56 protein-coding genes (2 of these 56 only partly in view) are annotated in these 55,822 nt (G+C 61.8%); 27 read left to right on the top strand and 29 right to left on the bottom strand.

The window, feature by feature from the left end:
* The 9 genes in view from FHS92_RS08665 to FHS92_RS08705 are tightly spaced (at most 34 nt apart) and all read right to left on the bottom strand, a layout consistent with a single transcriptional unit that may run on beyond the window.
* Positions 1-853 carry the 5' portion of a phosphotransferase gene (locus FHS92_RS08665; protein WP_184079559.1) on the bottom strand. It extends 215 nt beyond the left edge of the window, so the window shows 853 of its 1,068 coding nt (coding positions 1-853); it begins with the start codon at positions 851-853; its stop codon lies off the left edge, out of view.
* Between the two features lie 4 nt (positions 854-857).
* Complete coding sequence (locus tag FHS92_RS08670; protein ID WP_246351877.1) at positions 858-2,078, bottom strand: acyl-CoA dehydrogenase family protein; 1,221 nt, start codon at positions 2,076-2,078, stop codon at positions 858-860.
* Positions 2,078-2,611 carry a VOC family protein gene (locus FHS92_RS08675; RefSeq protein ID WP_184079561.1) on the bottom strand — a complete coding sequence of 178 codons (534 nt, stop codon included), beginning with the start codon at positions 2,609-2,611 and terminating at the stop codon, positions 2,078-2,080. Before FHS92_RS08675 ends, FHS92_RS08670 begins: the two co-directional genes overlap by 1 nt.
* Positions 2,608-4,038, bottom strand: coding sequence for a 2-oxo acid dehydrogenase subunit E2 (locus FHS92_RS08680; protein WP_184079563.1), 1,431 nt, complete (start codon positions 4,036-4,038; stop codon positions 2,608-2,610). Before FHS92_RS08680 ends, FHS92_RS08675 begins: the two co-directional genes overlap by 4 nt.
* Before the next feature lie 10 nt (positions 4,039-4,048).
* Positions 4,049-5,062, bottom strand: a complete 1,014-nt coding sequence (locus FHS92_RS08685) for an alpha-ketoacid dehydrogenase subunit beta (RefSeq protein WP_184079565.1) — start codon at positions 5,060-5,062, stop codon at positions 4,049-4,051.
* 17 nt (positions 5,063-5,079) lie between these two features.
* Positions 5,080-6,069 (bottom strand): thiamine pyrophosphate-dependent dehydrogenase E1 component subunit alpha, encoded by a 990-nt coding sequence (locus tag FHS92_RS08690; protein WP_184079567.1) that lies wholly within the window; start codon positions 6,067-6,069, stop codon positions 5,080-5,082.
* A 34-nt stretch (positions 6,070-6,103) separates the two neighbouring features.
* Positions 6,104-7,312: an acyl-CoA dehydrogenase family protein gene (locus FHS92_RS08695; RefSeq protein WP_184079569.1), complete on the bottom strand. Its 1,209-nt coding sequence runs from the start codon at positions 7,310-7,312 to the stop codon at positions 6,104-6,106.
* Between the two features lie 5 nt (positions 7,313-7,317).
* The gene (locus tag FHS92_RS08700; RefSeq protein ID WP_184079571.1) at positions 7,318-8,478 is read right to left on the bottom strand and encodes a thiolase family protein; all 1,161 of its coding nucleotides are present in this window, start codon (positions 8,476-8,478) and stop codon (positions 7,318-7,320) included.
* Entirely contained in the window at positions 8,475-8,870 is a 396-nt protein-coding gene (locus FHS92_RS08705) for a Zn-ribbon domain-containing OB-fold protein (protein WP_184079579.1), read from the bottom strand. Before FHS92_RS08705 ends, FHS92_RS08700 begins: the two co-directional genes overlap by 4 nt.
* A 140-nt stretch (positions 8,871-9,010) precedes the next feature.
* Between FHS92_RS08705 and FHS92_RS08710 the strand changes: the two genes are divergently transcribed.
* Positions 9,011-10,636: a GMC family oxidoreductase gene (locus tag FHS92_RS08710; RefSeq protein WP_184079581.1), complete on the top strand. Its 1,626-nt coding sequence runs from the start codon at positions 9,011-9,013 to the stop codon at positions 10,634-10,636.
* Positions 10,637-10,670: 34 nt separating this feature from the next.
* On the opposite strand, the gene FHS92_RS08715 is transcribed toward FHS92_RS08710, so the two are convergent.
* The gene (locus tag FHS92_RS08715; RefSeq protein WP_184079583.1) at positions 10,671-11,444 is read right to left on the bottom strand and encodes a helix-turn-helix transcriptional regulator; all 774 of its coding nucleotides are present in this window, start codon (positions 11,442-11,444) and stop codon (positions 10,671-10,673) included.
* A 108-nt stretch (positions 11,445-11,552) separates the two neighbouring features.
* Between FHS92_RS08715 and FHS92_RS08720 the strand changes: the two genes are divergently transcribed.
* Positions 11,553-12,707 carry an acyl-CoA dehydrogenase family protein gene (locus FHS92_RS08720; protein ID WP_221230970.1) on the top strand — a complete coding sequence of 385 codons (1,155 nt, stop codon included), beginning with the start codon at positions 11,553-11,555 and terminating at the stop codon, positions 12,705-12,707.
* 73 nt (positions 12,708-12,780) lie between these two features.
* Here the strand turns inward: FHS92_RS08720 and FHS92_RS08725 are convergent, their stop codons facing one another.
* Together FHS92_RS08725 and FHS92_RS08730 are read right to left on the bottom strand one after the other, a co-directional pair.
* Positions 12,781-13,554: a ThuA domain-containing protein gene (locus FHS92_RS08725; RefSeq protein WP_184079585.1), complete on the bottom strand. Its 774-nt coding sequence runs from the start codon at positions 13,552-13,554 to the stop codon at positions 12,781-12,783.
* Positions 13,555-13,557: 3 nt separating this feature from the next.
* The gene (locus tag FHS92_RS08730) at positions 13,558-14,988 is read right to left on the bottom strand and encodes an aromatic ring-hydroxylating oxygenase subunit alpha (RefSeq protein ID WP_184079587.1); all 1,431 of its coding nucleotides are present in this window, start codon (positions 14,986-14,988) and stop codon (positions 13,558-13,560) included.
* 177 nt (positions 14,989-15,165) lie between these two features.
* Between FHS92_RS08730 and FHS92_RS08735 the strand changes: the two genes are divergently transcribed.
* The 4 genes from FHS92_RS08735 to FHS92_RS08750 are packed head-to-tail and all read left to right on the top strand — an operon-like array spanning position 15,166 to position 18,086.
* The gene (locus tag FHS92_RS08735) at positions 15,166-15,918 is read left to right on the top strand and encodes an SDR family NAD(P)-dependent oxidoreductase (RefSeq protein ID WP_184080290.1); all 753 of its coding nucleotides are present in this window, start codon (positions 15,166-15,168) and stop codon (positions 15,916-15,918) included.
* Positions 15,919-15,923: 5 nt separating this feature from the next.
* Complete coding sequence (locus FHS92_RS08740; protein WP_184079589.1) at positions 15,924-16,742, top strand: SDR family NAD(P)-dependent oxidoreductase; 819 nt, start codon at positions 15,924-15,926, stop codon at positions 16,740-16,742.
* Between the two features lie 46 nt (positions 16,743-16,788).
* The gene (locus tag FHS92_RS08745) at positions 16,789-17,568 is read left to right on the top strand and encodes an SDR family NAD(P)-dependent oxidoreductase (protein ID WP_184079591.1); all 780 of its coding nucleotides are present in this window, start codon (positions 16,789-16,791) and stop codon (positions 17,566-17,568) included.
* A gap of 14 nt (positions 17,569-17,582) precedes the next feature.
* Positions 17,583-18,086, top strand: coding sequence for a VOC family protein (locus tag FHS92_RS08750; RefSeq protein WP_184079593.1), 504 nt, complete (start codon positions 17,583-17,585; stop codon positions 18,084-18,086).
* 21 nt (positions 18,087-18,107) lie between these two features.
* Here the strand turns inward: FHS92_RS08750 and FHS92_RS08755 are convergent, their stop codons facing one another.
* Positions 18,108-18,866, bottom strand: coding sequence for an SDR family oxidoreductase (locus FHS92_RS08755; protein ID WP_246351878.1), 759 nt, complete (start codon positions 18,864-18,866; stop codon positions 18,108-18,110).
* A 131-nt stretch (positions 18,867-18,997) separates the two neighbouring features.
* On the opposite strand from FHS92_RS08755, the gene FHS92_RS08760 reads away from it, so the two are divergent.
* A complete protein-coding gene (locus FHS92_RS08760) occupies positions 18,998-19,357 on the top strand; it encodes a putative quinol monooxygenase (protein WP_184079597.1) in 360 nt (119 codons plus the stop codon).
* Here the strand turns inward: FHS92_RS08760 and FHS92_RS08765 are convergent.
* Positions 19,354-19,791, bottom strand: a complete 438-nt coding sequence (locus tag FHS92_RS08765; RefSeq protein ID WP_184079599.1) for a nuclear transport factor 2 family protein — start codon at positions 19,789-19,791, stop codon at positions 19,354-19,356. The genes FHS92_RS08760 and FHS92_RS08765 overlap by 4 nt on opposite strands.
* A gap of 44 nt (positions 19,792-19,835) precedes the next feature.
* A complete protein-coding gene (locus tag FHS92_RS08770; RefSeq protein WP_184079601.1) occupies positions 19,836-21,164 on the bottom strand; it encodes an aromatic ring-hydroxylating oxygenase subunit alpha in 1,329 nt (442 codons plus the stop codon).
* A gap of 176 nt (positions 21,165-21,340) precedes the next feature.
* On the opposite strand from FHS92_RS08770, the gene FHS92_RS08775 reads away from it, so the two are divergent.
* Together FHS92_RS08775 and FHS92_RS08780 are read left to right on the top strand one after the other, a co-directional pair.
* Positions 21,341-22,018, top strand: coding sequence for a TetR/AcrR family transcriptional regulator (locus FHS92_RS08775; RefSeq protein WP_184079603.1), 678 nt, complete (start codon positions 21,341-21,343; stop codon positions 22,016-22,018).
* 91 nt (positions 22,019-22,109) lie between these two features.
* Positions 22,110-22,796 (top strand): SDR family oxidoreductase, encoded by a 687-nt coding sequence (locus tag FHS92_RS08780; RefSeq protein ID WP_184079605.1) that lies wholly within the window; start codon positions 22,110-22,112, stop codon positions 22,794-22,796.
* A 27-nt stretch (positions 22,797-22,823) separates the two neighbouring features.
* Here the strand turns inward: FHS92_RS08780 and FHS92_RS08785 are convergent, their stop codons facing one another.
* Positions 22,824-23,639, bottom strand: coding sequence for a sugar phosphate isomerase/epimerase family protein (locus FHS92_RS08785; protein ID WP_184079607.1), 816 nt, complete (start codon positions 23,637-23,639; stop codon positions 22,824-22,826).
* A gap of 37 nt (positions 23,640-23,676) precedes the next feature.
* A complete protein-coding gene (locus FHS92_RS08790; protein ID WP_246351917.1) occupies positions 23,677-24,813 on the bottom strand; it encodes an aromatic ring-hydroxylating oxygenase subunit alpha in 1,137 nt (378 codons plus the stop codon).
* Positions 24,814-25,030: 217 nt separating this feature from the next.
* On the opposite strand from FHS92_RS08790, the gene FHS92_RS08795 reads away from it, so the two are divergent.
* Positions 25,031-26,653: an AMP-binding protein gene (locus tag FHS92_RS08795; protein WP_246351879.1), complete on the top strand. Its 1,623-nt coding sequence runs from the start codon at positions 25,031-25,033 to the stop codon at positions 26,651-26,653.
* 63 nt (positions 26,654-26,716) lie between these two features.
* On the opposite strand, the gene FHS92_RS08800 is transcribed toward FHS92_RS08795, so the two are convergent.
* A complete protein-coding gene (locus FHS92_RS08800; RefSeq protein WP_184079611.1) occupies positions 26,717-27,535 on the bottom strand; it encodes an SDR family NAD(P)-dependent oxidoreductase in 819 nt (272 codons plus the stop codon).
* A gap of 202 nt (positions 27,536-27,737) precedes the next feature.
* Between FHS92_RS08800 and FHS92_RS08805 the strand changes: the two genes are divergently transcribed.
* Complete coding sequence (locus FHS92_RS08805) at positions 27,738-28,496, top strand: SDR family NAD(P)-dependent oxidoreductase (RefSeq protein ID WP_184079613.1); 759 nt, start codon at positions 27,738-27,740, stop codon at positions 28,494-28,496.
* Between the two features lie 100 nt (positions 28,497-28,596).
* Here the strand turns inward: FHS92_RS08805 and FHS92_RS08810 are convergent, their stop codons facing one another.
* Positions 28,597-29,610, bottom strand: a complete 1,014-nt coding sequence (locus FHS92_RS08810; RefSeq protein WP_184079615.1) for an NADP-dependent oxidoreductase — start codon at positions 29,608-29,610, stop codon at positions 28,597-28,599.
* A 150-nt stretch (positions 29,611-29,760) separates the two neighbouring features.
* Here FHS92_RS08810 and FHS92_RS08815 point away from each other — a divergent pair, with 150 nt between their 5' ends.
* On the top strand, positions 29,761-32,193 hold the full coding sequence (locus FHS92_RS08815) for a TonB-dependent receptor (protein WP_184079617.1): 2,433 nt from the start codon (positions 29,761-29,763) through the stop codon (positions 32,191-32,193).
* Between the two features lie 77 nt (positions 32,194-32,270).
* On the top strand, positions 32,271-33,035 hold the full coding sequence (locus FHS92_RS08820; RefSeq protein WP_184079619.1) for an SDR family NAD(P)-dependent oxidoreductase: 765 nt from the start codon (positions 32,271-32,273) through the stop codon (positions 33,033-33,035).
* A 39-nt stretch (positions 33,036-33,074) separates the two neighbouring features.
* Here the strand turns inward: FHS92_RS08820 and FHS92_RS08825 are convergent, their stop codons facing one another.
* Together FHS92_RS08825 and FHS92_RS08830 are read right to left on the bottom strand one after the other, a co-directional pair.
* The gene (locus FHS92_RS08825) at positions 33,075-33,503 is read right to left on the bottom strand and encodes a nuclear transport factor 2 family protein (RefSeq protein WP_184079621.1); all 429 of its coding nucleotides are present in this window, start codon (positions 33,501-33,503) and stop codon (positions 33,075-33,077) included.
* 90 nt (positions 33,504-33,593) lie between these two features.
* Entirely contained in the window at positions 33,594-33,956 is a 363-nt protein-coding gene (locus FHS92_RS08830) for a Rieske (2Fe-2S) protein (protein WP_184079623.1), read from the bottom strand.
* A 183-nt stretch (positions 33,957-34,139) separates the two neighbouring features.
* On the opposite strand from FHS92_RS08830, the gene FHS92_RS08835 reads away from it, so the two are divergent.
* Positions 34,140-34,550 (top strand): nuclear transport factor 2 family protein, encoded by a 411-nt coding sequence (locus FHS92_RS08835; RefSeq protein WP_246351880.1) that lies wholly within the window; start codon positions 34,140-34,142, stop codon positions 34,548-34,550.
* 77 nt (positions 34,551-34,627) lie between these two features.
* On the opposite strand, the gene FHS92_RS08840 is transcribed toward FHS92_RS08835, so the two are convergent.
* Positions 34,628-35,683, bottom strand: coding sequence for an NADP-dependent oxidoreductase (locus tag FHS92_RS08840; RefSeq protein WP_184079627.1), 1,056 nt, complete (start codon positions 35,681-35,683; stop codon positions 34,628-34,630).
* A gap of 809 nt (positions 35,684-36,492) precedes the next feature.
* Between FHS92_RS08840 and putA the strand changes: the two genes are divergently transcribed.
* Both putA and FHS92_RS08850 read left to right on the top strand, forming a co-directional pair.
* Entirely contained in the window at positions 36,493-40,101 is a 3,609-nt protein-coding gene (putA, locus tag FHS92_RS08845; protein WP_184080306.1) for a trifunctional transcriptional regulator/proline dehydrogenase/L-glutamate gamma-semialdehyde dehydrogenase, read from the top strand.
* 117 nt (positions 40,102-40,218) lie between these two features.
* A complete protein-coding gene (locus FHS92_RS08850; protein WP_184080308.1) occupies positions 40,219-40,683 on the top strand; it encodes an Lrp/AsnC family transcriptional regulator in 465 nt (154 codons plus the stop codon).
* On the opposite strand, the gene FHS92_RS08855 is transcribed toward FHS92_RS08850, so the two are convergent.
* Entirely contained in the window at positions 40,584-41,045 is a 462-nt protein-coding gene (locus FHS92_RS08855) for a CoA transferase (RefSeq protein WP_221230971.1), read from the bottom strand. The two genes, FHS92_RS08850 and FHS92_RS08855, sit on opposite strands and share 100 nt — an antisense overlap.
* 29 nt (positions 41,046-41,074) lie before the next feature.
* Positions 41,075-41,761 (bottom strand): FMN-binding negative transcriptional regulator, encoded by a 687-nt coding sequence (locus FHS92_RS08860; RefSeq protein WP_184079629.1) that lies wholly within the window; start codon positions 41,759-41,761, stop codon positions 41,075-41,077.
* A gap of 65 nt (positions 41,762-41,826) precedes the next feature.
* Between FHS92_RS08860 and pdxR the strand changes: the two genes are divergently transcribed.
* The 3 genes from pdxR to FHS92_RS08875 all read left to right on the top strand — a co-directional run bounded on the left by pdxR (position 41,827) and on the right by FHS92_RS08875 (position 45,746).
* Entirely contained in the window at positions 41,827-43,290 is a 1,464-nt protein-coding gene (gene pdxR, locus FHS92_RS08865) for a MocR-like pyridoxine biosynthesis transcription factor PdxR (protein WP_184079631.1), read from the top strand.
* Between the two features lie 126 nt (positions 43,291-43,416).
* Positions 43,417-44,547, top strand: a complete 1,131-nt coding sequence (locus FHS92_RS08870) for a PepSY-associated TM helix domain-containing protein (RefSeq protein WP_184079633.1) — start codon at positions 43,417-43,419, stop codon at positions 44,545-44,547.
* Complete coding sequence (locus FHS92_RS08875) at positions 44,547-45,746, top strand: carbohydrate porin (protein ID WP_184079635.1); 1,200 nt, start codon at positions 44,547-44,549, stop codon at positions 45,744-45,746. The genes FHS92_RS08870 and FHS92_RS08875 overlap by 1 nt, the downstream gene beginning before the upstream one ends.
* Before the next feature lie 30 nt (positions 45,747-45,776).
* On the opposite strand, the gene FHS92_RS08880 is transcribed toward FHS92_RS08875, so the two are convergent.
* The gene (locus FHS92_RS08880) at positions 45,777-46,823 is read right to left on the bottom strand and encodes an ornithine cyclodeaminase (RefSeq protein ID WP_184079637.1); all 1,047 of its coding nucleotides are present in this window, start codon (positions 46,821-46,823) and stop codon (positions 45,777-45,779) included.
* A 154-nt stretch (positions 46,824-46,977) separates the two neighbouring features.
* Between FHS92_RS08880 and FHS92_RS18655 the strand changes: the two genes are divergently transcribed.
* From FHS92_RS18655 to FHS92_RS08895, 3 genes are all read left to right on the top strand, one after another.
* Positions 46,978-47,415 (top strand): Lrp/AsnC ligand binding domain-containing protein, encoded by a 438-nt coding sequence (locus tag FHS92_RS18655; RefSeq protein ID WP_184079639.1) that lies wholly within the window; start codon positions 46,978-46,980, stop codon positions 47,413-47,415.
* A gap of 493 nt (positions 47,416-47,908) precedes the next feature.
* Entirely contained in the window at positions 47,909-49,243 is a 1,335-nt protein-coding gene (locus tag FHS92_RS08890) for an Hsp70 family protein (RefSeq protein WP_184079641.1), read from the top strand.
* A complete protein-coding gene (locus FHS92_RS08895; protein ID WP_184079642.1) occupies positions 49,240-49,707 on the top strand; it encodes a GreA/GreB family elongation factor in 468 nt (155 codons plus the stop codon). Before FHS92_RS08890 ends, FHS92_RS08895 begins: the two co-directional genes overlap by 4 nt.
* On the opposite strand, the gene FHS92_RS08900 is transcribed toward FHS92_RS08895, so the two are convergent.
* Positions 49,685-49,891: a hypothetical protein gene (locus tag FHS92_RS08900; protein ID WP_184079644.1), complete on the bottom strand. Its 207-nt coding sequence runs from the start codon at positions 49,889-49,891 to the stop codon at positions 49,685-49,687. The two genes, FHS92_RS08895 and FHS92_RS08900, sit on opposite strands and share 23 nt — an antisense overlap.
* Positions 49,892-50,050: 159 nt before the next feature.
* The gene (locus FHS92_RS08905; protein WP_184079647.1) at positions 50,051-50,455 is read right to left on the bottom strand and encodes a host attachment family protein; all 405 of its coding nucleotides are present in this window, start codon (positions 50,453-50,455) and stop codon (positions 50,051-50,053) included.
* A 152-nt stretch (positions 50,456-50,607) separates the two neighbouring features.
* Between FHS92_RS08905 and FHS92_RS18320 the strand changes: the two genes are divergently transcribed.
* The 5 genes from FHS92_RS18320 to FHS92_RS08930 all read left to right on the top strand — a co-directional run bounded on the left by FHS92_RS18320 (position 50,608) and on the right by FHS92_RS08930 (position 53,678).
* Entirely contained in the window at positions 50,608-50,802 is a 195-nt protein-coding gene (locus tag FHS92_RS18320; protein ID WP_246351881.1) for a KUP/HAK/KT family potassium transporter, read from the top strand.
* Between the two features lie 32 nt (positions 50,803-50,834).
* The gene (locus FHS92_RS08915; RefSeq protein WP_184079648.1) at positions 50,835-51,506 is read left to right on the top strand and encodes a glutathione S-transferase; all 672 of its coding nucleotides are present in this window, start codon (positions 50,835-50,837) and stop codon (positions 51,504-51,506) included.
* Positions 51,507-51,543: 37 nt separating this feature from the next.
* Complete coding sequence (locus FHS92_RS08920) at positions 51,544-51,798, top strand: hypothetical protein (protein ID WP_184079650.1); 255 nt, start codon at positions 51,544-51,546, stop codon at positions 51,796-51,798.
* A 213-nt stretch (positions 51,799-52,011) separates the two neighbouring features.
* Positions 52,012-53,007 carry a sterol desaturase family protein gene (locus FHS92_RS08925; RefSeq protein WP_184079652.1) on the top strand — a complete coding sequence of 332 codons (996 nt, stop codon included), beginning with the start codon at positions 52,012-52,014 and terminating at the stop codon, positions 53,005-53,007.
* Positions 53,008-53,081: 74 nt separating this feature from the next.
* Positions 53,082-53,678: a hypothetical protein gene (locus FHS92_RS08930; RefSeq protein WP_184079654.1), complete on the top strand. Its 597-nt coding sequence runs from the start codon at positions 53,082-53,084 to the stop codon at positions 53,676-53,678.
* 25 nt (positions 53,679-53,703) lie between these two features.
* Here FHS92_RS08930 and FHS92_RS08935 read toward each other — a convergent pair whose 3' ends face one another.
* The gene (locus FHS92_RS08935) at positions 53,704-54,540 is read right to left on the bottom strand and encodes an MBL fold metallo-hydrolase (protein WP_246351920.1); all 837 of its coding nucleotides are present in this window, start codon (positions 54,538-54,540) and stop codon (positions 53,704-53,706) included.
* 196 nt (positions 54,541-54,736) lie between these two features.
* A protein-coding gene (locus FHS92_RS08940) for a TonB-dependent receptor (protein ID WP_184079659.1) crosses the window boundary here: on the bottom strand, positions 54,737-55,822 show its 3' end. The gene runs 1,344 nt beyond the window's last position; only the last 1,086 of its 2,430 coding nucleotides appear in the window; its start codon lies beyond the right edge, outside the window; the stop codon is at positions 54,737-54,739.

The raw sequence follows: 55,822 nt of genomic DNA on the forward strand, positions 1-55,822 counted from the left end.
AATCTCGCTCCGAAGGAATTCCGAGGCTCGTCAGGTCCGCCGCACCCAGAGAGGGAACAATGTCCGGGGTCAGCCGGTACATCAGCGTGTGGTAGGCAAAATCCGCCAAAGGATGGCCGAGCGTGGACAACTCCCAGTCAAGCACAGCCAGCACGCGCGGCTCGGTGGGATGAAAGATCATATTGTCACAGCGACAATCGCCATGAACCAGCGTGGTCTCGTCTCCATCCGGGATCAGCGTGGGCAGCGTATCGACCAGAAAGTCCATATCGGGGTTGCGACCGGCAAGATCATCGGCCTGATATTGCTTGGTCCACCGGCCGATCTGCCGCGCGAAATAATTGCCGGGTCGGCCATAGTCCTCAAGGCCCACGGCGCGATAATCGACCTGATGCAGCGCCGCCATCGTGGCGTTCATTGCATCGAAATAGGCGGGCCGGTCCGCGCGGGATACCTCCGGGAACGTGGCGTCCCAGAAGATCCGCCCCTCCACCATGTCCATCACATAGAACCAGGTACCGATGACAGCATCGTCGGTGCAGAGGCCGTGGATCTTCGCCACCGGGAACCCCGCACGAGCGAGCGCAGTCTGCACCCGAGCTTCGCGGTCCACCGCATGCGCGCCGGGCAGCAGGTCACCGGGCGGCTTGCGGCGCAGGACATAGGTCCGCTCCGGCGTAATCAGCTTGTAGGTCGGGTTCGATTGTCCGCCGCGAAACTGTTCGACCCTCAGTGGCCCTTTGTAATCCTCGACATGCGTGGCCATCCATCGCGCGAGGGCACCCTCGTCAAAGCCATAGCCGGGGCGTACCGCCACGGTACCGGCATTGGCGGCGGCGAGATCGCTGCTCATCGAACTAGCCGGTGGCCTCAGGATGGGCCTGCTTCCATTCACGTTTGATGGTTTTGGCAAGGCTCCATTTATGGACCTCGGTCGGGCCGTCATAGATGCGGAACGCGCGCACTTCGCGGAACACCTGCTCGACTATTGTTCGATCAGTGACGCCGGTGCCACCCATGACCTGAACGCAGTTGTCAGCGATTTTCATCATCGCCTCGCTTACCGAAACCTTCGCCATGGAGCTTTCGACCGTGCCGAGCGAGCCGGTATCCAGCACGCTCGCGCACCAGTCGATCATCAGTTCGCATTGCTGGATCAGGATCCGGTTTTCGGCCAGCATGAAGCCAACCCCTTCATGATCGATCAGTACCTTGCCGAAGGCCATGCGGCGGCAGGCATAATCCGTGGCGATTTCGTGCGCGCGGATACACGCCCCCAGCCAGCGCATGCAATGCGACAGCCGCGCGGGTGACAGGCGCACCTGCGCATATTTGAAGCCCTCACCGGGTTGCCCGAGCATCTGGTCGGCGGGAATGCGCAGATTGTCGATGGTCAGCGTCGCATGACCGCCGGGCATCGAGCTGTCGATCGTGTTGGGAATCGCGTCGATGCGTATGGCCTCGTCGGGCAGATCGATGAGGAACATGCACGCGCCGCCCTTGGTCTCCTCTTCTGCCGACGCCGCCATGATAATTCCCACCTTTGCTCCCAGCGCACCGGTGATGAAGGTCTTGCGGCCATTGACGATCCAGTGGTTCCCGTCCTTGCGGCAGGTCGTCTTCATCATCGACGGATCGGAACCCGCCCCCTGCCAGTCGGCCGGTTCGGTCATGAAGAAAGCCGACCGGGCGGTTCCCGCGTGCAAGGGCTTGAGAAAGCGCTCCTTGAGTTCGGGCGATCCGACATGGCCGATCAGGTACATATTGCCTTCGTCCGGCGCGAAGGTGTTGCAGGCGAGCGGCCCAAGCGGGGACAGGCCGGAACGAATGAGGACCACAGCGGTCTCCCGCTGGGTCAGATGGGTACCGTCTGGCCGGATATGGGGCGTCAGCACGCCCGCCGCCCGGGCCTTTTCCCGCATGTCCATCACCAGATCATCGGTCGGCCCGCCATGATGGTCGCGGCGCGTGTCCTTCTCATAGGGCGCGACGACGGTGCGGACGAACGCCTCGACCTTGTCCGCCATAGCGCGGGCATAGGGCGAAATCGCTTCCGGATGGGTCTGGAACACGGACATTATTGCAGCACTCTCACCGGATCGGTTCCATCCCAGTTCCGGGCCGCTTCCCTCATCATGGCGAACAATCCCTCACTGCCCGACACGGGCTGGAGAAATTCGATGACATGACCCGGCCCCTGCCCCGGATCGACATAGATGACTTCGCCGTCATCGCCAACCTTGCCCTCGACGATGACTTCCGCACCGGCCTGCGCGCAGGCGGCGCGGGCGGCCTGTATGTCATCGACGAAAATACAGACGTGATGCAGACGGTCGCGCACCGCATAGTCACCGGAATAGAGCGACGGCGCGTCGCTGTCGGTCTTGATCAGTTCGATCTGGATATCGCCCCAATAACCGATCGCCATGGAAAACACCGCATCCGTGGGCTGGCCACGATATTTCATGTCGCCCAACCGGACATCGTTGAGGATGAAGAACGGTCCCACCCCCATGGTTTCGATCCAGTAGGAAAGGGCGGCATCGAAATCCGTCGGGAAATAGGCCAGCTGGATGATGTCACCCAGCGCCTTGAGGGGACCGGGCTTCATGCGAAAAGTCCTTCCGGCTGTTCAATCAGGAACTTGAGGGTCTGGAGGAACTGCGCGCCCGCCGCGCCGTCAATGGCGCGGTGATCGACCGACAGGGTGAAGGAGATGCGTGTTTCGAACGTCGCACCGCCGCTGGGACTTTCCACCGGCTGGCGTTGGGCCGCGCCCACGGCGAGGATGGCTCCCTGCGGCGGGTTGATGATCGCGTCGAAATTTTCGATGCCGAACATGCCGAGGTTCGACACGGAGAAAGTGCCCCCCTCCATATCGTCCATCGACAGCCCCTTGCCCTGCGCCTTTTCGATCAGGCGACGGCTCTCCGCCGCCAACTGGTCGATCCGCATCCGGTCCGCCTGTCGGATCACGGGCGTCACCAGCCCTTTCGGGCTGGCCACCGCGATGGCGATGTCCGCATGGGGAAAGCGGTGGATCTCGTTGCCATGGACTTGCACGTTGACATCGGGATGGCGGACCAGTGCGACGGCGCTCGCCTTCACGATCCAGTCGTTGAGCGATGCCTTGCATCCCAGCACCAGATTGGCCGACTTGCGCATGTCCAACAGAGCGTCGGCGCTGGCCGATATGCGGAGATAGAAATGCGGGATGTCCTGCTTGGCCTGCGTCAGCCGCTGGGCAACAACCTTGCGGATCCGGTCGAACGGCACGATCTCCGGACGGTTTGCTCCGGCCATGAAGGCAGGCGCCCCGATCCCACCGATGGCATCCGAAGGTGGGACAAGCGCCAGCACGTCGGCCTTGGAAATGCGCCCCCGCGCTCCCGTGCCCTTCACGCCCGCCAACGACAGCCCATGGAGCGCCGCGATGCGCCGGGCGAGGGGAGAGGCGAACACCGCGCCGTCGTCAGCGACCAGCGCGGCAAGCCCTTTCGTCGCGAGGGGAGCGGGGCCGCGTACCGCGCGCACCACATCCTGATGCGTGATGCGACCGCCGCGGCCGGACCCTTCTATCCCTGACAGATCCACCCCTTCTTCCTCGGCCAGGCGCAGTGCTTCCGGGCTGATGGGACGGTTGGTTTCGATTTTGGTCCGGGCGGGGCGGGCCTCGGCAGACGGCACAGCCGGTTCTGCTGGCGCGGCAGCACGGCCCGCGCCGATCGCCAAGCCACCCTCGGCCGGCCGAAATTCGGCGAGAAAGGCATCAATCTCCGCGTCGGAATGCGCACCTTCGTCGAAGATGGCGAGCAACGCACCGACCGGCTCGGCCTCCGCACCCGAAGGGGCAAGGATGCGACGCACGGTGGCGTCATATTCCGCCTCGACTTCGTTGGTGATCTTGGCGGTTTCGATGAGGCACAGGGTATCGCCGCGCTTGAATGTGTCCCCTTCATGGACCATCCATTCGGCAATCGTGCCTTCGGTCATCTCAATGCCCCATTTCGGCATCGTAAAGGCGCGGATGCGGCTCATCTGGCCCTCCTCAGCGGTACGAGAGTGTTTGGCGGACCGCGGCCACGATCTTCGCGGGGCTCGGCAGATAGGCGCTCTCCAGCTCCCGGGCGAACGGCACGGGTGTGTGGGGCGCGGTCACCATCTCGGTGGGTGCCTTCAGGCTGGCGAATGCCTTGCTGGCGACCAGGGCGGCGATATCGGTCGCGAGCGAACAGCGCGGCGGCGCTTCATCCACAACCACCAGACGGCCGGTCACTTCGACCGAATCCAGGATCGCTTCCTCATCAAGGGGAGACGTGGTGCGCAGATCGATTACATCGCAGCCTATGCCGTCCCGGGCCAGTTCATCGGCGGCGGCTTCCGCGTACCCCACCATCATCCCTGCGGCGACGATGGTGGCGTCCAGCCCCGCGCGCGCCAATCGGGCGTGCCCGAATGGGATGCAGAATTCCGGGTCGTCCGAAACCTCGCCGCTCATGCCATAGAGGAACTTGTGTTCCAGAAAGATGACCGGATCATCGTCGCGGATTGCCTGCCGCAACAGACCGCAAGCGTCCTCGGGCGTCGAGGGCATGACGACTTTCAGACCGGGCATGTTGGTGACGAACTGATGGATGACCTGGCTGTGCTGGGCGGCAGCGTTGTAGCCCGCCCCGCACGGCATGCGGATGACCGCCGGGCAGATGGATTTTCCGCCGAACATGTACCGGAACTTCGCGATCTGGTTCCAGAGCTGGTCCATGCACACGCCGATGAAGTCGGCGAACATGATTTCCGCGACCGGTCGCTTGCCCGCCAGAGCAAGGCCGCCCGCCGCGCCGACAATCGCGCTCTCGCTGATCGGCGTGTCGATCACGCGATCCGGTCCGAACGCATCATAAAGGCCCGTGGATGTCGACCAGATCCCGCCAATGGCCTCCGGTCCGCCCGCCGTGCCCATGCCGCCCACCACGTCTTCGCCGAGGACAACGACGCGTGGATCGCGCTGCATCTCCTGGAAGATCGTGTTGCGAATGGCGTCGCGATACATCAATTTTGCCATGTGTCCGCTCCCGCCGGTCAGTAATTTATGTAGACGTTTTCGAGCACGTTCGCCGCACCCGGGCGCGGCGCCGCGCGCGATGCCTTGACCGCAGCCTCGATTGTGTCGAGCGTCGCCGTGTCGATATCGTCCAGATCGGCATCGGACAGCAGCCCCGCCTCGGTCACGCTGCCACGGAATTTGCGGATGCAGTCGCGGGTCGTGCGGATTCGCTCGATCTCGCCCTCTCCGCGATAGCGTTGCGGATCGCCCTCGAAATGGCCGAAAAACCGCTCGGTGTCGAACTCGACAGCGGCCGGGCCGTTGCCGGGAACGCGCACATATTCGAGCACTTCGCGCATGCAGTCATGGACAGCGAAGAAGTCCGTGCCGTCCGCCCGCCAGACCTTCATACCGAATGCTTCGGCCCGGCTCGCAATGTCATCGCGCGTCCCCACCGCATAAGCATTTCCGGTATGTTCGGAATAATGGTTGTTCTCGAACACGAAGATCGCCGGAGCCTTGGTCACGACTGCCAGGTTCATCGCTTCAAACGTAGTGCCCTGATTGCAGGCACCGTCACCGGAAAAGGTAATCGCGACGCCCAGCTTCCCCTCAGCATCCGGACCATCAATCTTGGCCGAAAGCGCTGCACCGACCGCGATGGGCGCGCCTGCCCCGACGATGCCGTTGGCGCCCAGCATCCCCTTTTCCACGTCGGCGATGTGCATCGACCCCCCCTTGCCGTTGCACAGGCCGTCCTGGCTGCCCCAGATCTCCTTCATCATCCCCTCGACATCGCATCCCTTGGCGAGGCAGTGGCCATGCCCGCGATGCGTGGAGACGATCTTGTCCCGCGGGGTCAGGTGCTCGCACACACCCACCGCGACGGCCTCCTGTCCGCAATAGAGATGGGTGAAGCCCGCGATCTCGCCGGTCTGGATTTCCTCGTGAAGCCGCTCCTCGAATTCGCGGATCAGCTTCATCTGTCGATAGGCGCGGGTCAGCGCCTCACGGTTCAGCTGCATGGACATTTCCTCTCCTGCATGGTCATGGACGGGATCATAGGCCCAGCACAGACTTTGCGATTATGGTATTTTGCACTTCGTTGGTGCCGCCGAAAATCGTCCATGCCCGGCTGTTGAGGTACCGTGCCGAAGCGACCATGGAGGCAGGGGACAGGATGGTTTCAGGGGCATTCTCATCATAGAGGGGACGCGCCTTCTCGAGCTGCAGGCCAGCCAGCCCATACAGGTCCACCGCGAGCAGGTCGATCTCCTGCCTCAGGTTGGACGCCAGCAGCTTGGTCAGCGACGTCTGCGGCCCCGGCGGGGCGCCCTTGGCGATCTCGGCGACGATCTTGAGCTCGATCATGTCGAGCGCGTGGGCGCCCAGTCTGGCGCGCGCCAGACGCCGCTTCCAGTCCACCGAGTCGAGGAGTCGGCCACCCCGGCCATCACCCTGATCGCGCGACGCCGCCACGATCTGGTCGAGATCATAGATCAACTTGGGTGCATGGCAGGAACCGCCGCGCTCGTTCTCCAGCAGGAATTTGGCGATCGTCCAGCCCTGCCCCTCGCCGCCCACCAGATTCTCGGCCGGAACGATCACGTCCTCCAGAAAGAGCTGGTTGACTTCATGGTCGCCCGCATTGGTCAGGATCGGCCGGACCGACACACCCGGACTGTCAAGGTCGATCAGCAGAAAGGAAATGCCCGCCTGCTTTTTCACATCCGGGTTGGTCCGCACAAGCGTGAACATGCCGTTGGCGTGATGCGCATGGGTGGTCCAGATCTTCGACCCGGTCACCACATAATGGTCGCCCTGGCGGATCGCACGGGTCTTGAGGCTGGCGAGATCCGATCCGGACCCCGGTTCGGAAAAGCCCTGACACCAATAGTCCTCACCCGAAAGGATCCGGGGCAGATAATGGCGTTTCTGCGCTTCCGTCCCAAAGGTCCAGAGGACCGGCGCCAGCAATTTCAGGCCCAGAACCGTCAGGTTGGGCGCACCCGCAGAGGCGCATTCCTTTTCGAAGAGATAGCGCTGGAACGGGGTCCAGCCCGTGCCGCCATATTCGACCGGCCACTGGTAGCCCAGCCATCCCTTCTGGTGCAAAACGGCGTTCCAAGCCTGCCCGACCTCCGGCTCGACAAAGACCGACGGAGTAAGGGCGGCCCGTGCCTTGATCTCCTCGGGAAGATGGTCGCGCAGAAACTGGCGCACTTCCTGACGAAAGGCTGCGTCCTCCGGGGAAAGCTGGATATCCATTTGCCTTATCGTTCCAGGATGGTCACGGCTGAAACGCCCGGCGCGCCATAGACGTGACTATAGGCCGTCTTGGGATTGCCCGGCACTTGCCGCCCGCCGCCATCGCCCCGCAACTGCACGACATTTTCGTAGACCTGCCGCAAACCGGACGCCCCGATCGGCTCGCCACAGGCGAGACAGCCGCCGTCGGTGTTGACCGGCAGACGCCCGCCGATTTCGGTCTGCCCCTCGGCAAGCCATCGTTCCTGCTCGCCGTCCGCACAGAAGCCGTTTTCCGCCATATGCATGATCTCGGCTCCGGCTTCGGTGTCCTGGAGCTGGGCGATATGAATATCCGCGGGGCCAATGCCCGCCGCCCTGAACGCATCGGCCGATGCGATCCGGGTTGCGGTGCCACGCGGGGCGCGGTCGTCCGCAACCACGTCGATCGACGGCGAAAACACCTCGAAGCTGTGCGGCGGACGGGTGCGCATCGTTGCCGCCTTCAGCCGGATCAGCGGCTTGCCCAGCGCGTGTGCCTTCTTCTCGCTGGCGAGGATCAGCGCGACCCCTCCTTCCGCCGGAGAGCAGAACATAAATTTGGAATAAGGGTCCGAAACCATGGGGGCGTTCAGGATCTCGTCGATCCCCACCGGCACGCGCCGCCACGCATGGGGCGCGTGGGCGCCGTTGCGGAAGGCTTTCTCCGCCACTCGGCCCAACGCCTCGCGGGAAATGCCGAACATGTGCATATAGCGCATGATCTTGGCCGCGAAGAACTGGGTCGTGACCATATAGCCCGCTTCGCCATACCAGTCCGGCAGGTTATATTCGGCCGGAAGCGCATTGAACGCCCCGCGCGGATGCTTGTCGAAGCCGACCGCCAGGCCCAGGTCGAATTCGCCCGACTTGATCGCCATCTGCGCGCTGAAGAGCGCCGATCCCCCCGCCGCGCAGCCGTTGCGCACATTGATGAACTGGACACCCGTCAGCCCCAGCCGCTCGACCATCGTGTCCGGGTTACCCGCCGCATCCGAGCTGCCATAGGCGAACTGGATGTCTTTCCAGTCGACGCCCGCGTCGCCCAGCGCTTCGCGGACGGCGAACACCCCCTGGTCCAGACCAGACAGGCTGTCGGTCCGCCCGAACGGATGAATGCCCACCCCGACGATGCACACGTCGCTCATACCTCGTCTCCCAAAGGTTCGAACGCCGGGATCATGACGGGATCGTCCGCCGCGGGATCAAGAGGCACCGGCGCGAGGCGCACAGGCATGTCGATTCGCACGGCGTCCGGATCGACATGGACCAGCCGCGCTTCGACGATCACTTGCCCGGCCAGCTCGACATAGGCCACGATCCACGGCGCGAAACTGTCCGGTCCACCATAAGGCGGGGATTTCGGCCGGAACCGCTGGACGGTCCACGACCACACGGTCCCCTCGGATGTCAGCGCGACAGGTTCATAACCGTCCCCCGCTGGGCATGGGAACACCATCCGGCCGGTCAGCCGCTCGCGACCGCCGATCAGGCGAGGCGGCCACTCGTGCGTAAACAGGCCTTCGGCAATCGCGCGCATCACACTCCCATCCCGGACACGGGTTTTCGAGATTCTCTTTCCACCGGTTTAGGCCTGCCTGCGCCGGGAATGTGACTCACCAAAACGCTAGGGTATCCAAACTGTCAGTTCGTGCGACCCATGACCCGAGGAGAGACAGGATGCCGAAGGTCTGGGATTACATCATCGTGGGTGCCGGTTCGGCCGGATGCGTGCTGGCCGAACGGTTGAGCGCCGACGGCCGGTCGCAGGTCCTGTTGCTGGAAGCGGGTGGGCGTAACGAAAGTTTTTGGGTCACCTTGCCGAAGGGCGTGGCCAAACTCGTTCAGAAGCCCGCCCATATGTGGGTCTATCCGGTTGGTCAGCCCCGGGAGGAGGGAGCGGCAACAGGCGGCGAGGTCTGGATTCGCGGCAAGGGACTGGGTGGCTCTTCCTCGATCAATGGCATGATCTGGAGCCGGGGCGAGCCAGCCGACTATGACGCGTGGGAGCAGGATTTCGGCGCTACCGGCTGGAACGGGGCCAGCATGACTGCCGCCTTTCTGGAAATGGAGGATCATGCGGCGGGGAAGTCTGCCCTGCGGGGCGTCGGCGGGCCGGTGCGGGTGGACCCCGCCTGCTACACCTATCCGCTGGCCGACCGGATGATCGAGAGCGGGGAGGCGCTGGGCCTAACGCATGTGGATGACCTCAACGGCGCGACTGGCCCCCGGGTTGGCCTTTACAGCCATAACATCCGCAACGGCAAACGGGAGTCCTCCGCCCGGACCTACCTCGCACGGGCGCGCGGGCGGCCCAATCTCACGGTCCTGACCGACGCCGTGGCGGAACGGATCCTGTTTTCCGGAACACGCGCCTCGGGCGTCGCGGCCTTGGTCAACGGCGTAGCGCAGACCTTCCCCTACGCAGGAGAAATTATCGTGAGCGCGGGGGCGATGGAGAGCCCATTGCTGCTGCAGCGTTCGGGTATCGGCGACGCCGCACGGTTGCAGAGCGCGGGGATCGCGCCGCTGGTTGACGCGCCCGATGTGGGCGAGCGGATGATCGAGCATCTGTCGATCTCCCTTCCCTATCGCCTTGCAAAAGGGCGTGGCACCCACCGCAGCTTCTTCGGCGTCGGGGCAGCACTGGCCATGGCGCGCTATCTGTTGCGGCGTGACGGCGTGCTGGCGACAGGCCCATTCGAAGTAGGGGCCTTCTGCAACGTGGCCCACCCGGACGGACGAACCGATGCGCAATTCTATCTGGGTGGCTATACGTTCAAGGTCGGCGACGACAACAACCCGGTTCCCCTCGACAAGATCGACCCCAAGCCGGGCGTCACCATATATGGGCAGCTCTTGCGGCTGACGAGCGAGAGCGCGGTCCACGCATCGGGGCCGACCACACAGGATGCTGCGGAGATTTTCCACAATTTCCTGACGACCGAACATGACCGCCGGTCGGCCATTGCGCTCGTTCGCACCATGCGCGCCTTCATGGCGGCCGCGCCGCTCGGCGACATGCTCGGGCCCGAACTGCTACCGGGACCGGGGGTGGAAAGCGACGAGGATATCCTCGCCTTCTTCCGTAAAATGTCGAGCTGCGGGCTCCACGCGATCCGGTCCTGTCGGATGGGCGGTGATGCGCGCGCCGTGGTCGACCCGCGCCTGCGCGTCAACGGCGTTCAGGGGCTGCGCGTCGCCGACTGCTCCGTGATTCCCGGGCATGTGACGGGCAATACCAATGCCCCGGCGATGGCAATCGGGTTGCGCGGGGCCGCCATGATTTTGGAGGACAGGCCCTAAGGCATTTGACCAAGCCGGGGCCGCTGTCCGTACTTCAGTTATGAAGCGAGATATAGCCCAGCTGCGCCGCCTTGAAGACCGTTTGACTGCGATTGACGGCGTTCAGCTTGGTGGCGGCATTGTGGATATGGAACCGCACCGTCGCCCGGCTCCGCGCCATGATCATGCTGATCTCGATATCGGTTTTGCCGATGGCCGCCCACCGCAGGCACTCGACCTCGCGCTTCGACAGGCGGGATTCCGGAGGCAAAGCCTGCGTGGCGCCCATCACCTGCACATAGGTCACGATAAACGTGCGGGCGTAGAGCCCGAAGGCATCGGAAAGTTCCTCGAACTCTTGTGTCAGATCCGTCTTGTCGCGATCCAGCGGGTTGAACGTCACGGCGCCGATCTGGCCGAAAGGCAGATGCACGGGGATCGCAATGGCGGCGCGGGTCATCGCCCGTTGCTCAAAATTGCTGAAATCAACCGAATGCAGATAGGGATTATCCTCGCGGGTTCTGAACCCCTCCGCATTGGCCCAGAAAGGCTGGCTTTCGAACCGGCACGCCGCCGTCAGCGGAGAATCGAGCGCAATCCGGGAATTGCGCCACCACACCCGGTCGTCGTTCGTCCAGCCGAAGACCGTGGTGGCGAGCATATTGCCGTCCGCATCCACAGGGGTGCGCTTGTCGGCGAGGTCGTGGGCCGGTGCGACCCGCATGCCATAGTGCATGGCTATACGATGCAAAGCCTCCGCCGCTGGCTTGATCTGCCCCGGCGATGTGACCCGCACCGCATCGATGTTTTCCTGGGATAGCAGTTGCATGTGCACCTTTCTGAACCGCCTGGAATATTGCTCTAAAGGAGCAATGATAACAGTCCCCTAAATCCCTGCGCCACCCTAGCACTTTGCCCAGCGGAGTGTCCACCCGACATGGTGATAGAGATTGGTCGGAAATGGGAGCAGTATGTGACGTTTGACCTGACCGAGGACGAGGAAATGCTCAAGGCCTTGGCCGAACGCTTCGTCCTCGACCATTATGACCATGACAGTCGCCGAACCTTTCAGGCGGCGGCTCCCGGCTTTTCTCGTGACAACTGGCTGACCTTGGGCGAACTCGGGCTTTTGGGCGCGCCATTGCCGGTGGAGTGCGGTGGTCTGGGCCTCGACGCCACCGGCATCGCCACGCTGTTCGAAGCGCTCGGCCATGGTATCGTGGTCGAACCCGTCGCGGAGTCCATGGTTCTTGCCGCCCGCCTATTTGCTGTGGCTGCCCCGCCGGAGCTGCGCGAACAATGGTCCGACGCGCTAATATCGGGAACCCGGCGCTTTGCCGTGGCGCACGCCGAATATGGCCATCGCGACGGACACGTCTGGGTTCACACCACCGCGCAGTCGGACGGGGACGGTTTCGTCCTGAATGGCACGAAGCCGTTCTGCGTTACCGGAAGCGGCGCAGACGCTTATATCGTGTCCGCCCGAACCGGCGGCGATCCCGGCGAAGCGGAAGGCGTCGAACTGTTCATGGTGCCGACGGACACGCCAGGCCTTGCGGTGACCCCATGGCCGATGGTCGATGGCACCTATGCCGCTTGTCTCAAACTGGATGAGGTTCGGATCCCCGCGCTGTTCCGTCTCAACGGCGGCCTTGCGCAACTGGCGGAGGCCGATCTTTTGGCCATGCTGGCACGATCGGCCGAGGCGCTGGGTGTCATGCAAAGGCTGTTTGCCGACACGCGCGACTATCTGTGCACGCGGGAGCAGTTTGGCGCTCCGATCGGTTCGTTTCAGGCGATCCAGCATCGCATGGTCGCCCAATATGCGGTGATCGAACAAAGCCGGGCGCTGATCAATCTGGCGCTGGTATCGTCCGGACCGGAGGACTTCGCGCGCGCGGTGCTCGGCGCCCGTGCCTTCCTCGCCGAGCGCTCGGTCGAGCTGGGTCATGAAATGATCCAGTTCCATGGTGGCATGGGCGTGACCGAGGAGCTGGCCATCGGGGCCGGGCACAAAAGGCTGCTGATGTTATCGCGCTGGCCCGAAGCGCCGGATGCGACGCTGGATCGGTTTGCCGAGTCCCTGACCTGAATGCGGGAGGGGGCAGACTTCGTCGCCCCTCCGCTCTCTTAGGGATGCTCCAGCGGGCGGATGATCGCGGGGTCTAGCCTTGCCCGGGCACCCGCTGCTTCGTCCAGTCGATGCCCCGCTTCAGCAGGTCGTAAAAGACCGGCAGATCCCAGGCGCAGCGGTCGACCGTGGGCCACCAGTCGAGCATCGGCTGCAGATCATAATGGCCGCGGCAGTGACCCAGCGTGTTGTACAGCACCGCTCCGTGGCCGTGGCTCTTGATATACATAACGGGGTGGGTTCCGGGCGCGTTCGCCGCCTCGACAAAGCCGGTTCCTTCTTCCGTGCATTCGGTCTCTAGCAGCACATGAAGATCGCCATGACGTTCCAGATGATAGAGCTCGTCCGTCGTTTCGAAGGGCGTAATCCCGCTGACCAGCGGATGATCGGGGTCGGCGACGGTCACCGTATAGGGCGCGATCGGCGGATGCGACAGGAACTGGCTGCCCAAAAGGTCCATGAACAGCGGCGCCCAGCGTGGCGCATCCCACAACCCGGTGCTGAGAAGCCGCAGCACCGAATTCGTTCCGTGGAGCGCGTACCAGCGCCCCCCGGCTGCGACCCAGTCCCTTAACACCTCCTGCGCAGCCAGCGACGGGGTTACGTCACAGGTATAGGTGATCAGGATATCGGCGTCGCGGAGCGCATCCAGCGCTTCATAGTTTTCGAACACGCGGGTGCGGACGGCCGGGTCATCGGCCAGCAGCTTGAGCAGTTCGAGTCGAGCGAAGTCCATATCGTGCCAGACCCCCCCGCAGATCAGGACGCAGTTGATGCGGGGCGGCCGGACGGCTTCACTCTCATTCATGCCTCAGCCCCGCGATCCGCCGAGCGTGCCATCGAGATATTTCATCATCGTATCCTGAAACTGGCGGATCCGGATTTCCTGATAATTCCCCAGTTGGACCTGGCCATTTTTGGACGCGTGCAACCCTTGCTGGACATAGGGCAGATTATCCATGTCCTGTTCGAACACATCGCCGAGTATCCCGAGTTCGGCGGCTTCCGTCCACTTCTGATCCAGGGTCAGGAATTTGAGCGGAGCACCGCGCGGAATCGGCTGACCCTTGGGGATCCGGGCGAGGATGCGCACCTCCATGATGCAGGTGTCCGGCGTCTTGCCGGGTTTCCAGTTGTAGACAATGTTGGGCATGAACCCGCCCCAGGGCGCAAAATTCGGGAAGACGTTATAGACCAACGCATCGAGCAATTCGGCATCGGTGGCGTCCTCGTGATCGTAGCCGGTGCTTTCGCTGTACGCCTTGCGCATCGCAGCGCCCAGGGCAGCCCGCGCGGTGACGCCATCGGGCACCGTGATCGCCATCGGATTCGCTTGGGCCGGGTCTTCGTAATTGTCGCCGGACCGGCCGTTATATTTGATGAATTCGTCGATGATCCACTGCTCGCCCTGCCCGTCCGTGATATGCGGGCTCATCACGCCGAAGGGCACGAGGTTGACGTTTACATGGTCGCCCCACGTCCAGTAGGCCGCGTTGGAATCGCCGGTGAACGGCAGAAGCTGCGGATGGGTGACGATGGTGTGCCAAGCCTCCATGAAGGCTTCCATGGTCACCTTCCAGTTGGCCGGAACCTCCTTGGCCACACGCATCACCGTCGCGCATTCCTCGTGCCGCCAGCGCCGGAAATGCTCGGGCAGCGGCGCGAGAAACTCTTCCAGGCTCGGCCCGCCCTTTTCCTCGCGAAGGAAGATATAGCCGCCCCAGCGGCCGACTTCCGCTTCGGGAAGATGGAGCGTCTGCTCCTTGAGATGCGGGAAGTCCCATTGGCAGGGCATCGCATTGAACGACCCGTCCTTCTTCCACGAAAATCCGTGGAACGGGCAGGTAAATGTGTCGGCCGATCCGTCCTCGATCCGCAATTTTCGTCCGCGATGGAGGCAAACATTGTGCATCGCGCGAACCGAGCCGTCATCCTGCCGCGTGACGAGATAGGACCGGCCCGCATTCTCGTAGACGACGAAATCACCCGCCTCGGGCAGATCCTCCTCGCGCGCCGCAAACTGCCAGACATAGGGCCACATTTTCTCGCGTTCCAGCGCGGCGAACGCTTCGCTGGTGTAGCGGTCGGCGGGAATGGGGTCCGAACCCCGGTAGGTGTAGCTCTCTTCGGTAAGGATCCTTGGCGGCGTCCGGGAGTCCCGCGCCATCAGCTCTGCCCAGCTGATGCCTTCGCTGCGATCTTCCCCCAGTTGCGGAGCAATTTCGGGTTGCCGGTCGGCCATCGTCTCGGTTCCTCTCGTGCGGGCATCTTTTCCCGCTTTGCCCCTTACTGGCAAAGGCTTGGGCCGGAGTCACCTTGCGTAAGTCATAGGTTGCCGAAACAGCAGGATAGGTCATGTAAGGAGCAGATGGCAAAATAGGAGAGTGGCGTGGACAAGCGCCTGAATGGCAAGGTTGCAATGGTGACCGGCGGAACGTCCGGAATCGGCGCGGGAACGGTCGACCGGTTGCGCCGGGAAGGCGCAACGGTGGTCTTCACCGGATCGAATCAGGAAGCGGCGGACCGCGTTTGCGCTGCGACCGGCGCGGAATTCATCCGTCACGATGTCACGGCATCGGCCGCATGGGACGGATTGGCGGAAGAGATCCTGACGCGGCACGGCCGCCTCGATATCGCCTTCGCCAATGCCGGGACGGAGAACGGCGACAGTTCGGTCGAGGACATCACGATCGAAGGCTGGAACAACGTGATCGGCGTCAACCTGACCGGCGCCATGCTGACTGTGCAGCACGCCATGCGCATGATGGCCCGCAACCCGGACGGCCCGGCCGGATCGATCATCGTCAATTCGTCGATGAACGCCCACCGGGCCATGGGAAATTTTCTCGCTTATTCGGTGTCCAAGGCCGCCGTCGTGGCGCTGGTTAAATCCGCCGCGGTCCATGCGGGCAACCGAAAATACAAGATCCGGGTCAACGCCATTCTGCCGGGCGTGGTCGAAACCGCCATGATCGTCAACCTGATCGAGAAAGCGGACAACCCCGCCGCGGCCCGCGCGGCTTATGAGGGGCTCTCCCCCATGGGGCGCATGGCCGCGGTCGAGGAAGTCGCGGGCATGGTGGCGTGGCTGGCATCGGACGAGGCCCGCTTCTGCTCAGGCAGCGAATTTACAATGGACGGCGCAAGCACCGCCGGCATGAACGGGGTTTGAGGGCTATGGACAATCTGGGTTCCTTTCGCCTGAGCGGCCGCGTGGCGCTGGTGACCGGCGGCTTGCGGGGTATCGGTCTGGCGTGCGTGGAGCGCTTCCTCGTCGAAGGCGCCGAAGTCATCCTGACCGATCTCGATACGGCCGACAGCGAACTGGCGGTCAGCACCCTGTCGCGACTGGGGCAGGCCGCCAGCTATGTTCAGGCCAATGTCACGAGCGAGGTGGATTGGGCGAGCGTGCTGGCCGCGGTCGAGCAACGGCATGGCACGCTGCACATTCTGGTCAACAATGCCGGGATCGACCTGACCGGCCCTGTTGCATCCACCAGTCTGGAAGGCTGGCGTCGCATCATGGGCATCAACGTCGACGGGGTGTTTCTTGGCGTGCGGACACTCGTGCCCCTGCTGGAAAAGAGCGGCGTGGACGTCACGGGTGGGGCTTCGATCATCAATGTCAGCTCGATCATGGGCCTTGTCGGAATGAGCGAAGTTTCCGCCTACAACGCGAGCAAGGGCGCGGTCCGCCTGTTCACCAAATCCATTGCCCTCGAATTTGCGGAGAAGCGCATGCCGATCCGCGCCAATTCTCTCCACCCCGGTTTCGTCGTCACGCCGCTCCTCAACGAGGGTTTCCAGCGCTGGGTCGACAAGGGCGTCGCCGAAAAGGCGCAGGACCTGATCGACATGGTTGCGGCGAAAACCCCGCTCGGTCGGCTTGCTGATCCAAAGGAACTGGCCAGCGCCGCCTTTTTCCTCGCGTCCAGCGACAGTTCCTACATGACCGGGGCCGAGCTGGTCATCGATGGCGGCTGGACGGCGCAATAGCGTCCCACCGCTTTCTTCGTCTCTGATTCCGCAGAAAGGCTTTCCCATGACCATTGCCCTGCCAGATGTCATTGCCGTTGTAACAGGCGCCGCGGGGGGCATCGGGCGCGAAATCGTCAAGGCCTTGAAGGCCGCCGGTGCCACAGTGGTGGCGACCGACTTGCGGGATGATGCCGACGTCGCCGACGCGGACCATTATCTCAAGCATGATGTCGCCAGCGAAGCCGACTGGCGCGCCGTCGAGCATTATGTGCGGGAAACCTATGGTCGGCTCGACGTGCTTGTGAACAACGCGGGTTACTCGATCGTCACCCGCTTTGAAGACACGGCGCTGTCCGATTTCCATCGGGTGAACGCCATCAATGTCGACAGCGCGATCATCGGTACCCAGATCCTGCTCGATCTGCTGAAGGCGGGGGGCAAGGCGCGCAAGGGCGGCGCGTCGATCATCAATTTTTCGAGCGTGGGTGGGCTGCAGGGCGCCGCGTTCAATGCGGCCTATTGCGTCAGCAAGGCTGCGATCCGGATGCTGTCCAAATGTCTGGGCGCGGAGTTTGCCGCGCTCGGCTACAACATTCGTGTGAACTCCGTCCATCCGGGGGGCATCGATACTCCGATGCTCAATTCCATCATTGACCGTTATGTTGAGCTGGGCGCTGCGCCATCGCGCGAGGCGGCCAAGGCCGGGGTCGTGCAGTCCCACCCGATCGGCCGTCTGGGCCGCCCAGAGGAAATGGCCGGGGGCGTCGTATTTCTCGCCAGCGAGGCCGCCAGTTTCATGACCTGCGACGAGCTGGTTATGGATGGCGGCTTTTCGCAGGTTTGAGCGGGGAGAGAGCGATGTCCCCGCCCCTACCCGGCGTTCTGGGCGTGCACCATATCGGCGTTTCGGTTCCCGATCTCGATCTGGCACGGCGCTTCTACATCGATCTGCTTGGCGCGGTGGAAGAAGTCGAACCCATGGGCTGGTCGGACAACCCCTTCATCGACGCGGTTGTCGGACTGGAGGGCAGCGCCGCCCGCCAGTTCTTCTGTCGGCTGGGCAATGTGCAAATCGAGGTGTTCGAATATTCGGCGCCGAAGCAGGCGCCGCTCGACCCGCACCGGGGCGTCAACGAATATGGCTATACCCATATCGCGCTGCAGGTCGAGGATGTGGCGGCGGTTCACGCACGCGTACTGGATGCCGGCCTGCCAGTGCACACGCCCCCGGCGCTCGATGGTATTACGACCGATGCCGATGGCGTGAAGCACGGCTATGCCGGAAGCTATTGCCGCGACTATTTCGGCAACGTGTTCGAGATCCTGGAAGTTCACGAAAGTCGGGACATCCGGCCCCTGTAGGCGATGTTCTCCCGTGGGCCGCTACAGCGAGGACCCACCGTCCAGAACGAACTCGGCCCCCGTCGCGAAAGCGCTCTCGTCGCTGGCGAGGTAAAGGCACAGCGCTGCGACCTCTTCCGGCTTTCCGATTCGGCCGATGGGATGCAGCGCCAGCCATTCGGCATAGAGCGCATCGGGATCCTCGGCCTGGGCCAGAACTTTGTCGAGGATCGGCGTGTGGATGACGCCGGGATGCACCGAATTGCAGCGCATGCCATATCCCGCCCGCGCATAATGCAGTGCAACCGATTTGGTCATGTGCGTTACCCCGGCCTTTGCCGCATTGTAGGCGACGAGATAATGTTCCGCGCGGATGCTCGCCATGGACGAAATGTTGATGACCGACCCGCCTGTCTTTCGCATCAGCGGCACGACATGCTTGCACCCCAGAAACGGGCCGACCAGGTCGACATCCATTTCGTGCCGGAACGCGTCGAGTGTGACCTCCTCGACCGATCCATAGGTGGTAATGCCCGCGCAATTGACCAGCACATCGAGGCGGCCGTGTCGCGACGCGATGGCGGCGAAAACGGCGATCCAGTTCTCTTCACTCGTCACGTCGAGCTGGAGAAAGTCCGTGCGCGCACCCAGTTCGTTTGCCAGCGCCGTGCCATTCGCCTCGTCGATGTCGGTGAGCACGACAGTAGCGCCCTCCTCATGAAATCGCCGGACGATGGCGTCCCCCAGACCGGACGCAGCGCCCGTCACCAGAGCAACCTTACCGGCAATCCTGCCTGCCATGAGCATCTCCTGTTCCGCGACCAGTCAGCACAGCCCCGCCATCCGTCGCACCTGACCAAAGTACCAGAAGCGGCAGCACAGGGTTGTTCCTAGCGTCCTCCCACCAGAAAGCGCTCAAAAAGGAACACGCCATGCCGGTCATCGTTGCGGGAACGCTCACTTTTGCCGGAGACAGCGAGACCTGCGCGTCCATCATCCGCGCCGGTGTGGCCCACATCGCGGACAGTCGCCGCGAAGAGGGATGCGTCGCCTATAACTGGGCCGTCGATCCGCTCGATCCGGCGACAATCCACGTGTTCGAGGAATGGGACGACGAAAAAGCCCTGCTTCGTCACTTTCAGCACAGTTCCTACCGTGCGATGCGCAGCCATCTGGAACGTTACGACCTCATCGGTTTTCACGTTCAGCTCTATTCCGCCGGCCGGGTGGAACCGGTGTATGATGAGGCGGGCCAGCCGCGCAGCGCGCTATTCGACGTCAGCCTGCCTTAGGCGCCGCCTCCGCTCTCGACCTCGGGCGGGATCAGCATGTCCATGGAGAATAGCGCGGCTTTCCACCCTGCCGGTGTACGTACGACATCGAAATAATAACGCCCGCGCATGGTGATCCCTCCGCCCGCCTTGTACCGGCCCATGCCTACGACATAGGTCCGCACAGAGGCCTTATCGCCCGCATAGGACGTGACGGCAAAGTTGCTCAGATAGTGCGCGTGCGCCGCCATGACGTCGAACGTGTTGGCATAAAACTGGCGGATCGCGGCCCGCCCCGTCAGGCTCGGGAAACCTACTCCGGACAGATCGAACACGGCGGCGTCGGTGAAAATGGTACCGATGCCATCGAGATCGTGAAGGCTGTCGACCGCATGCGCAAAGGCGACCAGCAGATCCTCCAGCGCAACACGATCTTCCCACGGGCAAACTGCCATCGTCACTTCCTTCCGACAGGACGCTGCGCAATCCGCAGCGCTGACTAGGCGTCGCCCGGTCCCCTGACATAATCGTTGAGCAGCTCGTGGAAACGCTGAACGCGCTTTTCCTGGAGCGGCAAGATACAGCCCTTGAACCCCCGCGAGTTCAGACCTTGCTGCTGCGACGTGCCGATGGAGAGATCCTGGTCGGCAACATAGCCGACGCTTACCCCATCGCCATAAACGGAATGGCGTTGAACCGCATCATGGCGCAGCGGAACATCGCCGATCGGTGTGGCGACAGTTTTCATGCCCGCGACCGGAGGATAGAAGCACCAGTGCTGGAACACACACTTTTCCGGGTCGGTCGGGTGTGGCTCGGTGCGCAGGACTTGCAGCTGTTCGGGGCTCATCGTCAGCGTGAGGTTGGGGAACAGGGTACAGTGGAAATAGTCGACCAATTGCTGGTCAGACATGCTGTCGTAATTGGTGAAACCCCTGCCCGGACCGAGGCGACGCTTGGCATCGATGATCGCCTGCCGCAGATCGCCCGTGCGGCCGCTGAAGTCCGCCGGATCGATGTCCCACGCGCGGGCGACATCATCAAGCGGCGCGGGAACTTCGGTCGTGTGGTAATCGACGCGCGTGGTTGCCTGATGCCCCTTCATCCACATCGCATTGTGGCCGGATGGATACATTTCGAACACGGTATCCGGCAGGCCGTCGTTGATGAAGGTCGCCAGTTCGGGGTGAATGGTCGGCAGATGATAGCTTTCGTTGAAATTGTCGCGGATGATTTTCCAGTTGAACTCGCAATCCGCGGACAATTTGAGGACGCGCACCCAGTTTTCGATACCGTAGCCCTTCAGTCTTTCCGGAAAAGGCGTCAGCCATTCCGCGAGCGGAGCCACATCGTCGTCCATGCACCAGAAGACGAACGGTCCCCATGTGTCGCAGCGCAATTCGGACAGATGGACCTTGCCGCAGGGGTTGCCGTTCGCGAAATCGTCGGGATCCTGCACCTGCGCCAAGGTGCCATCCAGATCGAATTTCCAGTTGTGATACCCGCAGGCAATGCGGGGAACACTCGTCACTTCATCAAGAATCAGGCGGTTTCCCCGGTGCGGGCAGCTGTTGTAGAATGCCCGGATGGAGCCGTCCTCCTGCCGCACCATGATCACCGATTCCTTGGCGAAATTGTGCCGGACAATGTCGCCCGCCTCCTCGAACTCGGCAAGCACACCGCCCAGATGCCAGACCTTGGGCCAGAGATTTTTTATCTCCAGATCCATCCAATGCTTGGAGATGTAGCGGTCTGCGGTGATGGGATCGCCCCGCACGGGCAGGTCGAATTCCGCTGAATAGCGCGATACCGCGGTTTGAACGTTCATCGATGCATCCTCATCCGGTCCGGTTGTTCATTATTACCAGTCGGCGGATTAAACCGACTCACCTGCCGGTTTTATGCTATTCCCCGCACATTGTCCCACCTCCTCATTTGACTAGGTGGAGAAAGCGGAACCGGGCGTGATCAGGCACACAGGATGAGGCAGTGTAGGAAAAAGCCATGACGACCAAGACCAACACGCTTCAGGACCGCGTTCTCGCCGCCCTGTCGCCCGACCGGGACGTCGCCGCGCCCACCAAGTGGCAGCAGCGCAAGAGCGCCCAGATGCGCGAACGGATCGTCCAAACCGCCGTCGACTGCCTGGTGGAAGGGGGCTATGCGGGCCTGACCACGGCGGCCGTGGCGACCCGGTGCGGCGTGTCGCGGGGGGCCATGCACCACCATTTCCCGACGCGACTGGAACTGGTCGGCGCGGTCGTCGATCATGTGGTCTACCACCGCATGCGCGGTTATCTCGCCGACTATTTCGGCGGCATCGCGCGCCGCAAGGACGAGCCGCTCATCGAACTGGCGTGCGAGGCGCATTGGCGTTCCGTTCAGACCCCCGACTATGCCGCCTGGCTCGAACTGGCGAGCGCGGCTCGCACCGATACCGAACTTGCGGCCATTTTCGATCCTGTTGCTCGGCGATACGACACGGTGTGGACCAGCGAGATGATCGAGGCTTTCCCCCAGTGGAAGGACCATTGGGATCTGCTGAAGCTCGCACATGATTTTACCAGCGCCGTCCACAGCGGCATGCTGCTGCACGCCCCGGTCTTCGGGAGCGAAGGGCGTATGGAACGGCTGCAGCACTTTGTCGCGCGGACAGTGCAGCAGATGTATGACAGTCGTTAGGGGTACCGCGTACTGATCTCGCACATGTGTCAGGTGTTTCGCCGACACGGCTACCCCAGACTAGGGCAACTGAATTCACGTGGAGAGTGTCATGGCGAACGTCGTAATCACAGGAGCGGGTCGCGGCATTGCGCTGGAGCTGGTGCGTCAGCATGTCGAAGCTGGCGACTGGGTCTTTGCTCTGGCGCGCAGTCCCGAAAGCGCAGGCGAACTCGCCAGTCTGGCCGCCGGATCCGGCGGGCGGCTCACCGTTCACACGATGGATGTATCACGCGATGACAGCGTGCGGGCGGGCGCGGCATCGACCGGGTCGGACGGCATCGACCTGATTTACAATGTCGCTGGCACGTTGGGAAATCCGTCCGCGCAACTGGAGGATTTGGACTGGAAAGATTTCGACGACACCATCGAAGTGATGCTGAAGGGTCCGATGCGTGTCGTTCTGGCTTTTCTTCCGCGCATGTCCGCTGGCGGCAAGATCATGAACTTTTCGAGTCAGCTTGCGGCGTCGACCTGGCCCTATGGTGGATTCTACCCCTATGGCGCCGCCAAGGCGGGTATGAACCGCATGATGCGTTCGGTCGCAATGGACCTTAAAGAGCGCGGTATCATCGTCGGCCTTATCCACCCTGGCTATGTGCAAACGGATATGGGCGGGCCGGGCGCGGACATCAGCCCGGCAGAGAGCGCCGCGAGCATTAAGGCTCTGGCGGAGGGCTGGACGCTCGAACAGTCGGGCGAGTTCTACAAATGGAATGGCGAACCGCACGCCTGGTGAGAGTGCGGACCGCTACCAAGCCTGACACTACCGGTTTTCCCCCGCAGCGAGATCGCGTCTGCGGCCGAACCAGTCGCGCGTTGCCTGTGCGACTGCGCAGGCTCGTGCCATCGGATCTGGGTAGGCGGTGCGCAGTGCCAAGCTGCGCAACTCGACCGAAAGGGGTATATCGACCGGCAGCGCAGCTAGCATTGCTTCAAGAGGCAATGCTCCCTGCCCGCATTGTTCGCGCAGATCGACCGCGTCGAGAATGACAGCATCGAAATCGTCGGGGTCGGGACGCCGCGCAGACGCGTCGCAAAACTGCGCATAGGGGACGAGCGCCGGGTCGAGCTGCGCGATCTGCTCAATGGACGTCCCGGACCGGTCGACATGAATCGGATCCACGAGAATCGCACCGAGCGGGTGTCCGACCATCTCGATGATGGCGCGCGCCTGCGTCAGGTTTTTGACCTGCGTGAATACGCCAAATTCCAGCGCGACGCGCATGCCGCTCCCCTCCGCATGATGGCAGAGAGCTTCGAGCGCGGCCGCTGTGGCGGCAGGATCGGGGTGGGACGAAACACACAGGACATCGGCCGCGCCCAGATCGGCGCCAATATCAATGATCCTGCGATGGGCGTCCAGCCCTTCTCCCGGCTTGATCCACACCACCTCGACATCGAGCAGCGGCAGCCCGGTAGCGGTCAGAGCGTCCCTCGCCGCCTGGCTCTGTGCCGTGGTCCACTCGGCGGGATCCACCCAGATGCCTGCCGCATCGAAACCCGCCGACCGCGCCGCTTCGATCACGACGGAAGCGCCAAATTCGGGCAGCACCCCGGATGCAAGAGAAAGCGGATTCATCGGACAGCCTTCCGCACCGTTTTTCGACACCGGCGGATCACATTACCGGTTCGGGGCGGGAAGGATCATCTTCCAGATACCAGTTGAGCCATTCGTGGAAGAACTGGTTTCCCCGCTCGTTCCGGCCGAATACGAGATTGTCATGCGCGCCGGACTCCAGACCTTTCTGGATCTCCAGCCCGATGACATAATCTTCCTGATAGGTGACGTCCCGGAAGAAATTCATCGCCGTTTCGACCGCCTCGCGGTCGGCCTCGTCGCGGATCGGATCACGGCGCAGATAATTCAGCACCGTACGGTTCCTGTCGGGCGTCGGTCCGGGAAACAATTGGGCGACCTGCGTGATTTCGGGTGCGATGAAGATGGAGACATTGGGAAAGAAAATGCGCACGAAATCATAGCCGTAATTTTCGCGCGTGCCCCACTGGTCGCGGGGCACATCCCTAAGCTGCTCGGCGATCGAATGCTGGGGGAAACCGATCCGGATGTTGGGGCCGAAGCCTTCATAATGCATCGTGTTGGACGGGGTGCGCGGAAAAATCGTTTCCGGGTGCAATGACTTGAAGTGATAGCCTTCGAGATAGCCATCGAACGCGATCTTCCAGTTCGCGCCCTCGATCGTCCGGCTCCCCAAATAGGTCCAGTGCGCAAAATCAAGGGCGTCGAAATCGTCGAGAAAGCCCCGGAAATGGCGGTCGAGGTTCATTGGCCCGTTGGGCGCGAGGCACACGAAAATCATCCCGGCGCGTTCCTCGCATGGCAATTCCCGCAGCCCCAGCTCGGACTTGTCGACATCGCCGAAGGTGGAGGGTTCTGCGATGCCGATCAGCTTGCCGTCCGCGCCAAATGTCCATGCATGGTATTTGCACGTGAACCGGGGGCAATTGCCCTTACCCTCTGCCACGGGTGCGCCCCGATGAGGACAGACATTGAGAAAAGCGCGGACTTTGCCCGCCTTGTCGCGATTGATCAGCACCGGCAGGCCGACGGCCTCCATCGCCTTATAGTCTCCGGGATTGGGGAGTTCGGCCGTAAACGCCAGCATGAGCGGCGCACGCTTGAAAATCAGTTCTATTTCGGCGTTGAACTGGTCCTTGTCCAAATAGGTGCTGGTGGGAACGGTGCGCGGCCGCTCACCCTGGTGAGTCTTCCGCTTCTCGACATAGCCGAGCATGATCTCGGCGACGTCGCCGACTTGCTGCACCCGATCCACTGGCATCTCCATTCGCTGTTCTGACCGGGAAGGTGAGCGTTCCGGAATATTTCCGCAAGCTGCGCAAGGTGCTAGGCTCGGGCAAGCCTGTGTGCCCGCCGCGCTGACCTTCTTGGCACTTTTGACAGTTGGCCCCGCGGCGCGGCGCGGGCAGTCAGCAGACATGATGGAGAGGAAAATGCCCCCCTGGGCGTGGCTGAAGGTCCCACCGGCGCATCTGGCGGAATATGCCGGTGCGGGGTTGTGGGACGAACGCACGATCGCGGATCAGGCTGCATCGCTGGCCGATGCCGACCCGGATTTCGTCGCCATGATCGACGGCGCTGTAACGCTGACCCGGGGCGAGGTTCTGGTTTTCGCCCGAGCCCTGTCGGCGGCACTGTACGAGCGCGGCCTGCGTCCGGGCGATGTCATCGCGTTTCAGGTGCCCAACTGGCATGAAGCCATGGTCATCAATCTTGCGGCGGCCCTCTCAGGGCTGATCATCAATCCGATCGTGCCGATCTACCGCGATCATGAAGTGAAACAGATGCTGGCGGACTGCCGCGCGCGGGCGTTCTTCGTCGCATCGGGTTTCCGAAACGGGGAACTGGAGGCGATGGCCAGCCGGATTTGTTCCCATTTGCCGGACCTCGACTTCGTTTTCACCGTGCGGGGGCAGGGGGCTGATGACTATGCGGCGCTGGTCGCAGCAGGTCAGGACCAAGCCTACGCCCCACCGAAGGTCGATCCTCTGGGCGTGAAAATGGTCCTGTACACATCCGGTACGACCGGTCGCGCCAAGGGCGTGCTGCACAGCCACGTCTCCCTTGCCCACATTTTGCGGAAAAGCGCGGAATATTGGCACTTGCGGCACGGCGAAGCGACGCTGATGCCCTCACCGGTCACCCATGTCTCCGGCTATGCGAATGGTCTGGAGGCGCCCTTTGTCTGCGGCACACGGACCGTCCTGATGGAAAGCTGGAATGCCGAAGAGGCGCTGAGGCTGATCGACCGGCATCAGCTGGTGGGTACGGTCGCGGCGACCCCCTTCCTCGTCGAACTGGCGCAAACGGCCCGGCAGAGCGGACAGACGCTGCCGAGCTTCCGTTATTTCGCGTGTGGCGGGGCGGCCGTGCCCAATGACCTGATCCCCGCCGCCAACGCTGCCTTCGCCCAATGCCGCGCCTTTCGCGTTTTCGGCGCATCGGAGGTGCCGCTCGTAACGTTCGGCTGGCCGGACGATCCGGCACTCGCCGCGACGACCGACGGCGCGATCATCGATTACGAGGTCCGGATCGTCGATGGCGCGGACAACGACCTGCCCGACGGACAGGAGGGTGAAATCCTTGTGCGCGGACCTGGCATGATGCTGGGCTATGCCGACGAAGCGCAGACGCGTGAAGCGCTAACCCCGGACGGGTTTTTCCGCACGGGCGATCTGGGCATTCGCACCCGCAACGCAGCACTGACCATCACGGGGCGCAAGAAGGACCTGATCATTCGCGGCGGCGAGAACATCTCCGCCAAGGAAATCGAGGATGTGCTGCACACCCATTCGGCGGTGCGGGAGGCCGCCGTGGTTGCCATGCCCCACGACCGATTGGGCGAAGGGGTGTGCGCCTATATCATCGCGCGGGATGCGCAGCCCAGCGTGCAGTCGCTTGTCGACCATATCGCAGCGAGTGGACTCGCCCGCCAAAAGACGCCCGAACGCTGGGAATTTCGTGCGGATTTTCCCCGCACCCCGGCGGGCAAGATTCGCAAGGACCAGTTGCGCGCCGATGTGATCGAGCGATTGAAAGGCGACTCCGGGTCATAGGGTTCGTCGGGGGCGCAGCCTCTTTGTCATGGCCCGATCCGAACGAACGCTGGGACCTTCCCACTATCGGCGTATCGCGGGGGGCAACGTAACCTGCGCTACCGCCGTTTCTATTTCCGCCTTCGTCGGATTTCGGCGCAAGGTGAGGCCCCCGTTTACCTGCAGATTCTCGCCTGTCATGAAGCATTCGTCGCTGGCGAGGAACACCGCTGCGGCGGCGATGTCGGCGCTTGTACCGATCCGGCCGAGCGGATAACCCGCCAGAAACGCATCGAACAATCCGGGGACGGTTTTGGCGTCCGCCGTCATCGGCGTGTCGGTCAGCCCGGGTGAAATCGAATTGGCGCGGACCCCCTCGCACCCAAATTCATTGGCGATGCAACGAATGACGTGATCGGTGCCGGCCTTGGTACCCATATAGGCGGCGTGATCTTCAAGCATGATTGTCGCGGTGGCCGAGCTGATCTGAATGATGGAGCCGCCGTTTCCGCCAGCCGATCGCATCATTTTGCGCAGCATGGCCTGATAGAAATGAAACGGTCCGACATATTGCAGCATCGTGATGGCCATCAGCTCATCGTGGGTTGTGTCGAGAAAGGGTTTCAGCAGTCCCCATCCGGTCGCGTTAATAGCGATGTCGATGCCACCCAGAGCTTCTGCAGTGGTGTCGGCCAGCATCGCGACACTGTCTGCTTCGGTGATGTCACAGGGTGTCCACAGGCAGCCATGTGCGCGAGCAAAATCGGCGAGTGCGCTGGCCTTCCGTCCGGAAACAAGGACTTGCGCGCCCTCTTCCAGAAACCGTCGGGCGATTTGCTGGCCCATATTGTCCGGGCTGCTTGCGCCGATGATAACCGCGTTTTTTCCTGCCAATCTCTCCATCGCTCTGCCTTCCCAGCAATTCTTATCTTTTAGCACAGGGGGCATTTCGCTCTTCCTGTTCAAAAAGGCAGTGGAATGACGAGGGTCGACGGGCAAAGTCGCACAATCGCCCCTGATCCCGTCGCCAAGGTCCGCGCCTTATCGCCCAGGACGGCGTACCGAGGAGCAAGGCGCCGTAAAACGCAAGAAAAGGACAGATGAGATGGATCTCCGACTGAAGGGCAAGAAAGTCATCCTCACCGGCGGAAGTCGGGGCATTGGTCGCGCGGCCCTGGAAATTTTCGCGGAGGAAGGTTGCGCTATCGCTTTCTTCTCGCGCAACGCGGAGCAGGTTACCGAGGCTGTCCAGTCCCTGTCCCGGCACGGTGGCAAGGTCTTTGGCGACGCGCTCGATATCACCGACCATGACGCCTACGTGAAATGGCTCGCGGAGGCGGCCGACAGGCTCGGCGGCTGCGACATCTTTGTACCGGGCGCCAGCGCTTCCGGGTCCGGCGCAACGGGCGACTGGGAAGCCTGCTTCGCCGCCGATATCAAGGGGACGGTGCTGGGCTGTGAAACCCTGCAGCCCTGGCTGGAAAAGTCGGATGCGGGCGCGATCGTGATCATGGCATCGACGGCAGGCACGGAAACCTTCATCGTTCCCCAGGCCTTCAATGCCCTCAAGGCCGCCCTGATCGCCTATTCGGGGCAGCTGGGGCAGGCGTGGGGGCCACAAGGTATCCGCGTGAATTGCGTCTCGCCAGGGCCGATCAAGTTCCCCGGAGGAAACTGGGAAGCGATCAGGGACATGGCGCCCGAGCTTTATCAGGCGACCGAAGCGACCTTCGCACTTGGCCGCTGGGGTGGGCCGGAGGAAGTGGCGCGGACGATTGTCTTCCTCGCGAGTCCGGCATCGTCCTACACGACCGGCACCAATGTTGTGGTGGATGGCGGCTATACCAAGCGCGTGCAGTTCTGATCGCGATCGACGAACGTATGCGGCGCCCGCGCCACGACCCGACAGGGACGAAAACGCGCCACGTTGACAGGCCAAGCAGCGCGCCCTGCGGATCGTCCGTTCAGACGATCCGCAGGATCAGTTTGCCAGTGTTCTCCCCGGTAAACAGGCGCATAAACGCGCTATAGGCGTTTTCCAGACCGTACTGGATGTCCTCGTCGACACGCAAACGCCCGTCCGCCAGCCACTGCGCCATTTGCGTCGCACCTTCCGGGAATCGATCGACATAGTCAGAGATCAGGAACCCATGAATCGTCGCGCAACGGGCGAGGATCTGCCACAGGTTGCGCAGCCCTTCCCTGGATGCCGCATTATACTCGCTGATCAGGCCGCAAAGGATGATCCGCGCGTGACGGGCGAGGTTGAACACTTCGGCTTCCAGCACATGCCCTCCGACATTCTCAAACACGATGTCGGCTCCCTCGGGGGCTGCCTGAGCAATAGCTTCGACCAGCGCGGCGTGATCCTTGCCCTTATAGTCTATCGCCGCGTCGAACCCGTAATCGTCCAGCAGGCGGCGGCATTTCTCGGCGCCTCCCGCAATGCCGATGACCCGGCAACCGAGGATTTTGCCGATCTGGCCCACCGCAGACCCGACCGCTCCAGCGGCGCCGGACACCAGCAGCGTCTCCCCTGCCTTGGGACGGGCCGCTTCCACCAGTCCGAAATAGGCGGTCAGGCCGACAGCCCCGAGGGCGGAGAGATAATGGGAGGGGGAGGCAACAGCGGCGGCATCGATGGGCATTGTGAAACCACCCGGAACGACGACCGAAAAATCTTCCAGCGCGTTGAGGCCCATGACCCACTGCCCCACCGGAAACGATGGATGATCGGACGCATGGACCATGCCGATCGTGGTCGCCCGAACCGGATCGTCCAGCGCAATCGGAGGCAGGTAACTCTCCTCGTCATCCATCCAGCCGCGCTGCGCCGGGTCGAGCGAGGCAAAGTGATTGCGCACGACAAAACCGCCCTTCGGGGGTGAGGGAATATCTGACGCGATCAGCGAAAAATCCTCCTCGACCGGGTATCCCCGCGGCCTGCGAACAAGCAAAAAGCGTCGATTTTCAGACATGTGGTGGGCCTCCTTCATCCGCAAACTGGTCGTCTTTTGTGCAACAGCAAGCACCTGTGCAATTCGACAGGTCTGCTTTCGATAAAATCGGAGCATAAGATCATTTCAAGGCGGCTACACAATTAACCGGCCGCTCGGGAGGATCATCTTATGGCATCCGTATACCTTCGCGGAGCGTTGGCTGTCGCACTGTCGACCACCGCTCTCACTGTCATTTCCACACCCGCTTTCGCACAGGCCGCGCCGTCAGCAGCCGACGAGCAGGCCGCCGAACCGGCCGATTCTGGCGCCATCATCGTGACGGCACGCCGCCGTTCGGAAACGCTGCAACAGACGCCGGTGGCGATCACTGCGGTCAATACGGCGATGCTCGAAAACAAGGCCGCCGTGAATATCGGAGATCTTCAGGGCGCCGCGCCCGGCCTGCTGATTACCCAGCAGAATTCGGGTGCCCAGGCAGCCAATATTTCGATCCGCGGTCTGACATATGCCGATATCGAGAAATCGCAAACCCCCACCGTGGGCGTCGTGGTCGACGGTATCACCATCGGCACCAACACCGGGCAGTTGCAGGACGCGTTCGACATCGCCCAGATCGAAGTTCTGCGCGGACCGCAAGGCACGCTGTTCGGCGCGAACACGATCGGCGGCGTCATCAACATCACCCGCACCAAGCCGACGATGGAACCGGGCGGCAAGGCCGAATTCACCTATGGCCGCTGGAATACATGGTCCGGCAAGGCGATCGTCAACTATGGCAATGGCGATACATGGGGCATTAAGGGCTGGTATTTCCATAATGAGACGGATGGCTTCTACCATAACGTGACGCGCAACACGTCCGACGGCTGGAGCAAGGGTGACAGCTATGGCGCCAGCCTGCTGTTCAAGCCTGCCGGGTCGGGCTTCAATGCTCAGCTTACCGTCGAAAATGTCGTGCAGTCGTTCAACCCGGTGGTGAGCAACATCGCCAAGACGGGTGAGGTATTCTGTGCGTTTGAACCCGCGCAGGAATGCAATCGCAACACGACAACAGACCTTTACACCACCTTCGGCGCAGCGGCGAAAAGCAAATATCGCGCCCCAAATGCCACACTGGAAATGAATTATGACGCGGGCGCGGTGAAGCTGACGTCGATCACCGGCTGGCGTCATAGCAAAGAAGGGCAAACACAGGATTTTGACGGTTCTTCGACCGACCTCTATTATGTCGATCGTCGCCAGCATTATACCCAGTGGAGCCAGGAATTGCGCGCTTCTGGCAATCTGTTCGATGGTTTCGATTATGTCGTCGGCGGCTATTTCTTCTCCTCCAAGTACGATCTGACACAATGGTCGCGCGTATTCGGCTTTGATCCGAACACGCCGCCGACCCTGTTCGACCGGGCTTCGCAGCATGTTGAAGGCAAGACCAAGAGCTACGCGGTCTTCGGCGACTTTAACTGGGCCTTTGCCGACAATTGGCGCCTGTCCTTCGGTGGCCGCTGGAGCCATGACAACAAGAAGCTGGTGAACGGCTTTGCTCCGAATATGCTGATCGCCCCGGGCGACCTGCAACAGCTCACATACGTCGCACCGGGATCTTGCACCGGCATAGGCGCGCCAACAGCTCCGGGGACACCGGTCTGCGCACCCGGCACGTTTGCACTGGTTGGCGCGGGCGACGCGAATTTCACGAAGTTCACGCCCAAGGTTGGCATAGATTATCGCCCGAACAGCGATACCATGCTTTATGCATCCTGGTCGCGCGGATACCGGTCCGGCGGTTTCAGCCCCCGCGCCGCCACGGCCGCCACGGCCAGCACACCGTTTCGTCCGGAAACCGTCGATTCCTACGAAATCGGTGCGAAGCTCGCCCTTCTGGATCGCAAACTTGAAATCAACATCGCGGGCTATGTGTCTGATTACAAGAACATGCAGCAGAACCTGACCGTTCCGGGCGGCCCGACCGGCAACCAGACGGTCACCGGCAACGTTCCGGGCGGCGCGAGCATCAAGGGCATCGAAATCGATGGCAGCCTGCGGGTCACCCGGCAGCTCCGCATCACCGCTTCGGGCGCCTATATGAAGTCGCACTTCCGCAACTTCATCGCGGACGGCGTGCTCCCTGCTGGCCTCGTCTATCCGGGCGGGGTAGTGCCTCCAGCGAGCGGGCTTGGACCGTACAACTATTCGGCCAACAACCTGATCTACGCGCCGAAGTTCACCACATCGCTGGCGGCGGAATATGAAGTTCCGACCAGCTTTGGTTCGGTTCAGACGTCCATCGGCTGGCGCCATATCAGCCCCTATGACGAGCAGCTCTCGGTTGCCTCTACCACTCCGGCCAATATCGGCGGCAGGGCGGGTGTCATCGTTAACGGGAACGATCCCCGCGTCCGCACCACGACACAGGATCTGGTCGACGCCAGCCTGACGGTAAAGTTCGACCTTGGCGACAACGAAGCCTATGTCCGGGTATTCGGTCGCAACCTCGCCAATGAGAAGACCACGACCCACGCGTTCACGGTGGCCGGACTCTGGTCCTTCGGCATGGCGCTGGAACCCCGCACCTATGGCGCGACCATTGGCGTGAAGTTCTAAACCGACCCGTCCTTCGGGGTCGCAATGGGGCGTTCGGCACAATCGGCTGGACGCCCCCTTTTTACAAGGAGCGGAAAATGGCACGTCTCGACGGAAAAATTGCGCTGGTCACCGGCGCAGGGAATGAACGCGGGCTGGGGGCGGCAACCGCACGCCGTTTCGCAGAAGAAGGAGCCTTCGTCTATCTCACGGACCTTGACGGGGACGGCGTTGAAACGGTTGCAGCGAGCATCCGCGCTGCGGGCTGCCAGTGTACCGCACTGGCCCATGACGTGACCGATGAGGCTAGCTGGGACGGGATCTTCGACACCATCGGCGCAGGCCATGGGCGCCTGGATGTGTTGGTCAACAATGCGGGCATCGCGATCCTTAAGCCGATCGAGCAGCTCGCCACGGCCGACTGGGAACGGCAGAACAGGGTCAATCTCGACAGCGTGTTTTACGGCACGCAGCGCGCCGTGGCGCTCATGCGCAAGGTTGGTCAGGGTGGCTCGATCATCAACCTCTCGTCGATTGTGGGGCTTGTGGGTGTGGCGGGCTGTGCCGCCTATGGCGCCGCAAAGGGAGGGGTCCGCCTGTTCAGCAAGTCGGTCGCACTCGAATGCGCACCACAGAACATACGCTGCAACACGGTACACCCCGGCATGATCGAGACGGCAATGCAGGACGTCGCGCGCAGGGACAACCCCGATGTCTTTGACCAGATCGTCGCCGCTATTCCGATGCGACGCATGGGCGCTCCCCTCGACATCGCCAATATGAACCTTTTCCTCGCCAGCGACGAGGCAGCGTACATCACCGGTTGCGAATTTACCGTCGATGGTGGTGTCACCGCGATGTAAAACGGTGAGGTCAGTGCGCGGCGGATAGCAGTGCTGGCCTCAACACCCCTTGGGCGATTGCTGCCGGTGAATGTTGCGGAAGGATCGCGACGCAAAATACCAGCGCCCGTCAATTTTCCGGCAAATATCTTCATAAAGTCCCCGATCGCGGTGCGTAACGCCGTCCCGGTCGTAGACTTCCGATGTGTAGCAGCGGACCTGGGCGACATCGCCGTCGATTTCGATTGATCCGGGCCATGCCTCGAACATGATACCCGGATAGGCCTTCATCGCCTCGCCCCACATGGCGACGATGGCTTCGCGCCCCCGTGTCGTGCCGATCTCGGGATAATCGGGCAGCGACCATTCGCCATCCTCCGCCCATGTCGCTCCCCATGCATCAGCATCGAGTCGGGTCACCGCCTCGGCATAGGCCTCCAGCAGCTCGCGGATGGCAAGACGATCTTCGAAGGCGCCGATATAGGCCATGACAGGACTCTCCCATTCGTTGTGGCAGACAGGTTACCCGGTACGGCGCCGTCGGGAACCTGTGACAGGTGAGAGGCGGGTGACCAGGCTTTACGCTTGCGCCACGGGCCGCTCGCCGGGGCCGGGTGGGGAAGACGGCACCGCCACTTCGATCACACCATCAACGATCCTGACTTCGAAGCGCCGCAAATCGGCGTAAAGCCCTCCAATGCAGCGTCCGGTATCAGCCTCGAACCGCGCCCCGTGAAGCGGGCATATGATCGCCCCGCGCCGAATTCTGCCGGGCGATAACAGGGCCGCAAGGTGCGTGCAGCGATCATTGACTGCGTTAAGGCCCTCTTCCGTACGCACCACGAGAACGCTCCACCCGCCAAGAATAGCGGTCCATTTGTTATCCTCGGGAAAATCGGCCTCGGAGCCAATGGCGTGCCAGTTCTGCTCGGTGTCCGTCATAATCTCACAATCTTTTGCCCATATCGCGCAGCAGGTGCTCACCCGTCTGATGGACGTTTGCGCAGTAACGGTGCGAACGCAATCGCGTCTCAGGGAAAAAGGCAACGGGCTATGCAATTCGCTAGGTTCCCCGCGCCAAGTCCATCGTCACACTGGAACCAGTTGAGAGGAGACATAATCGCTATGGGCATGTCGCACGAGGAAACTGTCGATTTCGTTGAACGGATCTATGGCGCATCAGCGGCCGGTGACTGGGCAGCCGTTTCGGACATGCTCACGGACGACTTTGTCGCCTACGAAGCCGATAGTCTTCCCATGGCAGGTGCATACCGGGGCAAAAACGGCCTGCGGGAACTATTCGAAAAGGTCATGGCGATGGTCGACGTCGTTGCACTGGACCGCAGTGCGTTACCAATCGGCACGGACTGCGCCATCGCCGTGTTGACGATGCGTTTTGCCGACCCCGCGCTGAAGCCAGCCGAGCTGTGCGAAATGCTGCGGTTCCGGGGAAACCAGTGCTGCGAGATCAAGCCCTATTATTTCGATCCTGCACCCTTCATCGCCGCCTGCGGGGCCAAGCAACGGGCGGCATAACGGCGAACCTCGAACCTGATCGCAGTGGAGTGGGTCTCGATCGATGGGGGCAACCTTCTCAATGGTCGGGTGCCGCATCATCCATTACGGACAGGCGTCCAGTCGGCGAGAGTCGAAACGTTGTCGTCCAGCCGCACCAGCGTCTTGCCGATCGTCTGTCCGGTCATCAGACGGATAAAGGCGTCAGGCGCGGCATCAAGTCCGGTTGCGACATTCTCGGTTGCCACGAGCTGCCCAGTGCGCACCCAGTCAGCCAGCGCTGTCTCTGCTTCGTGCAGCATATCCACCGCTTCATAGGCGAGAAACCCCCGCATCGTGATGCGGTTGACGAGCACCTGCCAGATGTTGCGCAGGGGGTAAGGATTGCTCTGATTGTTATAATTGGCGACCATCCCGCAAACGGGTATCCGCCCGAATGCCTTCATCCGCGGGAGCACGGCGTCCAGCGTCGCTCCGCCCACATTGTCGAAATAAAGGTCGATGCCATCAGGGAAATGCCGCTCTATTTCGGAATCGAGGCTGTCGCAATCGCGATAGTTGATCGCTGCGTCGAAGCCCAGCACATCCGTGACGATGCGCGCTTTCTCTTCGGAGCTGACTGTACCGACTACGCGGCACCCGGACAGTCGGGCGATCTGTCCGCCGACCGATCCAACCGCGCCGGCAGCCGCGCTCATTAGCACCTCGTCGCCGCTGCGTATTTCCCCATAGCGCTTCAGGCCGACATAGGCGGTTATTCCTGACCAGCCGCATGCGCCCATATAGGCGGTCAGGGGGAGGTCGGAGGCCACATTCACATTCTCGAAGCCGACCGCACCGGGCGCGATGACAGAATGCGTTTCCCAGCCGATAAAGGCACGACCATAATCGCCTTCGCGAAAAGCGGGATTGCGCGACTGGACCACGCGCCCCAGCACCATGGTCGGAATCAATCCGCCAAGGGGCACGGCGGGCAGATAGCTTTTAACGTCGTCCAGCATGCCACGGACGGCCGGATCGATCGCGAACACGCGATTTTCAAGGAGGACCTGTCCCTCCGCCAGATCGGGAACGGTGGCTTCCTCGACGCGAAAATTGTCGTGCACGGGAACGCCCACGGGGCGCGAATTCAAAACAATTCGCCGGTTCAGCATGGTCTCTCTCCCACGGTGCCCCGCGGACGGGACAGCTTCACGCTTTCGCGCTCTGTATCGTTGACGTCATCCCTGCTCAAATCTCGGTGTCCGAAGTTCAGCCTCGTCGGCAGTGTACGTTGATGACATATTCTACTCCGGCGCGCTTTTGGGGAACTGTCCCTTGCGACAGGTGACGTTTACCGAGGTTGGGCGGTGCCGGGTCACACGGGCAGTTGGAGACGTGGTAGTATCTGACTGACAGCTCCGCCATTCAATCCCGCTACTGGTCTCCCTCCCGCCGGGCAGCTGCCGAGAACGGCGCAGATCCGCGGCGTTTGCGCTGATCAAAGAGTGTTGCATAGTGCGATCAGGGGCGGATTTCCGGAGCATGATACCCGCCTGTTGAGCCCCCCTCTCTGCCGGTCAGTGGCCACACACAGTTTCACTGCGGCACATCTCCTCGATCTGTGCAGGGCGGGCTGGACATAATACCGGTAGGGTTGTCCGGTCTTGCCCCGCGCATGCACCGGGGTGAGCCAGGCACCCCGGTCGTCACAGTCACCAGAAACGCAATCGCCCTTTGCAGATCAGGCGGGCCATGATGGAACCTCACATGCGGATATTCGATACTCCCCAAGATTGCGCCGGATTGGCTCCACAAGGGTTGAGGTAAAGCTTCAGACGGAGGAACAGAGAAGAAAAAATGGCTGCGACAGGATCCTTTTTCACCCATTTGTTCTGTGAGAACAGCAGACATAAATCGATTTGTACACACAATGGGTTTCGAAAAGTCAGAACTTTGGCCCGGCCTGGTCTATTATCGCACCATGAACGAAGCACTTCCCTTTGCGACTTTCGCTCCGCCGATCCGCGAGCAATCCGCCATCCGGCGTGAAATTACCGCTGCTTATCGTCGTGCCGAACCGGAGTGCGTACGCGCACTGCTGGACGAGGCCAGCCCGCCTGCCGACATGCGCGCGCAAATCCGGCAAACCGCCCGGACGCTGATCACGGCCTTGCGCGCGAAGCCTAACGGGCGCGGCGTCGAGGGACTGGTCAAGGAGTTCGCCCTTTCCAGTCAGGAAGGCGTGGCGCTGATGTGCCTTGCCGAAGCGCTGTTGCGAATTCCGGACGACACCACGCGCGATGCGCTGATCCGCGACAAGATTGCGGGAGGGGACTGGCGGAGCCATGTGGGCAGCGGGCGGTCGCTGTTCGTCAACGCCGCCAGCTGGGGGCTGGTGGTAACGGGAAAACTCGTCGAAAGCACCGATGATCGCGGCCTTGCCGCGGCGCTCACGCGGCTGATCGCACGGGCGGGCGAGCCGGTAATCCGGCGCGGCGTCGACATCGCGATGCGGATGATGGGCGAGCAGTTCGTCACCGGCGAGACAATCGAGGAAGCTTTGAAGCGCGCGCGCGCCGAAGAGGCCAAGGGCTTCACCTACAGCTACGACATGCTGGGCGAGGCGGCGACGACAGCGGCGGACGCGGCGCGCTATTACCGCGACTATGAGGACGCGATCCACGCGATTGGCAAGGCCTCGGCTGGACGGGGCATTCATGCCGGGCCGGGCATCTCGATCAAGCTGTCGGCGCTGCACCCCCGCTATTCGCGGAGTCAAGTGGACCGCGTAATGGGCGAACTGCTGCCGCGCGTGAAGGCGCTTGCCGTTTTCGCCAAGGGCTACGACATCGGCTTCAACATCGACGCGGAGGAAGCGGACCGGCTGGAATTGTCGCTCGATCTGCTGGAAAGCCTCGCGTTGGATCCTGAGCTGGCCGGGTGGGACGGTCTTGGTTTCGTTGTGCAAGCCTACGGCAAGCGTTGCCCCTTTGTGATTGACTGGATCGTCGATCTGGCGCGCCGCGCCGGGCGACGCATCATGGTTCGTCTCGTCAAGGGCGCCTATTGGGATGCGGAGATCAAGCGGGCGCAGGTCGATGGGCTGGCAGACTTTCCGGTCTATACCCGCAAGGTCCACACCGACGTCGCCTACATCGCCTGCGCAAAGAAGCTGCTGGCTGCACGTGACGTCGTCTTCCCACAGTTCGCGACACATAACGCACAGACATTGAGCACCCTCTATCATCTGGCAGGGCCGAATTTTGCGATAGGCAATTATGAATTCCAGTGCCTGCACGGCATGGGTGAGCCATTATATGAAGAGGTGGTCGGAAAAGCGCATCTGGATCGCCCCTGCCGCATTTACGCACCGGTCGGCACGCATGAGACGTTGCTTGCCTATCTTGTACGCCGCTTGCTGGAAAATGGCGCCAATTCCTCCTTCGTCAACCGGATCAGCGACCCGGCCGTTTCCATCGACGCGTTGGTTGTTGACCCGGTAGAACAGGTCCGCGCCATGGCGCAGCCGGGAGCCCGGCACGACCAGATCGCGTTGCCCGGGGAACTCTATCCCGACCGGCGCAACTCGGAAGGGATCGATCTCAGCGACGAAGCGGCGCTGGCGGCGCTTGGCGATACGCTGCGACAAAGTGCGGCGCGGGAATGGACGGCTGGTGACGGGGGAGTGTCGCGACCCGTGCTGAACCCCGCCGATAATCGCGAGGTGGTGGGAGAGGTCAATGAGGCTTCTCTCGAGACGGCGCGCAACGCGGTGGTAACGGCCGCCCGCTCGGACTGGGGCGCCGTGCCGGTGGCCGAACGTGCGGCCATGCTCGACCGTGCCGCCGACGCGATGCAAATGAGCGTGCCGATGCTCATGGGCCTGGCTATACGCGAGGCTGGCAAGTCGGCCGCCAACGCCATCGCCGAGGTGCGCGAGGCGATCGACTTTCTGCGCTATTACGCCGGTCAGGCGCGCGAGACTTTGGCGTGCGCGAAGCCGATCGGCCCGGTCGTGTGCATCAGTCCGTGGAATTTCCCGCTCGCCATATTCACCGGGCAGCTTGCCGCGGCGCTGGTTGCTGGCAATCCGGTCCTCGCCAAGCCGGCGGAGGAAACGCCGCTCATCGCCGCGCAGGCGGTGCGCCTGCTGCACGAGGCGGGGGTGCCGAATGACGCCCTCCAGCTGATCTGTGGCGATGGCGGCATCGGCGCGGTGCTGGTCGCGGCGCCGGAGGTTGCGGGCGTTATGTTCACCGGCTCTACCGAGGTTGCGCGCCTCATCCAGAAACAGCTGGCAACCCGTCTCTCTGCCCAGGGCAGACCCATCCCGTTCATCGCCGAAACCGGCGGGCAAAATGCGATGATCGTCGACAGCTCCGCCCTTGCGGAGCAGGTGGTCGCGGATGTGATTGCTTCCGCTTTCGACAGTGCCGGGCAGCGTTGCTCGGCCCTGCGGATATTGTGTTTGCAGGAGGAGATTGCCGACCGCACGCTCGTGATGCTGAATGGCGCACTGAAGGAACTGCGCGTCGGAAATACCCAGCGCCTCTCCGTCGATATCGGCCCAGTCATCACAGCGGACGCCAAGGCCACTATCGAGGCGCATATCGAAGCCATGCGCGCCAAGGGCAGGCCCGTAGAACAATGGGAACTGCCCGCCGAAACCGACCGCGGCACGTTCGTTGCTCCCACGATCATCGAACTCGACAGCATCGCCGATCTGACCCGCGAAGTGTTCGGGCCGGTGCTCCATGTCATCCGTTATCGGCGCGACACTCTTGACGCGCTGATCGATGCGATCAACGCCACCGGCTACGGCCTCACCTTCGGTTTGCACACGCGGCTCGATGAGACGATCGCGCATGTCACCAGTCGTATCAGAGCGGGAAATCTCTATATCAACCGCAATGTGATCGGCGCGATTGTCGGCGTCCAGCCGTTCGGCGGGCGGGGGCTTTCCGGCACGGGCCCCAAGGCGGGCGGTCCGCTTTATCTCAGGCGGCTCGTGCAGGATGCACCGGTGGTAGACGCTGCGACAACGGGTCCGATCGATAGCGCCCTCGCCGATTTCATAGACTGGCTGGAAGCACGCGGCGACCCAGCGTTAGCCGAACAGGCGCGCGCCTTTGGCGCTTCCTCAAAGCACGGGCAGAGCATCGAACTGCCGGGACCGGTTGGGGAACGTAATCTCTACGCCCTTCATGGGCGGGGCCGCATCTTACTCCGGGCGGAAACGGAAGCGGGCCTACTGACGCAGATTGCCGCGGTGCTGGCCACGGGGTGCGAGGGTGTGATCGACGGAGGACGAATTCCTGCAAACCTTCCCCCACGCGTTCAGGCCAGACTTTCCGAGCAGATGGACGACGTATTGGCCGGTGCCCTTGTCGAGGGTGAAGAAAAGGATATTCTGTCCATGGTCCAAGCCATGGCTGACCGGCCCGGGGCGATCGTTCTCGTCCATGCCATGCCCACGACCTATGAAGAGCAAGCACAGACCATTCTGCTCGACTGGTTACTTGAGGAAGTTTCGACCTCCATCAACACCACCGCAGCGGGCGGCAATGCGAGCCTTATGACGCTCACATAATCGGGCGGTCACCCTCCAACGGGGCAGGTTCTCCGCGTTCATGAATTTCCTTTGGTCAGGTGATTTTTGGTGTAGATTGGCTTCCTTGTTAAGAAAATGGAGTCCAATCATATGAATATGGTGGAAACAGCAGCCGATCTGGACGATTTTGATCGAAAAATACTCCATGTTCTGCGGCAAGATGGACGGATCACCTTTACGGACCTTGCCGAGAAAATCGGATTGTCGAAATCGCCGTGCCAGCAGCGCGTTCGCCGCCTCGTCGAAAGCGGGGTCATTATCGGCTTTCGTGCGATCGTAAATCCCAGCAAAATCGGGCTCGACCACGTCGCTTTCACCGAGGTCAAGCTGTCCGACACGCGGGAAGGCGCGCTCAATGAGTTCAACGCCGCTGTTCGCCAGATTCCGGAGGTCGAGGAGTGTCACATGATAGCCAGCAGCTTCGATTATTTGTTGAAGGTAAGGACGGCAGACATCCGTCGCTATCGCTGGGTGCTGGGTGAGAAAATATCGAGCTTACCGCATGTTGCCAGTACTTCGACATTTGTTGCGATGGAGACCGTGCGAGAGTCGGCACGCTGACAATCTGCACGCGATGATGAACACGGCGCGTGTCGCATATTATGCACGAACACATCCGCGGTGGTGATCAGGCGATCGAGCAGTGCGCGATCATCCGGCTGGCGCAGGTCGAGAGCGATCGATTTCTTGTTCCGGTTGATGTTCAGGAACCCGGCGCCGTCGCCACCCGGTTTTCCAGGTCGGGCGGCACGGAAGATATCGCCCTCCAGAGGCTCGACCTTGATGACTTCCGCCCCCATGTCCGCCAGCAGCAGCGTCGCATAAGGGCCAAGCACGACAGAGCTCAGATCGACGATCCGCACGCCCTTCAGGAGGTCATACACGGCTGCACCCTCCCCCGCGATGGCCAGGGCGTTTGGCACCGGCGCCTGTTATGCCGCGCCCCTCCTGTTCAGCCATCCGTGCCATCCTTTGGCTTGAGGGTCGGGGCGTTGAAGGCCCGCATCCACTCGACCAGTTCGGCGTTTTCATGGGTCGCCAGGATGGAGGCCAGCACATCGGGATGCTCATCCTGCCCCAGCTTGAAGCGGGCGACGCAGTCCAGCACCCTGCCACGAAAGCCGATGATCCGCTGCGCCATGCCCTCATAGCGGGAACCCAGTTCATCCGCCGTCCACGGACGATCCATCGTCCGCTCCACATGATCGATCAACAGCGCCAGCGCCTCGTCGGTGGTGCGCGCATCGACGGTCATCTCGACACGAAGGCGCACATGCGCATGGTTCCAGGTCGGACCCCATTGCCGGTTACCCGCATGGGAAGGAGAGACATATCCCTCCGGCCCGTTGAACAGGATGGTGGCCATCGGGTTCACGGCAAAGGCTGCCCGCAAGGGATTGTTTAGCGCAAAATGCCCCACAATATCCGTAAGCGTCCCGGTCTCGGAATAGACCCCGACCAGCGGCAGCTGACTCGCCGTGAAGCCGTCCGAGGCCATCACCCACGCCAGTGGCGCGTGGTCGATCACCCTGCGCACATCAGCATCGCCGTAGCGCTCGAACGGGGAGCGCGGCGTTGGCGCGCTTGCCCCTGCGGCTGTTACCGAACGCTCGCCGCCCTCTTTCCCATCTGTTGTCATGGGTGCAGTTGTTCAAACGATCTGGCCTCTATACAACACCCAAAATAGCAAATTTGAGGGGTCCAATGCGGCGCAACTGGAAAATCATCCTGGGAAGCCGGATCGACAAGTCTGCGACAGCGCCGCTGTACATGCAGCTCATCCAGGCGGTGATCCGCGACATTCAGAGTGGGCGGCTGCCGCCGGGCACCTATCTGCCCAGCACCCGCGAACTTGCAACGATGCTCGGCATCAATCGCAAGACCGTCGTCCTCGCCTATGACGATCTGGTGGCGCAGGGATGGCTGGCAACAACCTCGACGCGCGGAACCATGGTCAGCAGCAGCATGCCCGATGGGGAAGCGGCCATGGAACAACGGCATCCTGCCGAAATGCGGATGATGACCCACAGCTACGCCGTCCCGCCACCGCCCGGCCGCTCGCTGGCGCTGCCGAGCGGAACCGGCCTGAAGATCGATGAGGGCACGCCAGATGGTCGTTTGTTTCCGCCAGAACTGCTTGCCCGCGCCTATCGGGCCGCAACCCATCGGCTATCCCGCACCAACGACATGCAGTATCGCGATCCGCGCGGCTCCAGCGGGCTGCGGCGCGCTATTGCCGCCATGCTCGCGGCGGAACGGGGGTTGCCGGTAACGGACGAGAACATCTGCATCACGCGCGGCAGCCAGAACGGCATTTTCCTTGCTGCACTGGCTCTTACTCGCCCCGGTGACGGTGTGGTCTTCGAGCAACTGACTTATGAGCCAGCGGTAGCCGCGTTCGAACGGCTAGGGGCCAGGGTTCATTCCGTCGGAGTGGACCAGCACGGCATGATCGTGGACGACATCCCCGCCATCTGCGAACAGCACGACGTCCGCGCGGTGTTTACCACCCCGCATCATCAATTTCCGACGACCGTCGCCTTGCGCCCCGACAGGCGGGTCAGGCTGGTCGAACTGGCCCGCAAATATGGCTTTGCCATCATTGAGGACGATTACGACCACGAATTTCATTTCCAGTCGCAGCCTCTGCTGCCGATCGCCGCTTATGCTCCGTCAGAGGTCGTCTATGTCGGCTCGCTTTCCAAGTTGCTCCTTCCCAGTTTGCGCCTGGGCTATGTCGCAGCTCCACCCCCGGTGGTGGAGGCGATCGCGCATCTTGTTTCCATGACCGACGGTATGGGGAACAGCATCACCGAAGAAACGGCCCTCGCGATTATCGAAAACGGCGAACTGCGGCGGCATGCCCGTAAAGCGAAGCAGATCTATGCGCGCCGACGGACCGCCTTTGCCCAACTGCTGGCCGACACATTCGGTACAGCGGCCGCATTCAGCATCCCCGACGGCGGGCTGGCCTTCTGGGTTCGCTTTCAGGCGGATATGGATCGAATGGAGAAACGGGCCGCCGCACGCGGGTTGCGACTGGCGCCTTCACGCTCTTTCATGACCCACGCCGATGCTCCGCGCGGCCTGCGATTGGGCTTTGCCAGCCTGAGGGAAGAAGAAGCACAGTCGGCGATCGCCGAACTGGCGCTCGCCTGGGGAGAATGATTGGACCCCTCTATCCCCATAAAACTGGATGTTGAAAGAGCCAGTTCTCCTGCACTTAACTGCGAACCTGTCGATCCACCAGCAAAATGCCGATGGACTGATCAGTGTGTAGGGAGTCGCAGTGCGATGATGTCCAGCCAGAAAACGCCGCCTCGCGGCCCGGTGCGGCGTATCCTCGTCAAGGGCCACAAGTGGCTCGGCATCGGAGCGGCAGTGTTCTGGCTGATCCAGGCACTTACCGGCACTCTCCTGAGCTTTCACTTTGAAATCGATGACGCGCTGCGCTCGACCCGGCATGTGCCCACCAACTATCAGGCGATCGAGCAGCGCATCACAGCCATCGATCACAGCGGGCCAAAGGCGGATATCGTCTGGATCTGGGCCACCGCAGGACTGCCCGACCGCTATGTCATTTCCCACACCGACGCCCAGGGGGCGGACAGGCGGACCTGGATCGACGGTTCCGGCGCCGTTCTCGATAGCAGCGGCGCAACGGATTACAGCTTCCTAGCCTTCATTCGCGAAATTCATATTGACCTCCTGTCCGGCAACACCGGCCAGTGGATCATGGCGATCACCGGTACATTCCTCGTCACTAATCTGATCGTGGGCCTGGTGATCGCCTGGCCGCGAAAGGGGCACTGGATGCAGGCGTTGAAACCGGCGCGAACCGGTGGGAAAACAGCGCGCACCTATTCCTGGCACCGTGCTGTGGGGCTGTGGGCGGTTGTTCCGGCATTGCTTATCGCAGGGACCGGTACCCTGATTTTGTTCGAGCATGGTGTTCGTGACATAATCGGTGCACCCGAAACCGAATTGCCGCCCAATCCGCTACGGGCGGAGCGTCTCATCGGGTGGGGAACGGCCGCTGCCACAGCCGTTGCCGCCATTCCCGGCAGCCGGTTCGTCGGCGGCTTCATGCCCTCGCGCGAAGACGCAAGCTATTATGTCTGGCTCCGGGCGCCGGGGGAACTGTATCGTGGTGGATACGGCTCCAGCCTGGTGGTCGTGGATGGCAATACGGGCGGAGTGAGAGGCGTGTTCGACTCCACCAAAGCCGAGGCCCGGCAAGCGTTCGTCACATCCTTCTACCCTCTCCACACGGGCGAAGCGGGTGGAACCCTCGGCCGCTTCCTCGCGATGCTGATCGGCATCTGGCTCACGACTGTGACGGTGCTGGGATTGACGCTCTGGCTGCGCAGGCGGCCGCGTCGCGGCGCACGGGCATCCGCGCCGACACAACGGCAGGCCGCCTGATGTCTGGAAAGACCCTCCTGTTCGGTGTGACGGCTCTTGCCACCGCCCTTGCCGGTGAAGCGACCGCCAATACGACAGCGCATCTTCACCATGGATCGCTTCCCCACATTTCGAACGAGATCGACGAAAAGGACCCTCCCCTTCTTGTGGAAGTCGCCTACACGGGCGAGGCGATGGCCAATGTTTCGGGCGGGGCATCGCGCGGCACCGAATATCTCGACAATCTGGATGTGGTGCTGGAAGCGGACATGGAACGACTTATCGGCCTGCCCGCCACACAACTGCATGTTTACGGCCTCTACAACAACGGCGCATCGATCAGCGCTCATGTCGGTGACAGTTTCGCTACATCGAATATAGAAGCCGACAGTCGGCACCGGTTTCGCCTCTACGAAGCATGGGTTCAGCACCAGATCACCCCCTCCCTATCCCTGAAAGCGGGGCTATATGATCTCAATTCCGAATTTGACGCGCTGGAAACATCAGGATTGTTCGTCGGCAGCGCGCACGGGATCGGCGTCGACATCAGCCAGACGGGACAGAACGGCCCGTCGATCTTCCCCGTTACCTCGCTTGCGGTTCGGGTGGAGAAGCAGCTTACATCCGGCGTGAAACTGCGCGCGGCTGTGCTGGACGGCGTGCCCGGCAATCCGGACCGCCCCGGTCGCACGACCATCCGGTTCAACAGGGGCGACGGGCTGTTGACGATCGGTGAGGTCGAACTCCCCCTAGAGGAAGGACGCGTGCTGCTCGGACACTGGCGCTATACCGGCAGGTTCGATCGCTTCTCCGGCGGCATGGCACGGGGAAACGCGGGCACCTATCTGCGCGGCGAAAAGCGGATATCGAAATGGCAGGACACGCGTGTCGATGCCTTCGCGCGGCTCGGCACCGCTCCCGGTAAGTTCAACATGTTCGATCGCTTCGTAAGCGCAGGACTGAAGGTCACAGGCGTTTTCGACAGCCCGTCTGACGAGGCGGGAGTTGCTATTGCATCAGCCCGGACATCACGACACTATCGCGACACGACGTTTGCGGACAAGACCGAGACAGTGGTCGAACTCAGCTATCGCCGTGAAGTGCTGTCGTTCCTGTCCGTGCAGCCGAGCCTGCAGGTCGTATTCAATCCCGGGGCCGATCCCGGCCTGCGCACAGCGATTGTCCCCGGAATCCGGACAGAATTGTCGTTCCAGTTTTGAACAACGGTTCTGCCGTTGAAAGCCTGCCAATCACGCCGCCCGCTGAAGCATGCCGAACAGGTCACGCGGATCATCAGGATCCGCCAGAATGTCAATATGCTGGAAATAGTCTGTGCCGGGCAGCTTGGAGTAGACGTAGCGAAGCGCAGAGAAATCTTCGGTCGCAAAACCGACGCTGTCGAACAGGGTAATCTGGCGTGCGTTTGTCCGCCCTTCCGCATCGCCGCTGAGTACCTTCCAGAACTCCGTCACCGGATAGCTCGCATCCATTTGCTGGATCTCGCCTTCGATCCGCGTCTGCGGCTCGAACTCGACAAATGTTTCCGCCCGCGCCAGGATGTCCTTGTGCAGTTCCGTTTTGCCGGGACAATCGCCACCAATCGCGTTGATGTGAATGCCGGGACCGACCATGTTGTCGGTCAGGATCGTCGCATAGGCTTTGTCGGCCGTGCAGGTAGTGATGATTTGCGCGCCTTCGATCGCATCCTGCGCGCTGGAGCAGGAGACGATACGCAAACCGCTGTCGGCAAGATTGCGGGCCGTTTTTTCGGTCGCGCTCCGATCGATGTCGTAGAGCCGGACTTCCTCGACACCGATCACGGCCTTCATCGCGAGCGCCTGAAACTCGGCCTGCGCTCCGTTTCCGATCATCGCCATCACCCGGGAGTGTTCGGGTGCCAGATAGCGGGCGGCCATTGCCGAAGTGGCTGCCGTGCGAAGCGCCGTCAGCAGCGTCATTTCGGTCAGCATAAGCGGATACCCGGTATCGACCCTTGCCAACAGCCCAAACGCCGCGACGGTTTGAAACCCCTTGGCTGTATTGCTTGGATGCCCATTCACATATTTGAAGCTGAACGCCTCACCGTCTGACGTGGGCATCAGTTCGATCACGCCTTCCTTCGAATGAGACGCCAAACGAGGCGATTTCTCGAAAAGGTCCCAACGGCGATAGTCCGCTTCCACAGCGTCCGTGAGTTCCAGAAGCACCGTCTCAATGCCGAAATTATGCACGAGGCGCATCATATTTTCGACGCTGACGAAGGGAATATACGCGAGTTGTGAGGGCGCAGACGGCATAAGGGGTCCTTTGCGATTTTTGTGAACCACTCAAACCTACTTTATTGTTACGCCTTGCGAAATCGCAATACGGCTCTAAAAATCGGCAGAAAGTGATAAAATATTACAGCGAGTTTGTACAAATTGGTAAAACCATGACCCGAGGGAATTTTGAGTGACAGCCGCGAAATATATCCCTGACGACCTTGATCGGGGCATCCTTGCCCATCTCCGCGTCGATGGACGGGCTCCGCTTACAAAGCTTGCCGATGCGCTTGGCGTCGCGCGCGGTACCGTTCAGAACAGGCTGGATCGTCTTCTTGAAACCGGAGCCCTGCTTGGATTCACGGTCCGCGTCCGCGACGACTATGACGACATCACCGTGCGGGCGGTGATGATGATCGAGGTGATGGGCAAGTCGACCACTCAGGTGATCCAGCGGCTCCGAGGCATCGCCGAAATCCGGACGCTCCATACGACGAACGGCGCCTGGGATTTGGTCGCTGACATCGTAACAACAAGTCTATCGGACTTCGACCGCGTCCTGCGTGAGATACGAATGATCGACGGCGTGGCAAACAGCGAGACCAGCCTCCTGCTCAGCACGGTCTGAGTGTGTCCGGTGGCAGCGGCCGACCCTGACAGCGATCTTGACGAAGTTAACGAACTGGATTGGCACTCATATAGCTTCGGTAAGGGGTGGGCCTAGGAACCAACATGTCAGGAGCGCAAGCTCACCGTTATCACCAACTCAGCCTCTGAGATCATCTAACTGGTGGTCATGATGTATGTTCGCTTTCTCTTGCCGTCACCGGACGTGGAGGACTGAGAGAACGGTTTCCATCCGGTATTTGCCACGAATGTGCAGCGGCGATCGCCGAGCGGAAGAGCCCTGCCGCCTAAAACACCTCGCTCCCAGCGCACATTCGCAGGGTCGAGAAAAATTCGCGTGGGACTGACAGCACCGCCACGGACCATCTCTACAGATCTATATGCCCAGCATTGACAGCGAAGCGCGTGCTGCGAAGGGCTGATATGTCGGTTGTGGGACCCGCGCTGCACTGTCATAGGCGGCAACAGTCCGGGTAGAAGCAAGGGTTTCCAACATGGCGTACAGCGTTCCGGCAGCGCGTGCTGTCGGGATCGATTTTGGCACGACCAACTCCGTCATTGCCCGAACCGATGGCAGTGGGCAGGCAGAACTGGTTTCCGTGGCCGCTCCCGGAGGCGTCGGCGCCGTTTTCCGCTCCGCCCTGTGCTTCTGGCCAGAGGAACGGGTGCGTGGCGGGCTGGCCCATGAGGCGGGCCCTTGGGCGATCGCCGAATTTCTGGATTTTCCGCAAGGCTCCCGCTTTCTGCAATCGTTCAAGTCGGTGGCCGCCAACCCGACGTTCGAGCATGCCAGCCTGTTCGACAGGCGCCTGCGTTTTGAGGAGCTGGGTCAGATCTTCCTGACGCATCTGCTGGCGCATGCAGGCGACGCGCTGGCCGATTTGCCCGAGCGGATCGTGGTTGGCCGACCCGTGCGCTATGTCGGCGCACGCCCGGACCCGATGCTGGCGCGAGCGCGTTATGATGCGATGTTCAGCGTGCTGGGTCGCCCCATTCACTATGTCTACGAGCCGCTGGGCGCGGCGTACAGTTTTGCATCACGCCTTACCGAACCGGCGACGCTGCTAGTGGCCGATTTCGGTGGCGGCACCAGCGATTTTTCGATCGTGCGGGTAGAAGCGCCGGGCGCCATGCGGCGCTGTGTTCCGTTGGGTACGGCAGGTATCGGAATTGCAGGCGACAGATTCGATTATCGCATCATGGACCATCTTGTGCTGCCCCTGCTGGGCAAAGGCGGCACCTATCGTTCGTTCGAAAAGATATTGGAGATTCCCGCCGGGCACTTTTCCGATTTCGGAGACTGGTCACGGCTTGCGTTGATGCGCAACCGCCGCACGCTGGAGCAGCTGGCGCGGCTGCATCGCGACGCGACCGATCCAGCTGCCATCGCCCGCATGATCGCGGTGGTGGAACATGAGTTGGGTTATGCCCTTTACGAGGCGGTGGGCGGCCTCAAGCGCGCGCTGTCGAGCGATCGCACGGCCCACTTCCACTTCGACGGTCCGGGTTTGACGATCGATGCCGACGTCAGTCGCGAGGATTTCGAGCGCTGGATCGGCCCCGATCTGCAGCGCATCGCCGAAACGGTGGACGGCGCATTGAGCAATGCGCAGCTGTGCCCGGATCAGATCGACCATGTGTTCCTGACGGGAGGCTCGTCGCTGATCCCGGCGGTGCGCCGTCTGTTCGAAGAGCGCTTCGGCGCAAATCGTATCGCCAGCGGCAACGAGTTAACCTCCATCGCGCATGGCCTGGCCCTGATTGGGCAAGACCCGGATCTGCACGAGTGGCTCGTGCCCGAAGATTTAGCCGTTGGAGACCCGTCATGAGCGTTGCGTTCCGCCGTGAGAGCGATGAGGAGCATCTGGAGCCAAAGTTCGAGCTGCCGATCCCGCCGGGACCCAATTTTGTGACAGCCAACGGCCTCGCCCAGACCCGCCTCAAGGTCACCGAATTGGAGACGTTGCTGCCTCAGCTTACAGAGGAAACGGACATCACGGCCACTCGTCGCCAGTTGCGTTATTGGCGAACACGGCAGGCGACTGCGCAATTGGTGCCCCTGCCCGATGGCACCCATGTTGCCTTCGGGTGCACGGTCGAATTCCGGCTCAAGGGGCGGGACCAGACCATCACCATCGTTGGCGACGACGAGGCCGATCCTGCATCCGGAATCATCTCCTTCTCCGCACCACTTTGCCGAGCGATGATGGACGCCGAAGTCGGTGACGTCGTGGAATTTGCTGGCGTGCCGGATGCGATTGAAGTGCTGGCTATACGCGCGACGCAGGGATGACCGCGATGTCCTGCGGCCGGGGAACGCGCTTGCCCTTGGTACGGCTGCTGAGATGGAACTGTCGACACCGGTCGCAGCGATACGCGCGCAACGGGATGTCGGCACGAGCGGCTATCACGAGCGCGTCATGCTCGGTCGCAAAGCGGGCCTTCTTCGTGCAAATGCTCAACCGTGTACGCTTCATCGTCCCCGCACCTCGTGAACGGCCCCAACGCTATTCCTCACCCTAGCCTGCACATCCGACTAGGGTGAGGAATATTTTGACGTCCAACGGCGCGGATCGCGCAGGCGGTTCCTCAATACTGGAGAGCTTCGCGCCGCTTGCGGCCTTCTCCGGCGAACGTCAGGCCGCCGCGATCGTGTTTTCCACATCGCCGACCGAATGGCCGGTCAGGTCCTTCGAAATCTCTCCGACAAGCACGGCCGAAAGGGCCTTGTGATAATGCTTGCGCAGCTCACCGAGCGTGCGGGGGGCAGCAACGATGATGAGAGCATCGATCTTCCCATCGAGAACGCGCTTGTTGAGCATGGCGGCGGTTCCAGCCGCGAAGCTGTCTTCATCCTGCTGGCTGTCCGAAGGGTTGGCCGAACTGCTCTGGTGTCGGCCGCCCGACCCCTTGTTCTCCGTCGAGATCGCGGCATCAGGCATCGCTGTGAGCTTCGGGGCGGATTCGTCGCCCTCGTTGCGATAGAGGTTCAGTATTTCGCCGTCAGCGACAGCGACAATTGCGCTTTTGGGTATCTTCATGATGTTTCCTTTTGAAGGCCTGTCATGTGCGCAACGCCCGGGCGGCCGGAATGGCCCCACAGTCGAGGACTCCCATTGCCGGGCTACTTTAGAGAGGGATGGAACGGCCGGAATCGCGACAATCGACGCAATGTAATCACCAAGGCTGCGTCATGTCCGATCGTAAATCTGCCTTTCATAATAATGTTACCGCGCTGACGCTGGGCGCCATTGGCGTCGTTTATGGCGATATTGGCACCAGTCCGCTTTATGCGAGCCTTAGCGGTCAGAACCATGTTGGCGAAGTCGGACATCGCGCCCGATGGGTTTTGGCGGCGTTCGTCCGTAAATTGCAACCCGCCTGCTGACGCGCCTTTGGCCTCAGGTTATGGACGCTCATATGCGCCATTTCCCAAGCGAGTCGCAGGAGCGTCCCGGCACACAGACCCATCCCGTGCTCTACAGCTTTCGGCGCTGCCCCTATGCGATGCGGGCGAGGCTGGCGCTGGCGATCAGTGGCGTGGCATGCGTGCTCCGCGAAGTGAAACTGTCCGCGAAACCCCCAACGATGCTGGCCGCCTCGCCCAAAGGGACCGTCCCTGTGCTCGTCCTGCCGGACGATACGGTCATCGACGAGAGCCTCGACATCATGCGCTGGGCTCTGCGGAATCGCGACCCGGAAGGGTGGCTGGAGCGCGACGACCCGCAATGGATCGCTCGGAACGACGGTCCGTTCAAGCACAACCTCGACCGCTATAAATATCCCGGTCGTTACGGCAGTGATGGCCTTGTCCATCGTGAGAAAGGTCTGGATTTCCTCCGCGCGATCGATGAGCGCCTGGCAGGCACGGGGCAGCTTTGCGGGTCTGCGCGCGGGCTGGCGGACGCCGCCATCCTGCCTTTCGTGCGACAGTTCGCGGCCGTCGACCGGGAATGGTTCGCTGCTCAGTCATTGCCGCATCTCAAGGCTTGGCTGTCGGGCCATCTGACGTCGGCGCTTTTCCAGCGGATCATGATGCACAGCGCGCCGTGGTCGCCGGGCGATCCGCCCATCATCTTTCCTCAGCCCTGAGGCGTTGCGATCGCGCGGTCCCCATGAGGAAAAAGCTATGAAGGACGAAGACGACCACGCGTTGAGCAGGGCGCAAAGCCGATCCCTCCGCCGGATCTACAACGGCCGTTCTGTCCCCATCCTTGCAGACGGAAAGACCTTCCTGACGTATAAGGATGCACGGCACTATCTCCTCTCCTTGCCTCGCGAAGCGCGCGACGCGGCCTATGCGGAAATGCGCAACCAAGGCGGAATAGACCAGCCGGACGCAGAGCCGGAAGAAACGACGGCTTCGCCAAAGTCCTTCCCCTGAACGGCGCTATATCAAGCCGGAAGCCGTGCCAGCGCAGGTCGCGCGGGTGAACGTACCTATTGCCTCGGCCCATGCACCGGCACCACGCGCGGCATAGACTGGATTTATGGGAGATATAGCCCAACGGCGTCTGGCGTGATGGGTCCACCTTCGCGATGCTGCTCCGATTGATGTCCGGCCGATGCCGCGGGCAGCAGGCGATACGAGGGCGACATGGACGGAGTACGCGTAGGCAATCGGATGATCGGGACCACAGCGCCCGTCATCGTGGGGTGGGATAATATCGGGACGGTCGAAGGAGGCCCGATCAAGCAGTTCGTGTTTCGCTGGTTTCAGCCGACGATGCTGTTCGCGCTGATCGCCTTCTGGTATTACGCGCCCAATTCGATCGCCAAAACATCGACGGCCATCGGCATTGGCATCGGCTTCAAGGTCATGCTGCTGGCGCTGGAGTGGGTCAACCCCCGCTATGAAAGCTGGAGCCTGACCTGGAAGGAACTGGTCACCGACCTGTTCTATGTGTCACTGGGCTACACCGTCCTCGCCATGATTGAGCGGTATATCGGCAGCGATGCCGTGATTGAGGCGGTCCAGCACAGTTTCGACTGGAGCAAGCTGGCGTGGTTCATCGGCCTCCCGCTGCTGCTGCAGGCGTTTCTCATCTCGTTCATTTTCGATTTCGGGCAATATTGGATGCATCGCGGGATGCATAACTGGTACCCGCTGTGGCTGCCGCATTCGGTGCACCACTACATCACCCAGTTCAACATCAACAAGGGTGCGGTCGGCAACCCAGTCGAGCTGTTCCTGATCGGCATCGGCATTGGCGGCTTTTTCGACTTTCTGCCGCGCGCCGCACTGCTCGCCGGAGCGATGGGTCTGGCGGTCGGCACCTACCAGCATATCAATGTGCGGTTCAATTCGCCCCGCTGGTGGCGCTTCCTGTTCAACACCACCGAACATCACAGCGTCCATCACTCCCAGGATTTTGAGGCGAGCCGCAGCAACTTTGCCGGTACCTATATTTTCATCGACCGGATGTTCGGCACCTGCGTCGATGGGGAAGCGGAATTGCTCGGCCTGGAGGGCGGACGTCGCATGTCGATCCGCGAGCAGATGACCTATCCCTTCACCGAAGGGTGGAAAGCGATCAAGGCGCGCTGGGGCAAGGCGGGGTCGAGCGAACCGCTCGTGGTGCCCGCCGAATGACCGGGTTGATGCGCCCTGGCCCCTTCTCACCCGCGTTTTCCTCTCACCCGAACGCCACACCGGATGGGAAAGCTGTGCATACACGTTTCATAGAGTGGATCTGGCACATCACGGGCAGTCTCGCGTTGACTCCGGAGCAGGCCAGCAAGGCCTTCGACCGACTGGCGCCCCTGTTCCATCAACCCGGTACCAGCCATGAAACGTCGGGCGATACACTGACTTTTCACAAAAAGGATCCAGCGTCGCAGGACAAGATGTCGGTTTTCAACTCGGGCGTGCTGCGGATCGAGAATGCTCAGGACGGACCGGTGCTGCGCTACCGTCTCGTGAGCCGGGCGCTGCTGTACTGCTTTCTGGCGCCCTTGATGTTCCTGGCGTTCGCGCAGGTCACGGTGGCGATCGGCAAGCTCGAAGGCGCCTCAAAAGATGCCGCCGCCGAGAAGCCAAAGGAGAAGGACGTTGTACTTCCCCAAAATCCGATCGACCGGTTTCTGGGCGCGCCCGCTCCGGAAAAGCCCAAGAAGAAAAAGGGCGATGATGAGGACAAGAAACCGTCGCCCACCGCCAGCTATGTGTTCGCAGCGCTCTTTGCCGCGCTCTATGTTGCCGGTCGTCTGCTGGAGGATTGGCTGGCGAAGCGGCTGTTTCGCAAAAGCCTGAGCGAGGCATAACGGCGACCGCGCGGCCGCGACCGCATCAGTCGGTCCGGGCTGCTACCGGATAGATGATGAAATGATCGTGGACCTGCGGCTGGTCAGGCGTGTCGAGCGGCGCCTTGAGACCGGCCCGCAGCTCGCCGATACTGGCGGCCGGCAGTTCGAGCGGATGCTCGTCGGGATGGGCCGCGGCCTCGTGCGCATAGTCCTGCCTTGCCGTGCGCGTCATCTCGATATGCGCCCCCAGTGCCGCGCGGATGGGGTGGCGTGCGGCAAAAGCGGCGAGACGATCGACGCTGGCGCGCTCGTCCGCCAGAAAGTTGACCGGCACGTACAGGCGACCGGGATAGAGCGTGTCACCCGACAGCAGGATCTTTAGCCGGGGATCGTAGATCATGATCGCCGCTTTCTGATGTCCGGGTGTCGGAATGATGCTGAGCGGCCGTCCGCCCAGATCGAACCGGACAATCTGATCCGGCCAGCGCGTGATGCCGAAAAAGGCAGCCACGTCGGCAGACGTAAGGCCCACCACGGTCGTATCGGGCCGGTCGCGAAACGCGCTGTCGCCCGCGACATGGTCTCCGTGGCTGTGACTGTGGGCGACGACGAGCGGAATGGATGTGCGGCCATGCGCCTTCAGCCAGCCGTCGATGATATGGTCGATGGCCGGTCGGATCACGCCGTTTTCCGCGCCGGTATCAATCAGCAACGCCTTGTCGCGGCCGAACAGAAGGTAAAGGAACGGCGCTTCGAAATTGGTCTTGACCGATTGCCGGATGACGAAGCTGTCACCGTCCAGCGCCTGCACCTGGGTCGTGGGTTCGACCGCCAGCGTCCCGTCGATCCACTTTTCCGGGAAGAGGCTTGGCAGCGGCATTTTCGCAGGGGCCGCCGGTGCGACGGCACCGAGGACGAACAGGAGAGCTGTCCCCCATCGGGCTGTCCGTGCCCAACGCGCACCTGTCTGAGCCGTCATCCCTTAGTCCTCTCGTGCATCTCCAGCGGAAAGAAACGATCCTCCGTGTATCGGAACAGGGCGCCGTTCCCGAAAGATGGCGCCCCGCACCAGACCGTCAGTATTTGGCCCGCACTTCAATACCAAAGGTGCGCGGATTGATAACCGACCGCTTGTAATAGCGCAGAACCACGCCGTCGTTCAGGCCCGTGCGCGATCGATCCTGATTAACTGCGTTCACCGCATATTTGTCGAATATGTTGTTGGCGAATATACCAAGGCTGTAGCGGTCAGTTTCATATGTCAGCGATGCGCGATGCAGCACATAGCCAGGAAGCTTGTCACCGAAAGCGCGATCCCAACCGAGCCGCGTCACGACGCTTCCGCGATAGGTAGCGGCCCAATCCGCGATAAGATTCCCGTCCTTGAAAGGCATGGTATAGGCAACGCCTAGGCTACCGCTGTTCTTCGCCGATCCGGGTAGACGGTCGCCGGAGAGGGCATCCAGCTTGATCGGTACGCTAGGATAGGTTCCTGCAGGGTCATTGACCGGAATGTTGTTGGGGACATTCTCCGTCAACCTGGCGTTGACATAGGAATAGGTCCCCTGAAGCGACACTCTGGGCACCGGCCGCAGCTGGAACGAGGTTTCGAAGCCTTCTGATTTGGCCTTGCCGCCATTCACGGTGATACCGACAATGCCGTTCAAGGTCGCAGAAGATACCTGAATGCCATTCCACTTAATCTGAAAGACATTGAAATTAAACGTTAATTTATGATCAAACAATTGAGTTCGAATGCCGATTTCGGCATTTTTCGTTGTGTCGGGTCCAAACTGAATTTCATTCGGTAGGCCGCATGGTAACTGCGTGTTATTGATGTGGTCGCCATCCGGATCATTCGGCAGTGGGTCCGGGCAAGGAGCGACACTATTTGGGCCGCCAATACGGTAGCCCTTGCTGTACGTCGCATACAGCATGATGCCGGGCGTAAAATTGTAGGAACTGTTCAGTTTCCAGACCCAGCCCGTTTTCTTCGCCGTCCCACCCGCCGGTGGAAGATCGTAGGGGCTGACCGGATCACCAATCAGGGGTACGACGAGCGCTCCAGCGATTTTGGACTTGTATCCAAAATAGCGCGCACCTGCAGTCACCTGCCATTTCGGTGTCACCTTGAACGTACCTTCTCCGAAAATGGCTTTTTC

The organism is Sphingobium subterraneum (genome assembly GCF_014199435.1).
Lineage (GTDB): Bacteria > Pseudomonadota > Alphaproteobacteria > Sphingomonadales > Sphingomonadaceae > Sphingobium > Sphingobium subterraneum.

Excerpts from the sequence above, each read along its gene's own strand:
- FHS92_RS08670 (WP_246351877.1), bottom strand. The coding sequence starts at position 2,078 with ATGTCCGTGTTCCAGACCCATCCGGAAGCGATTTCGCCCTATGCCCGC.
- FHS92_RS08675 (WP_184079561.1), bottom strand. The coding sequence starts at position 2,611 with ATGAAGCCCGGTCCCCTCAAGGCGCTGGGTGACATCATCCAGCTGGCC.
- FHS92_RS08680 (WP_184079563.1), bottom strand. The coding sequence starts at position 4,038 with ATGAGCCGCATCCGCGCCTTTACGATGCCGAAATGGGGCATTGAGATG.
- FHS92_RS08685 (WP_184079565.1), bottom strand. The coding sequence starts at position 5,062 with ATGGCAAAATTGATGTATCGCGACGCCATTCGCAACACGATCTTCCAG.
- FHS92_RS08690 (WP_184079567.1), bottom strand. The coding sequence starts at position 6,069 with ATGCAGCTGAACCGTGAGGCGCTGACCCGCGCCTATCGACAGATGAAG.
- FHS92_RS08695 (WP_184079569.1), bottom strand. The coding sequence starts at position 7,312 with ATGGATATCCAGCTTTCCCCGGAGGACGCAGCCTTTCGTCAGGAAGTG.
- FHS92_RS08700 (WP_184079571.1), bottom strand. The coding sequence starts at position 8,478 with ATGAGCGACGTGTGCATCGTCGGGGTGGGCATTCATCCGTTCGGGCGG.
- FHS92_RS08705 (WP_184079579.1), bottom strand. The coding sequence starts at position 8,870 with ATGCGCGCGATTGCCGAAGGCCTGTTTACGCACGAGTGGCCGCCTCGC.
- FHS92_RS08710 (WP_184079581.1), top strand. The coding sequence starts at position 9,011 with ATGCCGAAGGTCTGGGATTACATCATCGTGGGTGCCGGTTCGGCCGGA.
- FHS92_RS08715 (WP_184079583.1), bottom strand. The coding sequence starts at position 11,444 with ATGCAACTGCTATCCCAGGAAAACATCGATGCGGTGCGGGTCACATCG.
- FHS92_RS08720 (WP_221230970.1), top strand. The coding sequence starts at position 11,553 with ATGGTGATAGAGATTGGTCGGAAATGGGAGCAGTATGTGACGTTTGAC.
- FHS92_RS08725 (WP_184079585.1), bottom strand. The coding sequence starts at position 13,554 with ATGAATGAGAGTGAAGCCGTCCGGCCGCCCCGCATCAACTGCGTCCTG.
- FHS92_RS08730 (WP_184079587.1), bottom strand. The coding sequence starts at position 14,988 with ATGGCCGACCGGCAACCCGAAATTGCTCCGCAACTGGGGGAAGATCGC.
- FHS92_RS08735 (WP_184080290.1), top strand. The coding sequence starts at position 15,166 with ATGGTGACCGGCGGAACGTCCGGAATCGGCGCGGGAACGGTCGACCGG.
- FHS92_RS08740 (WP_184079589.1), top strand. The coding sequence starts at position 15,924 with ATGGACAATCTGGGTTCCTTTCGCCTGAGCGGCCGCGTGGCGCTGGTG.
- FHS92_RS08745 (WP_184079591.1), top strand. The coding sequence starts at position 16,789 with ATGACCATTGCCCTGCCAGATGTCATTGCCGTTGTAACAGGCGCCGCG.
- FHS92_RS08750 (WP_184079593.1), top strand. The coding sequence starts at position 17,583 with ATGTCCCCGCCCCTACCCGGCGTTCTGGGCGTGCACCATATCGGCGTT.
- FHS92_RS08755 (WP_246351878.1), bottom strand. The coding sequence starts at position 18,866 with ATGGCAGGCAGGATTGCCGGTAAGGTTGCTCTGGTGACGGGCGCTGCG.
- FHS92_RS08760 (WP_184079597.1), top strand. The coding sequence starts at position 18,998 with ATGCCGGTCATCGTTGCGGGAACGCTCACTTTTGCCGGAGACAGCGAG.
- FHS92_RS08765 (WP_184079599.1), bottom strand. The coding sequence starts at position 19,791 with ATGGCAGTTTGCCCGTGGGAAGATCGTGTTGCGCTGGAGGATCTGCTG.
- FHS92_RS08770 (WP_184079601.1), bottom strand. The coding sequence starts at position 21,164 with ATGAACGTTCAAACCGCGGTATCGCGCTATTCAGCGGAATTCGACCTG.
- FHS92_RS08775 (WP_184079603.1), top strand. The coding sequence starts at position 21,341 with ATGACGACCAAGACCAACACGCTTCAGGACCGCGTTCTCGCCGCCCTG.
- FHS92_RS08780 (WP_184079605.1), top strand. The coding sequence starts at position 22,110 with ATGGCGAACGTCGTAATCACAGGAGCGGGTCGCGGCATTGCGCTGGAG.
- FHS92_RS08785 (WP_184079607.1), bottom strand. The coding sequence starts at position 23,639 with ATGAATCCGCTTTCTCTTGCATCCGGGGTGCTGCCCGAATTTGGCGCT.
- FHS92_RS08790 (WP_246351917.1), bottom strand. The coding sequence starts at position 24,813 with ATGCTCGGCTATGTCGAGAAGCGGAAGACTCACCAGGGTGAGCGGCCG.
- FHS92_RS08795 (WP_246351879.1), top strand. The coding sequence starts at position 25,031 with ATGCCCCCCTGGGCGTGGCTGAAGGTCCCACCGGCGCATCTGGCGGAA.
- FHS92_RS08800 (WP_184079611.1), bottom strand. The coding sequence starts at position 27,535 with ATGGAGAGATTGGCAGGAAAAAACGCGGTTATCATCGGCGCAAGCAGC.
- FHS92_RS08805 (WP_184079613.1), top strand. The coding sequence starts at position 27,738 with ATGGATCTCCGACTGAAGGGCAAGAAAGTCATCCTCACCGGCGGAAGT.
- FHS92_RS08810 (WP_184079615.1), bottom strand. The coding sequence starts at position 29,610 with ATGTCTGAAAATCGACGCTTTTTGCTTGTTCGCAGGCCGCGGGGATAC.
- FHS92_RS08815 (WP_184079617.1), top strand. The coding sequence starts at position 29,761 with ATGGCATCCGTATACCTTCGCGGAGCGTTGGCTGTCGCACTGTCGACC.
- FHS92_RS08820 (WP_184079619.1), top strand. The coding sequence starts at position 32,271 with ATGGCACGTCTCGACGGAAAAATTGCGCTGGTCACCGGCGCAGGGAAT.
- FHS92_RS08825 (WP_184079621.1), bottom strand. The coding sequence starts at position 33,503 with ATGGCCTATATCGGCGCCTTCGAAGATCGTCTTGCCATCCGCGAGCTG.
- FHS92_RS08830 (WP_184079623.1), bottom strand. The coding sequence starts at position 33,956 with ATGACGGACACCGAGCAGAACTGGCACGCCATTGGCTCCGAGGCCGAT.
- FHS92_RS08835 (WP_246351880.1), top strand. The coding sequence starts at position 34,140 with ATGGGCATGTCGCACGAGGAAACTGTCGATTTCGTTGAACGGATCTAT.
- FHS92_RS08840 (WP_184079627.1), bottom strand. The coding sequence starts at position 35,683 with ATGCTGAACCGGCGAATTGTTTTGAATTCGCGCCCCGTGGGCGTTCCC.
- putA (WP_184080306.1), top strand. The coding sequence starts at position 36,493 with ATGAACGAAGCACTTCCCTTTGCGACTTTCGCTCCGCCGATCCGCGAG.
- FHS92_RS08850 (WP_184080308.1), top strand. The coding sequence starts at position 40,219 with ATGGTGGAAACAGCAGCCGATCTGGACGATTTTGATCGAAAAATACTC.
- FHS92_RS08860 (WP_184079629.1), bottom strand. The coding sequence starts at position 41,761 with ATGACAACAGATGGGAAAGAGGGCGGCGAGCGTTCGGTAACAGCCGCA.
- pdxR (WP_184079631.1), top strand. The coding sequence starts at position 41,827 with ATGCGGCGCAACTGGAAAATCATCCTGGGAAGCCGGATCGACAAGTCT.
- FHS92_RS08870 (WP_184079633.1), top strand. The coding sequence starts at position 43,417 with ATGATGTCCAGCCAGAAAACGCCGCCTCGCGGCCCGGTGCGGCGTATC.
- FHS92_RS08875 (WP_184079635.1), top strand. The coding sequence starts at position 44,547 with ATGTCTGGAAAGACCCTCCTGTTCGGTGTGACGGCTCTTGCCACCGCC.
- FHS92_RS08880 (WP_184079637.1), bottom strand. The coding sequence starts at position 46,823 with ATGCCGTCTGCGCCCTCACAACTCGCGTATATTCCCTTCGTCAGCGTC.
- FHS92_RS08890 (WP_184079641.1), top strand. The coding sequence starts at position 47,909 with ATGGCGTACAGCGTTCCGGCAGCGCGTGCTGTCGGGATCGATTTTGGC.
- FHS92_RS08895 (WP_184079642.1), top strand. The coding sequence starts at position 49,240 with ATGAGCGTTGCGTTCCGCCGTGAGAGCGATGAGGAGCATCTGGAGCCA.
- FHS92_RS08900 (WP_184079644.1), bottom strand. The coding sequence starts at position 49,891 with ATGAAGCGTACACGGTTGAGCATTTGCACGAAGAAGGCCCGCTTTGCG.
- FHS92_RS08905 (WP_184079647.1), bottom strand. The coding sequence starts at position 50,455 with ATGAAGATACCCAAAAGCGCAATTGTCGCTGTCGCTGACGGCGAAATA.
- FHS92_RS18320 (WP_246351881.1), top strand. The coding sequence starts at position 50,608 with ATGTCCGATCGTAAATCTGCCTTTCATAATAATGTTACCGCGCTGACG.
- FHS92_RS08915 (WP_184079648.1), top strand. The coding sequence starts at position 50,835 with ATGCGCCATTTCCCAAGCGAGTCGCAGGAGCGTCCCGGCACACAGACC.
- FHS92_RS08920 (WP_184079650.1), top strand. The coding sequence starts at position 51,544 with ATGAAGGACGAAGACGACCACGCGTTGAGCAGGGCGCAAAGCCGATCC.
- FHS92_RS08925 (WP_184079652.1), top strand. The coding sequence starts at position 52,012 with ATGGACGGAGTACGCGTAGGCAATCGGATGATCGGGACCACAGCGCCC.
- FHS92_RS08935 (WP_246351920.1), bottom strand. The coding sequence starts at position 54,540 with ATGCCGCTGCCAAGCCTCTTCCCGGAAAAGTGGATCGACGGGACGCTG.